Here is a 57,671-nt window from a genome sequence, read left to right on the forward strand (position 1 = left end):
TATTCATAATCAATCTGTTCAAGTACATTTTTACTACTAGAAGTAGCAACATGCGGGCCATCTAAATACTCCCATCCATGACTAACTCCAACATCTAAGTCTTGAGAAAGAGGAATTATAAGTGCAGAATTCTGCGTAATATATTCAGGTGTAAATATCACCCTTTCTTGCTGCAGTGTCAATTTTCCTGCACCACCACCAAATATCTTACACTCTTCATTTGTTGATTCAAAAAGAGAAACTAAAAATGGATCGATATATGGACTAAGACCATCTACAAAAAGTAGCATTGATTTTATAGAGCTAAATTTTTTTTCGTCTTCTATCTTATTTTCCATGTTATTTACTAATATAGGTTCTATATCTATATCTATAGCGATAAGACCATCTTTATAGTGTTGTTTCTCAAATATAATTTCTGGAAAAATAGCACCATAACAATTAATATTTAAATTTTTTATTGTTTCATGATTGAAATCACAATTTTCTGACACTAGTAGTAAATACATTTTTTCTTTTGAGTCTTGGTACTTTAAAAACTCTTCAAATGAGTTTAAGTAAACTGAATTCATTATTTTCACCTCTTAATATTGAGTCAAAGTATAAATGATTATTGTCCCTTATGTGTCACTCACTATTTTATAGCCAACCCCATGTAGGTTTTTTATGAGCTCATCAGGAATTTTTTTTCTAAGTTTATATATAAATTTTCTTACATTTTCTACATCCATATCAATGTTATCCATATAAAAATAGTTTACAATTTCATCTACAGAGACTGTCTGGTTTATTTTTTCTACCAATATATAAATAAGTTTTTTTTCATATTCTGTCAATTTTATTGACTCATTGTTTATATATAAATCTTTTTCATTTAACTTAAAAATAATATTATTGTTTATCACTACACTGTTTTTTATATCTTTTTCGTTAAATAATTTCTTGCAAATAATATAAAACTCATCTAACAAAACTTCTAGAGAGATAGGTTTTTCAATAAAGCGACGAATACCAATATTTATAAGTTCGTGCAAATAATTGGCTTCTCTATGTGCTGATAAAATTATTATCTCTTGTAATGGATTAATTGTTTTTATGTGTTTTGATAATACAGTTCCATCCATCTTTGGCATCGATATATCACTCAAGACAAAATCATAAGTATTTTTTTTATATAATTCTAATGCTTCTTCACCATTATATGCGCCGTCAACTACTTTAAAAAGAGAATTTAAAGTTCGTTCAATCTCTTTATAAACTTCTTCATAATCTTCTACAAAAAGTATACTCATTTGCGAAGTGTATTTTTTTAATCTGGTAATTTTACTTTTTTGTTCTTCAAAATTAAATGCCAACTTATTCATATTTAATTGTAGCATATTTCATTAAAATTATAGAGATGACACTCAAGTGACAAATACAAAGTAGAATTCTAAACATAACTATTAGGAATTAAATTATGATTACAAAGAAAATAGAAAATGTAAAAAATATTGTACGTAATTATAATGTACTAATAGTTGAAGATGACTCTTTTATACGTGAACAATTGTCACGAATTTTAAAAAAACTATTTAAAGAGATATATATAGCGGTGGATGGTAAGGATGGACTTAGTAAATATAAAGAGAATAAGAATAATATACATATAATAATAACAGACTTAAATATGCCTCATATTGGCGGATTACAAATGATAGAATATATAAAAGAAATTGATAAAGATATTCCGATTTTAATTTTATCTGCACATTCAGAATCTCATTTCTTTATGAAGAGTATCAGATTAGGTGTAGATGGATACCTACAAAAACCTCTAGACTCAGACTTGCTCATGGATTTAATAAAAAAAGTTGTTTTAAAGAAGAAACTTCAAGATGACTTACTAGAGAGCACTAACTTTTTAAATCAATATAAAGAAGCAGCTGATGAGAGTGCTGTCGTTTCAAAAACTTGACATTTATGGAAATATCACTTATATAAATCAAAAGTTTTGTGATATATCTGGATATAAGAAAGAATATTTAATAGGAAAAAAACATAATATATTAAGACATCCTAAAAACAGTTCTTCTCTTTATAAAGAGATCTGGAATACTATAAAAATAGAAAATAGAACATGGCATGGTACCATTATGAATAAAGACAAATACGATAATAGTTTCTATATGGATACAATGATAAAACCAATATTTGATACTCAGAAAAATGTAATAGAATATATATCATTACAACATGATATTAGTGATGTTATATCTCCTAGACGACTATTAAATGACTTCATTAACAATTCTGTTGAACCCATGGTTGTGATGATGGAAATAGAACATTTTGGCGATATTGAAAAGTACTATGGAATTGAGATATCCGAAAAAATAGAAAAAAAGTTTGAAACTGATTTTTTTGATCTTTTACCAAATCATTGTGAATTTGATAAAATATACTCATCAGGTTATGGGGTATATGCCTTGGCTCAAGATAAAACAAAATCTACGTATACTACAAATGAAATAATTGCCAACATACATATACTACAAAATGATATATTAAATACTACACTTCATATCGATATGTTTGAATATGATATATCTGTTGTGATTAGTATGGCATATGGTGAAGATGCTCTTTTAAATGCACGACATGGATTGATGTATTTAAAAAATAATAACAAACGTTTTACTTTAGCAAATGGCCTTAGTAAAGAAGAATCTCGAAAATCTCAAAAAAACCTTGAAATTCTAACCATGATAAGAAAAGCTATTAATAGTTTAAATATAGTCTCTCTCTTTCAACCTATTATAAATAACAAAACTAAAAATGTTGAGAAGTATGAATCTTTAGTGAGACTTATTGATGAAAATGGAAAAGTAATAAGTCCTTTTTATTTCTTAGATACAGCAAAAAAGGGACAATACTATTCTCAAATCACATCGATTGTTTTAGATAATTCTTTTTTAGCACTCAATAATACAGATGCAGATATATCAATAAATTTATCAATTTTAGATATAGAAAAAAAAGCTACAAGAGAAAAGATATACTCACTTTTAGAAAAACATAATAAGCATCTACATAGGCTAGTATTTGAATTATTAGAAGATGAAGCAGTTAAAGATTTTGATTTAGTTAAGTCTTTCATACATAATGTTAAAACAATGGGAGTTAAGATAGCTATAGACGATTTTGGTGTTGGTTATTCAAACTTTGAAAGACTTCTCGAGTATCAACCAGATATCTTAAAAATAGATGGTAGTTTAATTAAAAATATAGATAAGAATCCTCTTAGTTTCAATATAGTAGAGACTATTGTAGCTTTCGCCAAAAAAGAACATATTCTGACAGTAGCAGAATATGTTGAGAATGAAGATATCTTTAATATCTTAAATGACTTAGGGATTGATTATTCTCAAGGATACTACTTTGGCAAACCTAGTGCTTTATAAATAAAAAACTACACAAAGGCGATATAATGACTGCAACTATAGAAAACTTTAATGATATTTCACATTTATTGAGAAAGAATGCTAATTTACTTATAGCTGAAGATAATAAAGATATAAGAGAGCAGCTTCACAGATCTGTTGATAAATTTTTTCCAAATGTATTTGTTGCATCTGATGGCCAAGAGGCATTAGAGATTTTCTTAAAAGAAGATATTAATATTTTACTCACAGATATAAATATGCCTAGGATGAATGGAGTAGAGCTTGTAGAAAATATTTTATCAGTTAATGAAGATATCTTTATTATAGTCTTATCTGCCCATAACAATTCAGATATGCTTATCGAACTTATAAATTTAGGTGTAAATAATTTTTTGCCAAAGCCAATAGATATGGCGATGATGGCAAAGTTCTTTTACAATGCTTGCTTACAGTTAAAAAGCACTTTAAAACTAAAAGATGACACACTTACACTAGAAGAACTAGAAAAACTAGAAGAACTACAGATTCTTTTAGAGGATGAGTTGATAGATTATTCAAGGATAGATAGTCTCGGTAGTGTTCAATAATCTGTGCCAGCATATAAAAGTTTAGTAAAAATATTTACTATATCTTTTTATCCATAAAGATTATAGACATGACACTCAAGTGACAAATATTAAGTAAAGTTCTCCCTTTAAAACAAAAGGATTATATATTGACAACTTTCCCACTTGAAAATGTGAAAAAATTAAGAAAAGAACTTGCAGCCCACCCTGTGTATGCTGCTGTTACAGATATGCAAGATTTAACAATCTTCATGCAACATCATAGTTACGCTGTTTGGGACTTTATGTCATTGGTAAAATATTTACAAAATGTTATTGCTCCAGCAAGTACACCTTGGCTCCCATTTGGTGATGCACAAGTGCAACGTTTTATTAACGACATCGTTCTTGCAGAAGAATCAGATGAAGGTATCCCACTTGAAGATGGGACAACAACATATACAAGCCATTTTAATTTATATGCACAAGCTATGGAAGAGGTTAAAACTGGAAGTAGTGATTTTATTAGAGAGTTTGTTTCTAAAGTCGCTTCTGACTCTTTACGCGCAGCAAAACAAACAACATCTATACCTTTGCCAGCAAAAGAGTTTATGCAAACAACATTTAGCTTTATAGATAGTGATAAACCACATGTTATAGCCGCCGCATTTGCTTTAGGAAGAGAACATATTATCCCAGAAATGTTTCGTTCTCTTCTTGATAAAATGAATATATCCAGAGCAGAAGCTGGAGTATTTCATTACTATTTAGACCGTCATATAGAACTTGATGGAGACCATCATGGCCCAATGTCTATGCGAATGTTAGAATTATTATGTGAAAATGATGAAACTAAGGTTGCCCAAGCAGAAGCTGCTGCCCTAGATGCGATAAAAGCCCGAATTAAATTTTGGGATGGTGTATTATTGGCGATAGAGAGTAATAAGAAAGAATAGGAAGAGAATTTTTTACACTCTCCTCTCTCTCCACTCCATCAATAAAGATCTTAAATCTATTACAATTAGATCAATTTCATTATGTGTTTCTTCTAGCTCTTGAAAATCATCTTCAATCAAGTGTTGTATTTGTTCTTGAAGATAAGCATACGAAATGATTTTTCTAACTCTTGGTTTTTATTGTGAAGCTCTTTATTTTTAGAAGCAAGTTCTTTATTCTGTATATCAAGCTGCATATTTAAATCTTCTACTACTTGAATATGAGATTCTACAAATTTATTGTTCGTAATTGCCTGTGCTACTTTGTATAAAACCTTTATCAATTTTAGATTTTCTATAGGTTTAGTCACATAACCATCTATGCCAAGGTCGAGTGCAGAAGAAAGAAATTCTACCTCGTTATGGGCGGTTATTATAACAATAAACTGCTCGTGATTCATTGCTCGTATCTTTTTACTCATAGCTATACCATTGAGTTTTGGCATATTAATGTCACTAATAATTAAATCATAAGGTTTAGCATTTTCTTTTTCATACGCTATATATTTATCAAATCCAGCTTGACCATCATATTCGGTATCTACTTTTTTAAAATAGTTTTCTAACAGTTCAGATGTATCTTCCATTAGAGATATGTCATTTTGCACATAAAGAACACTTAAGTCATGTGTAAGTTCTTTTAGTAGTTTTATATTTATCATTTTATTTCCATATACCTAGATTTACTCTAAAACAAACACCATCATAAACATTAAATACTTCTATACTGGCTCTCCTAAATATTCTTCTGCAACCTTGTACAAGTTACCCTCATCAATATTAAAAATGCTAAAAGCGTTACCAACAAATGAAGCACTTACGATAAATGTGCTTTATTATACCTACTTAGTGTTGCAAGTTTGTTGCAACACTAAGTAGGTATAATAAAGCACCCTTCATTGTAGTATGACACTAAAGTGACAATATTATATTAAAATAATAAACTAAAATAAAGCAGACGGAGGAGCTTTCATGTTCAAGTTACGCAGTAAAAAAGTATTAAATCTTATTCTATTTATTGGTTTTCTCCTAAGTATTATGTCGGGTTGGTATATATATCAGTACTATGACCAAGAAAAAAAACTTAATGCAGAACTAAAAAGTCATGAAGTACTTATCCTCATAAAAAACCGTATGGCAGCATATGAACAAGTTTTAAAAAGTGGTATTGGTTTATTTAAAGCTTCTCCAAATATATCTCGTAAACAATGGGCTATATTTGTAAATGAGCACAAACTAGATGAAAACTTCAAAGGGATACAAGGTTTTGGTTATTCAGAAGTCGTTTTGCCAGAAAATAAGACAAAGCATGAAGAACGCATAAAAAAAGAAGGCTTTAATAACTTCAAAATCCATCCAGCTGGGCAAAGAGAGTTATACACTTCAATCGTATATTTAGAGCCATTTGACGAACGTAATACTAGAGCTTTTGGATACGACATGTTCTCCGAAAAAGTTCGTAATAAAGCTATGTCAAAAGCAATAACAAGTGGGAATGCAACACTCTCAGGAAAAATCACACTCGTTCAAGAATTTGATACAGATATACAAGCTGGATTTTTGATGTACCTCCCCTTATATAAAAAGAATACCAAATTAGACACTCAAGAAGAGAGAATGTCAGCCATCAAAGGTTTTGTTTATGCACCATTTCGTGCAGATGACCTAATGCATGGTATTTTAGGAAGTGAGTTACATTCTATTGATTTTACGATTTATGATGGTAGTATAGTTACTAATGAAAACGTTCTATACAACTCAGGTACTAAGAATAAATCCAAAACACTATTTAAAAAAGTAGAGCTTCCTATAAATGGACATACTTGGACTATAGTATTTACAATTAAGGAATCATTAAAAGATAGTAGTATCTTTATAATTATGATTATTCCATTTTTTATTCTTATGCTAACGTACTTACTTTATATATTAATAAAATCATTCATTAGAACTCAAGAGGATGCTCAAAGTATTGCAGAGGTACTTACAAAAGATTTGAAACTATCTCAAGAGAGACTTCAATTCTCACTTGAAGGTACTGGCGATGGTTTATGGGATTGGAATCTAAAAACGAATGAGGTCTTTTTCTCAAAATCATGGAAAGAAATGTTGGGGTTTGAGGAAGATGAAATAGACTCTAGTTTGGATGAGTGGAAAAAGAGAGTTCATCCAAAAGATTTAGAACAAGTATATGCAGACCTAATCGCACATACTGAAGGCAAAAGTGATAACTACAAAAATGAACATAGAGTTATATGTAAAGATGGTTCATATAAATGGATACTTGATAGGGGTATGGTAGTAAGTTACGACACTGATGGTACACCTTTGAGAATGGTAGGCTCACATAGTGATATATCTGAACGTAAAGAGTCTCAATTGAGAATTGAGGCACTTTCTATAACAGACACATTAACACAATTGTATAATCGTTTAAAATTAGACGAAATATTTTCTATGAAATTAGCAACTGCGCGAAGGTATAATACAGCCTTCTCTGTCATCATCATAGATATTGATTACTTTAAAAATGTAAATGATACTTGGGGACATCAAGCTGGTGATGATGTCTTAAAGGAGTTTGCAAACATTCTAAAAAATAATGCAAGAGAAACAGATGTTATTGGTAGATGGGGAGGAGAGGAATTTTTAATCTTATCATCAGACACAGACCTAAATGGTGCAGTTGAATTATCTGAAAAATTAAGAGAAATTATCTCTTTATTTAAATTTTCATTTGCAGAGCATAAAACTGCGAGTTTTGGAGTGAGTTCCCACCATGTAGGTGTAGAAGTAAAGGAATAATAAATATAGACTTAATGAAAGAAATGGGTGCATATGTGAGAACACTCCACCTTCAAGTGGAAACGTTATCAATATATAATCCTTTTTTTGCCCCATCATTTTAGTAACTTTTCATTCTCAACATATTCGTCTACTGTTGGAAAATACAATTCTAAAGCAAGCACCTTTGGCATTGTTTATAACTTCAAGTCTACCATCCATCTCTTTGTTGATGATTTTTTTAGAGATGTATAGACCTAGTCCTGTACCATTAGATTGATGTTTTGTAGTGAAATATGCATTAAATATTTTTTCAATAATTTCAGTAGGTATTCCACCTGCATTATCGTTGATACTTATTTCTATTGTAGTTCCCACTTGTTTAAGTTGTATATGTATTTCTTTCTCGTTTACGTCTTGCTGAATTAACGCGTCTTTAGCATTATTTAATATATTTATGATTGCTTGAGAAAGTGCATTAGCACTTGAATGATGACAGATAATCCCATCTTGTATATCTAAAGTACTTTGTATAGAAGCATTCATAAGAGATGGTTCTATTAAACGAAAAGTTTTAGAAAGAATCTCTGAAACATTAAAAGGTTCATTGTCTATTTCATCTTTTGTTAAATCTCTAAAATCATCAATCGTTCGAGAAAGATAATCTACTTGTAGAAGGGAATCATCTACAAATTCATTAAATTCTTTTTTATTTAAATCATCAAGTTCATATGAGATTTGTAGTGACTGGATGAGAAGAGCTATCGCGTTGAGTGGTTGTCTCCATTGATGTGCAATATTACCTATCATCTCAGCAAGTGCTGCAAGACGTGAATTGTTTAAAAGTAGAATGTCTTTTTCCCTATTTTTAAGAACTTCTTCTTCTACTCGTGAAGTCAACTCTGTATTAAAAACTCTAAGTTCTTCATTTTGTTTAGTCCTAATCGCTTGATTTTTCAAGAGTTCTTGAGAGAGTTGATTGAGGCTGTCAGCTAAACTATTTATTTCATATATAGAACTATTTACTTCACAGTTGACTCCATAGCTTTTATGTAAGGTTGATGAAAATGAAGTTAAGTACTCAATATGCTTAAGAGGCTGATAGATAATTTTATAGATTATAAATGATAAAAAGCCAATAAGTATAATTCCGGTAATATTTACCAATAGAAGTAAGTCCATCAATCTGGCATAGCCAATTTCTTTACTCATCTCTACCATTACCCATTTCTTTTTGACTGAATTACCAATAGGTTTATAACTAAAATATGAATGATTATCTTCTGTAAAAAAGAAGCCAGCATGTTTCTCTATATTTGTATACTTTTTATCAGTATTTATTTCTAGTTGTAATTCTTTATTTACATCTTTACGTATTGTCAAAAGTGGCATAGAGTTTTCATCAATAAGTGAGATTGATTGAATTACCTCAATAAGTGAAAACCTTCGCATAATGGATTCTATTTCACCATAATCATGAAGTAATAGATACTTTTCTAAACTAGCAGACAATTCTTTTATTATAACTTTTGAATCATGCTCAAGCTCTTCTTTTACAAAGCTATATTGATTATATCCAGCCAAAAAAGTGATGATAAGAAATCCAAGAAAGACTGATACTGAGGGTAATATTATCAATCTTCCAAATAAAGTTTTTGGAAGAAAAATATTTTTTATACTATCTAACAAGGTACTTCTTTAAATTAAGCTTTTTTAAGCTTAAGTACTCACTTTCATAATCAGCAGCTACAGGATGAGGAAGTTGTACATCATTTAGTAAAGCTTTATATGCTGGATTCTTACCCATAGTTAAAATCGTATTTTTTATTTTTTGTATAACTTCTTTTGAAACTCTTGGGTGAATACATATTGGATGTGAAGCAGTTTGCTTAGTTTTATAAATAATACGTAGTTTAGAAGAAACACTTAGTGGTTCTCTCATTAGTGTATTATTTACACCACCACCTGCAGGAAAGGTATTAAAGAGTACATTTCTATATACATTGGAGTGTGTTTTGACATATTGAGGTACAAATGATATATGTTCTTCTTGTTCTAAAAGTGCACGCATATATAAAGAAGCCGCGAATGCATTTGGAGCTGGAAAGGCAAGTGTTTTATTTTGCAAGTCTTCAACTGATTTTATAGGACTGTCTTTTCGTACTACTAAAATACCAACAAGTTTTTTATTATCATGAACAATAGGTTGGTATTTATGCCATTCATACGCTAGGACACTATCGTAAGGGTTCATAAATGCAATATCAGGTATAGCAGATTCTAAAGCATCTTCAAATAATGGGATTGTGGCATAGTGTTTCAATTCAAAGCTAAAGCCTGTTTGTTTACTTAACTCTTCTAAAAAAGCTCCCCATGTTTTTTGGATATGTACAGTTTGCATTTGTGGGACTACTGAGACTATAAAATGTTTAGTATCTGCAGATACATTCGTCAATGACAAGAAGAAGATAGTACAAAAGATAAAAAAGAGCTGCATTGATATTTCCTTGAGATAGTTTTAATTACTTTACAAGTATTGCATAATAGTGTTGCAAAATTGCAACACTATTATGCAATAATACTATATCCACTCGTAAAAACGGATGAAGTAGCTTTAGAACACAAAGAATTAATGGCACTTCTCGATGGAGAAAGAGTACTAAGAGTAAATACAAATAAAGGAAAAGATGATGACTGAAAATAATATAAAGATAAGTAGTTCACGTTTAAAAGATATTTCATTTGGTATGCGTGTTTTATTGGTTGAAGATGATCCAATCATTCAACAACAATTAAAAGTATTTTTACTTCGATTTTTTGCACATATAGATACAGCAAACAATGGAGTTGAAGCACTTAAGCTATATGAAAAGAATAAATATGATCTAATAGTTACTGATTTAAGTATGCCTCAAATGGGTGGAATTGAATTATCAATTCACGTTAAAGAGATGGATACGGATCAATATATTATTGTTGTATCTGCACACTTTGAAAGTGATAAGCTTATAGACTTACTTAACATTGGAGTAGGTGGCTTCATCATAAAGCCGGTTGACTTTACATTGGTAATAAAACAACTAACAAAAATTTGCCAAGTAATATCTAATCGTAATGAGCTTAAATATCTTAATAAAATACTTGAAAATACAAACAAAGAGCTTCAAGAAAGTAATATCCAATACCAAAGTGCACTGAATGAATCTATGAACTTGAAAAAGCAGTTATAAGACTTAAAGACATTAAAATTCTTCCAGTTTTTATCCCCATGCTAGTTTCTCTTTTTTCTAGTCTAGAAAGATGGAGACTTCGTATTTTAAAATATAAAAATATGCAAGATATACACTCTATGGATCATGACTTAATTGAGGAAATATTCAAGATAAATAGATATAATAAGTTCATTATTTAAATGGAAGTGATGTTTTGAAAACTTTAGTGAATATCTTACAGCCCTTAGCTCAAGATAAGAGTATTTTGATTATTGAAGATAATCTAGAAATTCTAGAATACTTATCACAATTACTTAGAAGATTTTTTAGTGTCACTTACACTGCTATAGATGCTGTAAAGGCTTTAGAAATATATGAACCTTTAGCTAAAAATAATTCGATGGTAGTCATTACAGATATTAACCTTGGTAAAACAAGTGGTATAGATTTAACCTATGCACTCAAACATCTTAATCCACAGCAAAAAGTAATAGCTATCTCAGGGACAGAAGATAAAGATCTGTTTGTAGAATCAATTCGATGTGGAATTGATAACTTTATAGTAAAGCCTATTAACACTGATGAATTATTTAAAGCACTTATTAATGTACTTAAAAAAATGGAATACGATAGTGAATTAACAAAAAATCGTAAACTACTAGAAGATTCACAAAAATATGCGATACAACTCTTGGCTGAACAAGATCAATTTCTAAAGAATGCTATTCATGAAATCCACACGCCACTTGCTGTTATTATTACAAATATAGACCTATTGCGTATTGAAAAAATCGAAAATGAATCACTGAACTCTATAGAAGCTGCTGCAAGAATAATTGAAAACAGTTATGAAGATATGACATATTTAATGAAATTAAATAGAATAAACGATACGAAAGAAAATATAAACATAGTTTCATTTATTAAAAAACGTATTAATTACTTTACTTGTATTGCCGAGGCCAATAAACTTTCATTTTCTACTATCGTTGGACAAGCAAATCTTCCAGAAATATATTTTTCAGAATTAAAACTATCGCGTTTAGTAGACAACACTCTTTCTAATGCCATTAAATACTCCAAAAGGCCTACTAATATTAGTGTGACTATTGGTTTGCAAAAAGGGAATGTTTTTTTTGAGATAAGAAACTATGGTCCAATTATTGAGGAAAAAGAGAAGATATTTGAACGATACTATCGAGAGTCAGAACAAAAAAGTGGATATGGCCTGGGATTACATATAGTTGCACAAATCTGTAATGAAGAAAATGTAAAAGTAGAAGTTTCATCAAGTAAGCGAAGAGGTACATCTTTTCGATATATTTTCTAAAATGCAACAAACTTGCGATACTATCCGCGTTCAATTACTTAATCAAATATTATGGAGATCTAATGAAAATATTACTTCTAGAGGATGAATACTTATTATCACTTTCTATACGAAAGTTCTTACTTTCATCTGGTCATTTAGTAGATTATTACGATAATGGTAAAGAAGTTTTAGATGTAATAGCAGATAAAGAACATGACTTTTATATTTTAGATATCAATACTCCTCTTGTAGGAGGCTTAGAATGTTTGAGGGTTATTAGTGAAAAGTACCCTACGGTTCCAAAGATTATTATTAGTGCATATAATGATATGCAACATATATCAGATGCATATGATAATGGCTGTAACGATTATTTAAAAAAGCCTTTTAATTTAAAAGAGCTACAAATACGAGTAGAATATCTTGCTCATAAGAATGAAAACTCTATCATAGAAGTTGAGGCCTCTTTACTCCATTTAAGCCAACATTATGTATTTGACAAAGAAGTGAATGTACTTTATTATGATGGTATAATCCAAGCCTTAACAAAAAGAGAACATGCCTTAGTGCTTCTTTTTATAAGTAACTTAGGACAAATTATGACGGATGAAAGTATTCAATCTTGTATATGGGATGGTGAATATGTTGAACCTTCTACTATTCGGTCTCTTGTCAATCGCTTACGTGCGAAGTTAAAAGAAGAGTTAATTCAAAGTATCCGTGGTTTCGGATATGTTATGAAAAAACTATAAAAATTTCAGTATAAAACTAAGAGCGAACTAGATGTTAAAAGACGTAATCACTAATTTAAAGCAAAAGAAGAACTTTTCTCTTTTGATGGTGAAGGATGGCATATGGTTTTAGAAATATGTTCCTTCAGTTTGATAGAAATATTAACTATACAAATACATAGAGGTGCTAATAGATGCGATTAAATACTCTTCTGTAATGAAGAAAATGTCAAAGTAAAAGTTTCATCAAGTAAGCGAAGAGGTACATCTTTTCGATATGTTTTCTAAAATGCAACAAACTTGCAACACTATCCGTATAGAATAATTTAATCAAATATTTATTTTGTATAAGTAACTTAAATGGAGAACCAGATGTTAAGAGACTCAATCACTAATTTAAAGCAAAAGAAGAACTTTTCTCTTTTGATGGTCGAAGATGAAATAATGGTTTCCAAACCTATGAAAAAGGTTTTAGAATATTTATGCAATGATGTGGTAGTCGCTGATGATGGCGTTCAAGGCTGGGAATTGTATCAACAAAGACCTTTTTCACTTGTACTTACAGATTTACAAATGCCAAATATGAATGGTGCAGAGCTTATAGAAAAAATACGAGCAGTAGATCAAGAGAAGATTATTATAGTCATTACTGCATTTAGAGAAGGTAAAGAGTATAAAAAAGCACAAGAATTAGGGGCTAATTTTATACTTAAAAAACCTTTTTCTGTACAAAGCGTGATAGAAATTTTCAATACGCTTGACATATAACGCCAATTCTAATATCAAGTGCAATTTTTTAAAAGTAAGTTGAAAGATAGGGTGAACTGAAAACCTGCTAATCTATTTCAGGAAATGGTAATGGTCTTGGATATGGAACAGGTTATAAATATAGCGGAGGTTCATTAACAGAAGCAGAGCTAGTTCCACATGAAATTGCAGATGATAAAAATCCATTATACTCAGGTGATACTATTGAAGTTCACTATGTATATTCTAGTAATGCTAACGCAACACTAGAAAATAGTCTTGGAAGTTGTTTGACTAATTGGAAAGGTGAAGAACAACCTTTCTTACGCGTTGAGACACAAGTATATGTTCTTGTTAATGATGAGAATGCTCTTGACTTTACAAAGTTAAATCATGTAACAGAAGTTAATGGCCATAATCAAGCTGAACATATCCCTTCTAATACAGGTACTCCAGTTCAATATGAAGGCTCAACTACTGGTCCTGGATACAATGAAAAAGCTTCACCTTATCAAGTATCATGGAGTGTTCGCCCTGAAGTTGCTAAAGTAAATATTGCAACAGTGGAAGATTGGTTTCATCATAATGACTTTGATGAACATTATGCACATGCAGTAAGAGACCTTGTTGTAAACCCTAATCTTCTTTCAGAAATGGGAACTCACTAGGTAGTACTATTAAAAATGCTCATATGAGCATTTTTAATATGAAGAAAATAATCCATTAAAAGAACATAATGTTACTTAAGTTCAACAAGCTGTAGGTTTTGGAGTGTGTTCCAAAATTCAACTCTATTTGGAACAACCCATCCGTTACTGAAAATTGTTCCAAAATTAAGAGCAAGTGAGACACTTAGTCGTAGAGAAGTATTGGTTTGAATTGAAACTAGTTTATAAATATCGTTGTTATAAATATGTGTTATAATCAAAGTATGAATATTACAGACAATTTAGATATTACTTCAAATAAACAATATGAGTTTATATATGAAGATAATCAAATGATATTAGAATATATTACTCAACATAATGATTTAAGCATCATTCTCGACAAAATAGTTCATTTAGCAGAACATAGGAACCCTAATTCAAAATGTTCTATTTTAATACTCAACGATAGTAAAAAAAACCTTTTAAGTGGTTCAGCTCCAAGTTTACCAGATTTTTATAATGAAGCTATAAATGGTGTAGAGATTGGAGAAAAAGTTGGATCTTGCGGTAGTGCAACATTTAAACGAGAGAGAGTGATAGTTGAAGATATTGATACCCATGAAAACTGGCAACCTTATTTAGCCTTAACACAAAAAGCAAATCTTCATGCATGTTGGTCTGAACCTATATTCTCTTCAAGTGATGAAATACTTGGAAGCTTCGCAATTTATAATGATCACATAAAAAGGCCAACTGATTTTGAGTTAAAGCTTATTAGTTCCTATGCACACTTAGCTTCTGTAGCAATCGAAAAAGAGAACAATAATAAGTTGTTTAAAGAGAAAGAACATCAAATATTAGAGCAGATAAAAAATCTAACGATATTTTAGAGATAGTTTACGTCTGACAAATAATATTATCGACACAGTGCCAGTAAGAATTTTTTGGAAAGATATAAATGGTACTTATCTCGGTGCAAATAAACTTTTTCTAGAAGATGCAAAACTTAGTAGTAAAGATGAAATTATTGGAAAAAATGATTTCCAAATGCCTTGGGGAGAAACCGAAGCGAAACTATATAGAGCTGATGATTTAGAGGTTATGAATAGTGATATCTCGAAAATAAACTTTGAAGAAAGTCAGACCAATGATAAAGGAGAAACTACTGTACTTTTAACTTCTAAAATAGCTTTGAAAAATGCTAATGAAGATATCATTGGAGTGTTTGGAAGCTATATGGATATCACAAAGCAGAGGAATACAGAAGATGAACTAAGAGAACAAAAAGTAATTCTAAGTCATCAAGCCCATCACGATGCACTAACAGGACTGCCAAATAGAGTACTTTTTAATGACAGATTAGAACAAGCAATAGAGAAAGCTAAACGGAGCAACTCTAAGATAGCACTTCTTTTTATCGACCTAGATCACTTTAAAGAGATTAATGATTCGCTCGGTCATGATGTTGGTGATGAGATTTTAAAAACAGTAACGACAAGGTTAAACGAGTCTAAAAGAGATGAAGACACCTTAGCACGACTAGGTGGAGATGAGTTTACTATAATCCTAGAAGATTTACATCAAGTACAAGATAGCTCTTTAATAGCAAATAAAGTACTTGAGAGTTTATCTAAGTCTATGAATGTTAATGACAATGTTTTATACGTATCAAGTAGTATAGGAATAAGTATTTATCCTGATGACGGAGTATCTACTAAAGACCTTCTAAAGTTTGCTGATTCTGCAATGTACAAAGCAAAAGATGAAGGAAGAAATAACTTTCAATACTATAACTCAACATTAACAGAACTCGCATTTGAAAGAGTTGTAATGGAAGCAAGTCTAAGAGCTGCTTTAAAAAATGAAGAGTTTATAGTTTATTATCAAGCACAAGTCAATGGAGATACAGATACTATAATTGGAATGGAGGCACTTGTAAGATGGCAACATCCTACTATGGGTTTAGTCTCTCCTGCTAAATTCATTCCTCTGGCAGAATCAACAGGGCTAATAGTTGAGTTAGATAGATATGTTATGAAAACAGCTATGACTCAAATATCTAAGTGGTACGAAGAAGGATTAAATCCTGGAGTATTAGCAATGAATCTTGCTGTAAAACAACTTCAAAAAGAAGACTGTATTGAAGTATTTCAAGAGCTGGTAAAAGTGACACAATGTAGACCCGAATGGTTAGCACTAGAAGTGACAGAAGGTAAGATTATGACGCATCCTGAAAAAGCTATTGTCATCCTACAAAAGATTAGTGACTTAGGTATAGAGCTATCAGTGGATGATTTTGGAACAGGATATTCATCTTTAGCATACCTCAAAAGGTTACCAATAGATAAACTAAAAATTGATCAAGCATTCATAAGAGACTTGCCAGATGATGAAGAAGATGCAGGCATTACTAAGGCTGTTATAGCACTTGCAAAAAGTTTAAACCTCAAAGTTATTGCTGAAGGTGTTGAAACTCAAGTGCAAAGAGATTTTTTAGTTGAAAATGGATGTGAAAATATTCAAGGGTACTTTTACTCCAAGCCTATACCTTCTGATGAGTTTGAAAATATACTTAGAAATGGGTTTTAAATATTAAGCACTTCTGAGTGGAAAATCAAACTCTTACATGATTATGTGAGCTTATAGAAAAAATAGCACATTATCTACTTAAGTTCAACAATCAGTAGGTTTTGGAGTGTGTTCCAAAATTCAACTCTATTTGGAACAACCCATCCGTTACTGAAAATTGTTCCAAAATTAAGAGCAAGTGAGACACTTAGTCGTAGAGAAGTATTGGTTTGAATTGAAACTAGTTTATAAATATCGTTGTTATAAATATGTGTTATAATCAAAGTATGAATATTACAGACAATTTAGATATTACTTCAAATAAACAATATGAGTTTATATATGAAGATAATCAAATGATATTAGAATATATTACTCAACATAATGATTTAAGCATCATTCTCGACAAAATAGTTCATTTAGCAGAACATATGAACCCTAATTCAAAATGTTCTATTTTAATACTCAACGATAGTAAAAAAACCTTTTAAGTGGTTCAGCTCAGTTTACCAGATTTTTATATGAAGCTATAAATGGTGTAGAGATGGAGAAAAGTTGGATCTTGCGGTAGTGCAACATTTAAACGAGAGAGAGTGATAGTTGAAGATATTGATACCCATGAAAACTGGCAACCTTATTTAGCCTTAACACAAAAAGCAAATCTTCATGCATGTTGGTCTGAACCTATATTCTCTTCAAGTGATGAAATACTTGGAAGCTTCGCAATTTATAATGATCACATAAAAAGGCCAACTGATTTTGAGTTAAAGCTTATTAGTTCCTATGCACACTTAGCTTCTGTAGCAATCGAAAAAGAGAACAATAATAAGTTGTTTAAAGAGAAAGAACATCAAATATTAGAGCAGATAAAAAAATCTAACGATATTTTAGAAGATAGTTTACGTCTGACAAATAATATTATCGACACAGTGCCAGTAAGAATTTTTTGGAAAGATATAAATGGTACTTATCTCGGTGCAAATAAACTTTTTCTAGAAGATGCAAAACTTAGTAGTAAAGATGAAATTATTGGAAAAAATGATTTCCAAATGCCTTGGGGAGAAACCGAAGCGAAACTATATAGAGCTGATGATTTAGAGGTTATGAATAGTGATATCTCGAAAATAAACTTTGAAGAAAGTCAGACCAATGATAAAGGAGAAACTACTGTACTTTTAACTTCTAAAATAGCTTTGAAAAATGCTAATGAAGATATCATTGGAGTGTTTGGAAGCTATATGGATATCACAAAGCAGAGGAATACAGAAGATGAACTAAGAGAACAAAAAGTAATTCTAAGTCATCAAGCCCATCACGATGCACTAACAGGACTGCCAAATAGAGTACTTTTTAATGACAGATTAGAACAAGCAATAGAGAAAGCTAAACGGAGCAACTCTAAGATAGCACTTCTTTTTATCGACCTAGATCACTTTAAAGAGATTAATGATTCGCTCGGTCATGATGTTGGTGATGAGATTTTAAAAACAGTAACGACAAGGTTAAACGAGTCTAAAAGAGATGAAGACACCTTAGCACGACTAGGTGGAGATGAGTTTACTATAATCCTAGAAGATTTACATCAAGTACAAGATAGCTCTTTAATAGCAAATAAAGTACTTGAGAGTTTATCTAAGTCTATGAATGTTAATGACAATGTTTTATACGTATCAAGTAGTATAGGAATAAGTATTTATCCTGATGACGGAGTATCTACTAAAGACCTTCTAAAGTTTGCTGATTCTGCAATGTACAAAGCAAAAGATGAAGGAAGAAATAACTTTCAATACTATAACTCAACATTAACAGAACTCGCATTTGAAAGAGTTGTAATGGAAGCAAGTCTAAGAGCTGCTTTAAAAAATGAAGAGTTTATAGTTTATATCAAGCACAAGTCAATGGAGATACAGATACTATAATTGGAATGGAGGCACTTGTAAGATGGCAACATCCTACTATGGGTTTAGTCTCTCCTGCTAAATTCATTCCTCTGGCAGAATCAACAGGGCTAATAGTTGAGTTAGATAGATATGTTATGAAAACAGCTATGACTCAAATATCTAAGTGGTACGAAGAAGGATTAAATCCTGGAGTATTAGCAATGAATCTTGCTGTAAAACAACTTCAAAAAGAAGACTGTATTGAAGTATTTCAAGAGCTGGTAAAAGTGACACAATGTAGACCCGAATGGTTAGCACTAGAAGTGACAGAAGGTAAGATTATGACGCATCCTGAAAAAGCTATTGTCATCCTACAAAAGATTAGTGACTTAGGTATAGAGCTATCAGTGGATGATTTTGGAACAGGATATTCATCTTTAGCATACCTCAAAAGGTTACCAATAGATAAACTAAAAATTGATCAAGCATTCATAAGAGACTTGCCAGATGATGAAGAAGATGCAGGCATTACTAAGGCTGTTATAGCACTTGCAAAAAGTTTAAACCTCAAAGTTATTGCTGAAGGTGTTGAAACTCAAGTGCAAAGAGATTTTTTAGTTGAAAATGGATGTGAAAATATTCAAGGGTACTTTTACTCCAAGCCTATACCTTCTGATGAGTTTGAAAATATACTTAGAAATGGGTTTTAAATATTAAGCACTTCTGAGTGGAAAATCAAACTCTTACATGATTATGTGAGCTTATAGAAAAAATAGCACATTATCTACTTAAGTTCAACAATCAGTAGGTTTTGGAGCATTTTTGAAAAATACTTATTTATTTTCCTTTATATCATCCCAATATTTTCTAAGTTTTTCAGTGTAATAAATAGCAGCATCTTCTCTGGACATTCTTCGAGGTATTTTTATATTAAGTGGTTTTGATATCCAATTACCGTTTACAAGTTTCATATCATACTTAACAAGATAATAATATTCTCCATAAGTCATAATATCAAACCCTCTATTTCAGTATTGTTAATTATATCAAAACTAGAATACGAATATTTTGTGATTTTCGATTTAAAGTAAAATTTTACCTTTTATTCTCTTTATGTGTACCTTTTGGAGCATGTTCAAAAATTCAACTCTATATGGAACAACTTCTCTGTTATTACAAATTGTTCCAAAAATAAGAGATACTGAGATAGAAGAAGTTCCTCATTCTGATACTCTCCAATTTATATAGATTATTTTGTAGTAATTATAATATGTCTACTTTATAGGATGCCTCCTTTTGACATATGTAGGGGATATCCTAAAAAGTATACACAATGATAAAAGTGGACTTAATGAAAAATTAGGGGGTCTAAAAAGTACTTGAAAGTATGGTATATTGGTAGTAAACAAAGGTTTATTTATAAATGGCTGTAAAAAACTGTAAGAATATGTCCAAGTTGTCAAAATAATAACACTAAAAAGATAGGAATAAGACGAGTTATTCAGAGATATAGATGTAATGACTGCAACAAAAAGTTTCAATTAAAAAGTACAAAACTAAAGATGGACGAGTTTTTAGATAATATAGAGGATATGGAAATAGAATTAATTCGATGTGATATTTCAATTAATGAGGATCTTTTAAACTATATAGAAAAAGATAATGCCAATCTACTTGTATTAGGTTCTAAGGGAATAAATAATTTGAACTCATTTATTTTTAGAAGTAAAAAGAGTTAAGGAATAATTCAAACGCTACTAATAAAAGGAAAAATAATGAGTAATGATACATATGAAAACTGGCATAGTAGAAATGAACTAGATATAGTGAAGGTTCTTGTCTCAAATACAGAAAGTGGACTAGAGAGAGCTGAAGTAGAAAAAAGACGTGAAAAATATGGTAAAAATACTTTAACTGTAAAAAAGACAATATCTCCACTAGTACGCTTTTTAGTTCAATTTCACCAAGCACTTGTTTATATATTACTAGTGGCTATAGGGGTAAAGTTATACCTAGGTGCTTATGTAGATGCTAGTGTGATTTTTGGTGTAGTTTTGCTCAATGCCATTATAGGGTTTGCTCAAGAAAGTAAAGCACTTAATGCGCTAGCGGCTCTTTCACAGGCTTTGTTAACTACAAGCACTGTTCTGCGTTCAGGAGAAAAACAACAAATAAATGCAAAAGAACTTGTTGTAGGAGACATCGTACTATTACAGTCTGGTGATAAAGTACCAGCTGATATACGTCTGCTCTCTTCGCGGGAACTACAGATAGACGAATCTGCTTTAACGGGTGAATCAACCTCCGTTGCAAAGATGGAAATTCCACTAAAAAAAGAGACTTCACTTGCTGACCGTAGTAATATGCTGTACTCATCTACATTAGTAACCTATGGTATGGGAACCGGTATTGTTGTTGAAATCGGAGACAATACTGAAATAGGTCATATTTCAAAACTACTCAATAACACACAAGTCCTTACTACGCCTTTAACTCGAAAAATATCTAAATTTAGCCACATCTTATTATTGGTAATTCTTGGGTTGGCCACATTAACATTTTTGATAGGTCTTTGGCATGGTAACTCATGGGAGAGTCTCTTTATGGCATCTGTCGCTTTATCCGTTGCTATGATACCAGAGGGATTACCTGCAGTTATGACAATTATTTTAGCGATAGGCGTTTCGCGAATGTCTAAACAAAATACTATTATTCGCCATCTTCCAGCGGTGGAAACTTTGGGAAGCACTACAATTATTTGTTCAGATAAAACAGGAACTTTGACTCGCAATGAAATGACGGTACAAGAGCTTTTCACCGCAAATGAAAATTTTGAAATAAGTGGAATTGGATATATACCAGATGGAGAAATTAGACAACTAAACAATAAATGCGAGGTAAGCAAAAAGCCCACTCTATTAGAACTACTAAAAGCTGGTCTATTATGTAATGACTCTATGCTAAAAGGGAGCGAAAAATCATGGACGATAGAGGGAGATCCCACAGAGGGTGCATTACTAGTTTCAGCTAAAAAAGCATATATAGATTTTGATCTTCTTTACACTCAAATGCCAAGAGTTGACACCATCCCTTTTGAATCACAATACCAGTATATGGCGACTCTACATTTTGACAAAAAAATGAATCAACACATAGTATATTTAAAGGGTTCAGTAGAGAGTGTTTTAGAGCGTTGTAGCACTTATTTGGATATAAATGGCAATCCAGTTCCTATTATAAATGAAGAAATCCATATTCAAGTCCAATCTATGGCAAAAAAAGGGTTGAGAGTATTGGCTTTTGCCAAACTTATCACACAGAGCAATATTCAAAGTCTTAGTCATGACAATGTAGCTCATGGATTAGAGTTTATTGGACTTCAAGGGATGATTGATCCACCAAGAGAAGAAGCAATTCGTTCAATTGAAGCATGCAAAACTGCGGGGATACAAGTAAAAATGATTACAGGAGACCATGTAATAACGGCTACGGCAATTGCTACAAAAATGGGTTTAATTCAATCTGTAATGAAAAACGAAGAAACTGTTGCAATTACAGGCAAAGAGCTTGAAGTTCTAAACAAAGATGAGTTGATTCAAGCTTCAAAGAGTGCATCCGTTTTTGCTAGAGTTACGCCTGAACAAAAGTTACGGATTGTAGAAGCCCTTCAAGCGGATGGTGAAATTGTTGCAATGACGGGAGATGGTGTAAATGACGCACCAGCCGTTCGTAAGGCAAATATTGGAATTGCCATGGGAATTACCGGTACCGAAGTCGCTAAAGAAGCTGCAGACATGGTACTAACAGATGACAATTTTGCTTCAATTGAAGCAGCGGTTGAAGAAGGGCGTGGCGTATTAGATAATATTATAAAATTTCTTGGTTTTATACTAGCAACCAACTTTGGCGAAGGGCTTGTTATTATAGTTGCTATTTTAGTTAATGAGACACTGCCTATCCTACCCGTTCAAGCACTATGGATAAATATGACAGCTTCTATTTTTCTTGGTTTAACTCTAGCATTTGAGCCACGAGAACCAGGACTAATGCAAAAACAGCCACGCTTACCTTCCTTGCCATTACTTAATGGGGAAATGATTTTCCGTATTTTTTTAGTGGGCTTAATGTTACTTGGAGGCTCTTTTGGTTTATTTGAATTAGCGCTCAATCGAGGAGCTAGTTTAGAGGAAGCTCGAACAATAGCAGTTAATGTATTTGCGGTTGGAGAGTCTTTTTATTTATTAAACTCTCGCTCCTTACGCTTTTCTATATTTAAATTAGGGATATTTACCAATATGTGGATTTGGGGTGGTGTTTTGGCTATGATAACTGCTTCCATAGCACTTACATATCTACCTATTATGAATCAGATGTTTCATACGGCACCTATTGGACTAAATGATTGGTTACATATTTTTGGGGTTGGACTTATAATTTATAGTGTAGTTTCTATTGAAAAAATCATTCGTCAAAGGCTTAAGCACTAGCCATTAAGTGATTCTTGTTAATACACGGTTAAAGTTCAATTAAAATGATGTTTATCTAAGGACTCTATACTTTTATTATGCCAGTTTTTTAATGGTGAGATCGGTATATCCGATTGAATATTCATCTACTTATCCTCTTTACTCAATGTGTATTAGTAGAACCTTTTCTTTCATCTATCATATTTTCTTTATGATGTTTCCCTATAAGATAATAAGTAATACCAAGTGCTAAAACTACTGCAGCCGTAGCAAAAATATACATAGGAGTTATAGTATTGAAATCTATTATAATTACTTTTCTAGCAATTGCCATTAAGGCCGTTGCGACTACCAATTTAATGGGTATTACATCTGTTCTTAGATACATAACAATATTTTGATAAATTTCTATAGCTATAAGTACAGCAAGAAAAGCTGCAAAGGTTTTAAATATGTCTGATATACTAAGTAACATAAATGGTGGAGCCATTAGATTTTGATAAAGTACATATACAACATCACCTACACCCCAAAATATTACAAGCACCATTAATATTGCTAATACTTTTACAGCTATCTTTATTGTTTTATGTAAAAATGCGATTAAAGCATCTTCATGCTCTGTCGGGAGTTCGTCATGAATATTCATTATATTTCCTTGTTAAATTATTTATCTTACTCTTGATTCAGGGGAATGTAAATTAACACATCTGTGAGAGTGTTTCTAAGTAGATAAGAAGCAGTAGAACTAAGAAATGAACCTGCAATGTCAGATCCAGTAGAACCAAGAACAATAAGGTCACTTTCTTTATTTTGAATATACTCAAACAAACTCTTATTAATAGATGAAGAACTTTTAATCATATCTATATGCTTAATTCCTACATCTTGTTTAAATATATCTGCATGTGACCGACCTAAGAAGTCTGGGTACTCTTCTTCCTTATTTGACTTGAGTGTATAAAATTCCATTGTAAAATCATCTAAACTTTTATAAGCATGTATAAGTGTAATAGGAGAAGATCTAAATGCTATTTGTGTGAAGAGAACACTTTTTTTAGAAGAACTCGAGAAGTCTGTTGGTGCTAAAATATTTTTGTAAGCTCCTTGAAAACTATTTTTAATTACTAAAACAGGACGCCCACTCTCCTCTGCAATTTTTTGTACAGTAGATCCAAGATAGTAGTCCTCAATTTTTGCTTTTGAATGTGAACCAATAATAATCAAATCAGCATGAATTTTTTCGGCCATATACATAACCTGCTCGGAAGCATCCCCTATAGTGATATTTACAATATATTCAACAGATTTATATTCATTTAGTGCATTTAGTTTATGGACTATCTTTTTTTTGATAGCATCTTTGTCAATTTTCTTTCCTAAAAATTCTGAGGTTATTTCTATATCCATTAGTGGTATATCAATAGTATGTATGAAGTGTAGTTGTGCATTTGTTTCTTTTGCAGTTAACATAGCTCTTTTCATAACTTCATCATCTAAAATGGACATGTTGATTGCAGCAAGTATAATATGTAGTTTCCTCATAATTTCTCCTCTAGTTAGTAATAACTTTAACTATTTTAACATATTTTGTATGCTAATTTGACTATTTAGAATAATTCCATAACTATGGTTTTAAAACTTCTGGAATATCGATAGTTCCATCTTTGTTTTGATTATTTTCCATGATTGGAATGTCCTTTACAAACTAGACAGTTACTAAAACTGTTATATTTGGCAATCTTTAGCTTTAGGATAGAAATACGCAGCACCACCATAGGTGACTGCAAACACTACAAGGCTTATTATAGAGTTGCTAGTAAATAATTGTGTAATAGTTACTGCAACTGCTGCTAATAAAAATATGATAACGAACTTGATTATAAATCCATAGGGTGTGCATTGTCCTAGCATTTAAACCTCTTATATGTTTTTGAGAAGTATAGCAGTATATTGTTAAGCAAATAGCTGTATTAATGGAAAATGTAAGCTCCATAAACAGTAGTGTAAATAACTCTGCGTATATCTTCTGGATATTTAAAATACACAGAAAGGTTCTCCCATTTATTACGCCATGATTTAATAACTATAGGATATTTAGAGCCCCATTTTTCTTCAAGTCTATCTAATTCAACTTCAGCAGCTCCTTTAAAGATAGCCCGATAAACAAGTTTGAGATCCTTCATAAACTCTTTTTGATTTTTAGAAGCGACATATCGTATGGAATTTCTGATTTAATGTACAATGCATAGTTGAACTTCTGTTTTTGGAAAAATAGCTTTAATAGCTTCAGGAAAGCCTTTTAAACCATCAACTGATGCTATGAGTATATCTTGTATTCCTCGATTATTTAAGTCTGTTAAAACTTGTAACCAAAAGTTAGCACCTTCATTTTCAGATAGGTATAACCCCAGTATCTCTTTTTTACCACTTAGTCCTACCCAGAGTATGGTATATACTGCTTTAGAGATATACTTCCCACTCTCTTTAATTTTATAGTGGATGGCATCAAGCCACACAAATGGATATATACTTTCAAGTGGACGTTGTTACCACTCTATAATTTTATACCCTCAAGGGGCACCTCGTCTGTTATAGAGCTGATTGTCGCTTTAGAAAACTCTACACCGTACATTTCATCAATATGTTCAGATATTTGACTATAGCTATTGCCTAAAGCATATAATGATAATATCTTCTGCTCTAATTGTTCTGATATATGAGTCTGATGTTTTTTTACTATCTCAGGTTCAAATGAACTATTCCTATCACGTGGTACATCTAAATCAAATGTACCGACACTACTTTTCATAGTCTTTGAAGATTTACCGTTTTTACGATTATTAATCTCTGTAGATAAATGAGATTCAATTTCAGCTTCGAGAACTGCTTCAGTAAGTTGTTTAATCAGTGGAGCAAGCACTCCATCTTTGCCATCAATTCTGGCACCTTTTTTTATGAGTTAAAGTGCCTCGTCCATATTGAACTGTTGTTTCATAAGTCATTCCTTTAGAATTTAATATTCTATCGGTCTGACACAAAGTTTTGAACACTTCCTAATTAGTGTAGCCAGATCACTCTAATATTTCTAAGTTATAAGGATCCAAAACTCTCACTTTTGCTTTTGCACCTTTTGGTCTCCCCAGAATTTTTCCAGATGCTTTTGCCGCAGCTAAACCCTGTTTAGTACGTTCACTTATAATTTCACGTTCCGTCTGAGCGAAGTACCCATATATCGATAATAACAGCGATGATAAAGCATTATTTTGATTCATGGATAGTTCTGGTTGATTTACAAAAATCAGTTTAATGCCGGTACTGCTGAATCTCTCAATTAGATTTAAAATCTCAAGCATATTACGACCTAAGCGACTAAGCTCTGTACAGATTAATGTATCACCTGCGTTTAACTTTTTAAACAGATCATCAATTAATCTTTTTTTTGTATCATCTTTTGACGAAACTTCAATTTCTGCAAAATCATCAATAATTAGTTTTTGCTGTTGAGCATATGTTAGTATCTTATGCTTTTAGTTCTCAAGGTTTTGTTTATCTGTAGAGACTCTTATATATCCTAGTATCATTTATCTAATTTCCATAATCTGCAAAATAATCGATGAAGTTCTTTTCTTCTTCTTCTTTTCGTTTTTGTTTTTGTTTTTCCTCTACTTCCCACTTTTCTCTTTTATGTCTAAGCACCTCCATTTCTTCCTCTTTTGCCAATTCGAGGGCTGTTTTTGGAGCATACATGTCCATTCTATATTTAAGGTTAATATTGTTTTTTTCAGCGTATTCAAGCAGTGATTTATCTATTAAATTTATCGTTTTTTTAACTTTCATATTTTCACTGTCCTCGTATTTTTTTTTAAACTTCACATATTCAGTCAGGAACTTGTAAATATATGCTGTTTTTATAGCGTTTTCAAAGTATCTTTTGATGTCCGTATTTTTAGCCTCAAGTATTTTATTTTCATCTGTTATATTTGTAAAAAATTCTTTCTCAAAATGCTCAAGCAATAAAGAATCACCTTCGTTAAAGTCAAAGTCATCCATGCTCTCTTTTAAAATCTTTACATTTGTTTTGTACTTGTTGGAACTTGATTTAATCTCGATCCACTTCGTACCACTTTTTATTAAACTACATTCTTTAAATAATCTCATAATATTCTATCCTCTAAGTAAGTCATCAATCACCTTTTTATGCAGCTCGCATCTGCAGCTTATAGTTCTTATTTTCTTTCGCAGTTGGAGAAGTGATAATGTTTTTAACCATTTTTGTAATATCAAAAAGACCTCGAAAATAACGCTCACCAGCAATCTTGAACTCATAGCTTATATCCTTGTGCGTGAACCATATATCATTTGTCTCATAGTCTTCAATGTCCATGGCTAGCAAGAATTCAGAGTTTATCTCGTTATCAGTAGTAATTAATATTCTATATTTATGGTATTTTCTTTCATCGTTTTCATTTCTTTCAGTAATCTCAAAACTGTATGATGCATCTTTTATATCCATAATATTCTTATTAGATAAATAAGTATCTAAGAGTTTTTTGAAGTATGTCTTATCGAATATCCTAAAGTTACAGGCCAAAAAATTAGCTTCTGAAAATAGACGAAAAATATTTTCATCGTTATCATATAGTTCAAGGTCATATTCGTTAACACACAAAAAACTTACGATAAGTTCTCGATAATACCTTGTCCCTTCATTAGATTTTAAAATTTTCATATTATATTTATGTTCAACATCATGTATCTCTTCTTTAAGAAAATCAAGAGCATTATATATTTCATTTAGTTTACTCTCTTTAGATTTATACGTAGAACTGTCTTGATCGGTATGCTTGTTAAAAAAATCTCTCAACTCATCTTCTTGAGCTTCTAATAAATTTTCAATAGTTTTCAATTGTACAATTTTTTTAACGACTTTATTTAAACTACTCCTCAACATGAAAATACCCTTTAACATAAAATACTATATATCTTAATTTATTATATTAAAATAGAGTAATTAAACCATCAAATTAACTCTTACTTTTTTAATCAATATCATAAGTTTTTGTTTAATACTACATTTATATTATTAAGCAAAAAAATTGCAACTATTGTAACAAATCACAATCAACTAAATGACTTTTTAGTTGATTATAATTAACTACAGTAGCTAAATTATTCTCAGAATAAAAGCATTTTTTGTAGTTCTTGTTATCATTGTAATTCATCTTCCAGAAAGCATCCGGAACTGCTTAATTTAACTCCGCGCTTGACACACTGTCTATATTATTGTGATAACAAACTTAATTGCAACTGAAAAAATAGCAAAATTGATACTGTTTTAAAAGTTCCATTTCTATCAGTTTTGTTGTATTTATCAACTAATATCTACTATAAATCCCTATATTGTGAACTTTAGATCACTTCACGAAGAATAAAATTCTGATATTACTTATTTTAAAAAATTGATTTTTCGTAAAATTGATTTTTTGTTTTGATGTTATATTAGTTAATAAATTAACTATTTTTTTGTAAATTCATAAGTTTAAAAAAATCAATTAAGAACAATATATTTAAAAAGTTGATGAGAGTAAAACTATAGCAATTATTTAAAAAAAAGAAAGATATTAAGAAGTATTAATTAACCCTTCTTTGGTATAAAATCAACAACTTCCATTCCAAAATAATCTGCTATTTTGCAAAGATGAAGTAAATTATATGAAACATCATGCTTCCTAGTTTCAATCTTAGCGACATAGTTTGGAGAAGAGAAGTCTAATACTTGTGCTAGTTTTAATTGACTAATGCCTCTCTTTTTACGTTCAATTTTAACATTTTCGACAATTTTATCAAGGAATAAATCAGGGTTAGATTCTAGCAATTATAAACACCTATAAGTTTTTTGTATATTATCTGTATAGATTAATTGAATACAAACACTTATAAGTGTTTGTTAAAGTTATATCATGTACTATTCCTTTTGCAATATATAACTAATAAGGGAAGAAATGAGAAAAATAATTGCGATAGGATTGCTATGCAGCGCAATATGTGTATCTATAATAAATGCAGATAATAATTTATCATTAAATGTTGGTGGAGCAGGTACAACAATTGAATCAAAGAGTTACGGTGGTGTTTCAGTAGGTCTTGAATGGTCTCTATGGAAGTTCAATAATGAAAAATTAGTAACATATACAGGATTAGGTGGAGCTAGTGTAAATAATGGTTATTTTACTTATATTGGTTTAGGTGCAAGATATAACATTATTGATAATCTTTGGATAGGTATAAAAGCTAATGGTTCTGGCTTGTCATCTACAGATAATAGTAGTAACACAGATTATATAGGTTTTACATATGGAGTTGATGCAAAATATGATTTTACTAGAAGCCACGCCGCTATATTGTCATATATAGGTGGAAACCTATCTGCGAGTAAAACAGAAGTGCTCAACGTTGATATTTCATCAGTTAGCTTGAGTTATGTTTATAGCTTTTAAATCGTAAACAACAATATATTTATAAAAGGGAAGATTATGAAAAAAAAGAAATCTTATATCCTAAGTTTATCAATAGCTCTAGGATTGTCATTTGGACTAACTGGTTGTGGAGGTTCTGTACTAGAAGTACTAGATACTACTTATAAAGAACTAAAACAAATTAACAATAGAAATAGTAATGAAACAATATTTACTGGTGAAACATTATATTCAGTTGATAAAAATAAAAAGTGTATTAAAGCACCTTTTGATACATTAGAGTTAAAAGAGCATAAGCATGAAGTGAATTATGAGAATCATGGTAATATTTGGATACTTCACAGAAGAAACAGCTCCGATACTATACTTGCAACAACAGATAAAGAGTTATGTGATAACATTTTAGTTGATACAGATAAAATCAATAAAATGAGTGAAGAAGAACAAATTGAATTGATGAATAAAAATGGTATTTTAGTTAAATACATAACTGATCCTAGTGAAAAAGTTCAATTGGCCGCAGTAAATAATACAAATAATGCATTGAAGAATATTTCTACACCAACTCAAAAGACAACTATGTATGTAGAACAAAAAAACAAACCTAGATATACAAGACCTTTAGGTTATGGAGATATAGACTATTGTAGACAAGTTGCTCTAAAGGCGCGGGCGTATGGAGCTACAAATGCTATGCAGGCATATCAAAATTGTTTAGATAGCATTAAAGCTAGTTTGCTTGTTAAAGGAGAATAATATGAATTTAATAAAAATTGTAACAATTACATTAATTCTATTAAGTCATTTATACGCTGAGCAGTGGTATATCTACGACTATAAATCAAAAGTATGTGCAAGTATAGATTCACCGTATGTATATAGGAATATGGGTTATAAAGTAATACAGCAAGATGATATTTTTATAGTAAGTGGCAATGGTGTTATGGCGTGGATTACTTCAAATATCTCAACATGTCAAAATAAGCTTAAAAAAATGGTTGAGATACACTATCAAAATAAAAGTAAATAATTATATGTGTATGAACTAATGTTATTTCAGTAAAACTACTACAACAGAAACGAACTTGACTATTTCGCCAATTATTAATATTATATAAGCAGAAACAGAGCTTGAAGATAAAGGAATTAAGTTGGTGAAATTTATGTACATAATACTTTCTCTATCGATGGGCTTATTTGTAAATGAACTTGTAAATTGTATGATTGAAGAGTGTAACGCTTTTTATTTTGGTCTTTCAATCATTATGCTTCTTGGTGCTATGCTTGCTGTAGGCAAAGCAGAGTATGAAAAAAAGCTATTAAATAATCAGGGCTCTTGATACAAAAATGACAAATCTCATATACTATAATAAAGAAACCGGTAGCTATATACAGTTTGAAATAGAAGGAGAGCATACTTATAGTTTTTTTGATAATGAGACAGATATCAAAGATGCTGCAAATAACTTTGTAGAGTATGCAATGTCTAAAATACTGCAATTTGGAGCCACTATTGAGTTTCCAATAAAGTTACTTCAAGAGTTAGAAGATGAGCAGGAAATAGATCTGTTCTTGCTGGCTCCTTTTAATGAAAAAATCAAAGATGCTTTAATCTCTTGTATTTTTGCAATAATCCCAGAAAACAATATCAAGAACTACTTCGATATAAAAACTAACTCACATTACATTTCTGAAGCAGTAGGTGCTGAGTCAATAATTATATGCCAAGAGTTATATGACGGAAAATACTATGCAACTGATGTTGTGAATGGCGGCGCTTAATTAGGCAGTAATTTTCTATTAAAATTTGTCAAATAGGCTTTTTAAAACAATAAACATGCCTAATTGGACTCCGCGGTTGACACAAATAACCTCTAGTATAAAAGATATGGCCAATTATATTGAGGCTAATAAACCACAACCAACTAAAGCTTCAAAAAAAATTGGAAGAAATGAAAAATGCCATTGTGGTTCACAAAATAAGTATAAGAGTTGTTGTCTTTGATTTAATGAATTAAAATATGTCTTGTTTATATAGAACATTTCAATTTAACAACTACTTATGTTTGTAATTTAATTAATTTTAATTAAAAACAATGTATTCTATCTAGAATACATATATCAATGTTTACAAGTGAGTAATTATTAATGAATATAGAACCTCTTTATATAGATATTGAAGCTACATATAGTGGGGATATTCAAGAACTTGGACTGATATATAAAGAAGAGGAATTAAAAACTACTTCCATTAAAGAAGCATATGAATATATACAAGATGCTTCTACTAACTACATTGTAGGGCATAATATAATTGCCTTTGATAAAAAAATTCTAGAGACTAGCTCTATAAACAGTTTGCTTCATGGAAAAGTATTTATTGACACTCTGCCTATATCGATGTTATTATTTAACGAAAAAACGTTTCATAATCTTCCAAAAAATTATAAAAATGAAGATAATTTTTTAAATGATCCAGTCAAAGATGCGAAACTTTCAAAAGAGCTACTTGTTAAGTCTATAAATAAGTTTAGAATACTACCGACATTACAAAGAAATATTTTATTTACTCTATTAAAAAATGAAGAATTATTTGAAGGTTTCTTTGAGCTAATAGAAAAGGAAAATATTTTTGAAGAACTTAGTGAACCAATACTAAAGGGTTCTATTCTAAATATTTTCAAAACTATAGTTAAGAATCAGGAAGTACTGCAAGAAGCTTTAGAGCTAAAAAGAATTGAACTCGCATATATACTTGCCATACGTATGCCTGAACTTGAAGTAAATGCGCAACCACCCAAGGTATTATATGATTATCCAGACATTACATCACTGCAGGAAAGAATGTGCTTTGATTATGACAATTCTGTTGATGAACTAAGTAGTACTGCTGAAGAAATTTTTGGCTTTGGTACGTTTAGAGACTTTCCTCGCCAAAATGCTACTCTTGAAACTGGGAATATGATATCTCAAAAAGAAATAGTTCAAGCTGGTTTAAAAAATGAGTCATTTCTTGCGATTTTGCCAACAGGAGGAGGTAAAACTTTCACTTTTTGGCTTCCTTCTTTAATAAAAGCCAAATCATTAAAGACTCTTACTGTTATAGTCTCTCCGCTCCAGGCACTAATAAAAGATCATATGGAAAGTTTTCATGAATCAGTAGCTAATTATAAAGCTGTTGCCCTGAGTGGGTATTTATCTCCAACAGAACGTTCAGATGCAATGGATAAGGTAATTAATGGTGATGCAGATATTCTTTATCTAGCTCCAGAGAGTCTTAGGTCTAACTCAGTATTTAATTTGCTGAAAAACCGTGTTATTGAACGATTTGTTATTGATGAGGCCCATTGTCTTTCGACTTGGGGAAATGATTTTAGACATGATTATTTTTACATAGGTACTTTTATAAAAGATTTACTAAAAGAAAAGCCTTTTCAAGAGCATATACCAATATCTTGCTTCACTGCAACTGCTAAGCCACAAGTTATAGAAGATATAACTGAATATATAGAATCCTCTCTAAATGTTCAAATGAGTCGTTATATAGCAATACCTGAACGAAAGAATCTAGACTATGAAGGATATGAGTTAGAAGATGATAAAGCTAAGTATACAAGCCTATTAGAGTTTATTAATAAAAATGAAGGCTCTACCCTAATTTATATTCCATCTTCTACTAAAAAATGTGATGATGTAGCTGAACAATTATCTATTGATACAGGTAAGAATGTTAAATCATTTCACTCTAAATTAGAAACCGATATAAAAATGCAAATTTTGAAAGATTATATTGATGACACAATAGATATAGTTGTTGCAACAACTGCATTTGGTATGGGAGTTGATAAACCAAATATTAAAAATGTAATTCACTATGAGATATCAGAATCACTAGAAAATTATTCTCAAGAAGCAGGTAGAGGGGCTAGAGATCAAAAGCTTAGAGCAACGTGCCCATTATTATTTTCTCAAAGTGATTTAGATAAACACTTTACGACACTTACTCGTTCAAAAATCAATGCTGATGAAATAAATTCAATATTTAAAGTGCTTAAAAGTGATAAACGTAATCCGGTAGCCCTAACAACAAGAGAGATTGCTGCTAAAGCAGGATGGGATACAGAAGACAATTCTAATGATTATGATATGAAGGTTAAGACAGCTCTTTTGGAGTTAGAAAGAGAAGATTACCTAGAAAGATCTAGGAATAAAGTACAATTTTATGCTGACGCTATAGCACTTGACTCTCTTGCTATATTACAAGAGGCATATAATACTAAAGAGTATAGTAAAGATTCAAAAGACAGGTTGTCCCGTATACTTCAGACACTGCTAGGAAGGGGAAAGCCAGAAGCAGTTCAATTAGATGAGATGACTGAACTACTTGGCTATTCTCATGCAGAAGTCACTCAATCAGTTTTAGAGCTTAAAGAGATGAAGATCATTTCTGATGCAAAAGACTTGAGTCTTAAAATCAGTAAAGATAATAGAGATACATATACAGTTTATCAGCAAGTTGAAAATATATTATATGAATATTTAGTTCGTGATAATAACCATACAATTAGAATGAGTGAGCTGAATCAATTGTTGTTAGATAATGAAACATTAAATATTAAAAATGAAAATATGGCTCCAATTATAAAGGTACTACTTAAGAGTTGGATAGGAAATAGACATCAATTTAAATTTAATAGGATAGATAGGCAAAAAGATCTTTGGTACTTTGAATTCATTGATACAAAAAAAGTGAAAGAAATTATTGGATACAAGCATTATATAACCTCAAAAATTATGAAATTTTTGACAAAAAATATTACTGACAAGAAATCATCTTCTAAAGAGTCGGTTGAGTTTTCAATGTTAGAACTTCAAGAAGAGTTAAAGATTGAAAATCTAAAAATAATAGATAAAGCGCTACTTCACTTACATGAATTAAAAGTTATTGAGCTTGGAAATGGTCGTTTTATATACTATGCACCAATGAATATTCAAAAGCTTGATAGAATGCTAACACCTAATAAAAAATACACTAAACAAGAGTATAAAACTAGGCTAGAGCCATATTATCAGAGGAAAATGGAATCTATCCATATAGTTGGAGAGTACTCTACAAGACTGATAAAAGACTCTAAAAATGCACAAATATTCATGAAAAATTATTTCACCCTTTCACGTAAAGAGTTTCTAAAAAAATATGGTGAGTTAGAAGAAAAATTCAAACGTCCAATGACAGAGTATCGTTACAATAAAATTTTTAATGAATTATCTGATGAACAGAAAAAAGTTATTGACGACAATGAGTCTCAAGGAATGATGATTTTAGCTGGACCGGGTAGTGGAAAAACAAAAGTTTTAGTACATAAAATAGCATCTCTAATTTTACAAGAGAATATAAAAGCTGATCAATTTTTGATGTTGACTTACTCACGCACTGCAATGTTAGAGTTTAAATCTCGTTTATTTGAGTTGATTGGTCAGTTGGCATATGATATAGATATTTTTACTTTTCATGGTTTTTCTCTTCAACTTGTAGGAAGAGAAGTAAGTAGTGATGACGATCTACTGAAAAATGTCGTAGCTCTTGCTGCAAAGCAAATAAATGATGGGAAAATAGAAGTACCTTTTAAAACAGTCCTTGTTTTAGATGAGTATCAAGATATAAATGCTGATGGTTTTGAGTTAATAAAGGCATTATCAACGGCACATGAAAACAAAAAAAGACTTATTGCTGTTGGGGATGATGATCAGTGTATCTTATCTAATGTGAATGGTGCAGATATAAAGTATATTAAGCTATTTGAAGACGAGTTTGGAATTAATGATGAAGATATTAAATCATATGCTCAGTACGAGCTTTTAACTAACTTTAGAAGTCTACAAAGCATTGTAGAATATTCTAATAACTTTATTAATAATATCAATATGAGATATAAAAAACATCCCCTTTTAGCTAATTCAAAACATCAAGGTGAAGTTGTAATACTCAATTGTAATTCACAGTATTTACAACAACCAGCCATTGAACAAGTTAAAGATTATATTGAAAAAGACAAGAGTTTAGCTGTATTAGCCTTCAGTAATAACGAAGTCGCTGACATATACTCATTATTACATGAAGAAGGTATTCCTGTAAGCTATTTGCTAAATAATGATGGGTTTAAGCTAAGTAATTTAGTAGAAATCAGATATGTTGATCAACTTTTAAAAGATAAAGAATTGAATGAAAATCTTCTATGGGAAGTCTATGAAGAATCTAAAAAACGATATACTGGATCTAAAAATTTATTGATACTGTATGGAGTTATAAAGGGTTTTATAGATGATCATGAGCTTTATACGCCTTCTTTATGGAGTATATATTTAGATGAAATATCTTCTGAGCAGCTAGTTAATACTTTTAATAAAGTTTTAGTCTCTACAATACATAAATCAAAAGGTAAAGAGTTTGATACAGTTGTCTTAATGGCTCATAAGGCTACCTTAGATGATGAATTCATTAGATTGTTTTATGTTGGGATGACTCGTGCGAAAAAGAAGTTGATAATTGTTACTGACAATAGTGTATTTAGTAAGTATGCTACAGAATCAGTGGAAAATAAACATAACACCAATGTTTATATTGAACCAAAGAGAAAAACACTTGTTATGGACTTAGAACATTTATATCTTAGTTTTAGAGTTAGCAAAAAGATTGATCTTATAGCCGGCAGTCAAGTGTTTGTAAAAGAACTTACCAAGGATCAACGATATTATTTAGTTCAAAATGATATATTAATTGCACAGTTTTCAAAAAAAATGCAAAGCGAAATAGAAAAGTATGAAAGACAAGGATATAAAGTATTGAATATTAATATTGAAAATGTCGTTGAATGGTTTGATAAACAATCAAATATTAATAGGCAGTTGCCATTATGTAAATTAGTAATGGAAAAGTAATTATATGAAAACAACAGAGTTTTATAACACTAAATCAACAGAGCTAATAGATAGATACGATAAAGCTGATATGTCACTACTACATAATTTATTTATAAAATATATACCATTGAATAGTAGTGTTATTGATATTGGATTTGGATCAGGCCGTGACTTACAATTCCTATATGATAATGGATATGATGTGTGGGGCATAGATCCATCTAGTGAATTTATCAAGAATGCCAAAAATAGGTTTAGTGATAAAAAAGACCATTTTTTTAAAACATCTGTGCCGTTTCAAAAAGAACTATTAGAGCTAAATGAAAAGTTTGAAGCAGTTATTTCTATAGCTGTTTGGATGCATTTTAAGCAGAGTAAATATGAAGAAGTAGTAGCAAATATAGTGCAATTAACAAAGCCAGACTCTAGTATAATAATTAGTTATTCAGATGGAAAAAGGCTGAATGATGAACGTTACTTTGAAGATGTCAATTTAGTTTATTTAATAGAACTTTTCAACTCTAGAGGTTTCACATTAGTCGAAACTATTAAACATGAAGATAGTTTAAATCGTAAAAATATATCTTGGAAAACGGTGATTTTTAAAAATGATTGATGTCGAAGCTCTAAAACAAATAAGTTACATTATAGAAAATGATTCTACCTCAAGTACATACAAATATGTTTTACTTAAAAGTGTTATTAACGCGTCTCAAAAGTATGAGCATTTAATAGAAGTAAAAGATAATAGAGCCAGTATACCTATAGGACTAATTGTAGAGCAATGGATTTTAGATTATATGCCATTTGTATTTAAAAATATTTCTCAACAAAACAGTGGTACAGTATTAGATAAGCCAATAATTGCTAATTACAACAAAATATTTTATTTATTAAATCTTGATAGATATGTTGAATGGGAATATGCATATATGCAGTTTATAAAGTCATATAAGAGTTCAAACTTATCATTAGAGTTATCAAATGAATTTTTTAAGCTTGCAAGGAAAATGGCAAAAAAAATCGTCAGTATGCCGATGCGATATATTGGTAGGTCAGAGTATGAGTTTTTTACTCCAGATAAAGAAAGCTTTGCTGATATAAAACTTGAAAATGGGATGATGTATGATTCTAGTTTTCTTGTAAGAGAATTTGGCTCCTTCTCCATCTCAGAACAACACTATAATATCTTCCGTTATTTAGGTCAAACCTTATATGGTACTTCGACTATATTGTCAAAATGGAAACAGAAAACTTTAGCGCTGAACGTTGATCAATCATATGCAAAAGACATGATAGACAAACTTTCTAGTGATACATTAGAAGTTAGGAATACATCAGCAATTAGAAATATATTAAATGAAGAGAACGAATGTGTTTGGTCTGGTAAAGAGCTGAGTGGAACGAACTATGATGTTGATCATGTATTGCCTTTTTCTGTATGGTTTAATAATGATTTGTGGAACATGCTACCTACTGATCGTGATTTAAACCAGAGAAGGAAAAAGAATAAGATTCCATCTCCTACATTAATTGAAAATAGGTCTGATGTTATTAAGCGATACTGGCATGATTATTTTAAAGAATTCCCACTATTATTTAAGTCTCAAGTAGAAGTTTCTTTGACAGGAACTAACGTTAGAATAGATGAATTCATGGATGTAGCACTAGACTCATTATGTAGAAAAAGCCATTATCTAATTAATGATAGAGGGCATACACCTTTTTACGCTTGATTAATTTAGAATACTGCTATTATAAAAACAACATTATTTGTCTATTTATAAGTGTGAGTAATATACTTCCTCTTATATCCCCGAAACATATCCTGTCTCTGGTCTAATTGTTAATACTACGCTTGTTTCTCCAGTCATAGAAATTGTGATTAAACAGTCTGCTACCATTAAAGAGCCTGCTGTATAAGATTGTGTCCAAGCATTAGTGTCTCCAATCATCGGTCTTCCCATATGGTCAAAACTGATCTCAGCATTAGCTCCACCACAACCTGCACCAAAATTAAGTGTTACACCATAGTCATCATTTAAGTTGATGGCAGATAGGTTCTGATCTCTATTTAGTGAGTCTACAGCAAACGTAGCTCCGTCATCACTTCCTATAGAGTACGTATTACCTGTAAAGTCAATCTGCCATCTATCTTTAAACCATACATTATTACCTGCGTCAAATTTATCATCTACCATTGCTAAGTGTTGTGCATATCTAATATGTGATTGTAGTTGTACAGCGGATTCTGCTACTTTGCTACTCTTCATATCAGGAAGCATTACCGCAGCCAATATTCCTATGACAACTAGTACAAATACTAGTTCTAACATTGTGAAAGCTTTTTTCATTTTACACATTCCTTTTCTAGAGCTATTTTAATGTCTCTATCGCAGTTAAAGTACATTCGTATAGCAAATACCCATCCAGCAATAGCTAGAGCAAATATAGCAACGAGTATGTAGTGATAAAATGCTAACCACTCTACCCCAAACATATCCACAAAATAAAAAATCACATAGTCACTAAACGGTAAAACTCCAGTTCTTATTAATTCCATAAATGCTTAACTCCAGACTTGTTTGTTTAATTATATTTCATTTTATTATAAGATTATACCTGATTTGGTTTAATAATATATGTTTTCACTTGGTTAGTAGTTGTCTACTTTCTAGGGTAAATTCCATAGTGATATAACCCTTTCATCATAATTCAGCTTGTTCTGATTTGCATTAGCATTAGTTGGTTGTTACTGTGTCTGATTTGTGGGGAATGGTTCGCCGGTTAATATAACCGGCAGAATATTTCTCATAGTTTTATAAAAGTTGTTTTTTAACTGCATCTAAAAGTAATTGCTCTTCATTGGTTATAACATCATCAGCGGATATAATTTTTTCTATTATTTTAACTACATCTTCAATCTGATTTTTAGAAAGTAGTCCTTGTAACTCATTCAGTAAAACATCAAAATCTTCTTCTTTATTAATTTGCTTAAATAAGTTTTGAACATCTTCATCATCAAGAAGATACTCATTTTTTATAAAGTTAACGAGGATGTCTAATTCTGCATTACTTACTTCACCATCAATGGAGACTGCATGATATAGCAACGTGATAACTGATACAATCATATTCTCATCAAGCTCTTCACCTCTAGTAAGTGATTTTAGTTGATTTAATAGACTGCTCTTAACTTTTGTTTTTTGTTTACTTTTTAGATTTTGCTTGATTGTTAATTTTGATATCTTTTCTTCAATATTTGTCAAATCTTTATTTTCAAATTTTTCACCTAACTTATTAAAATACTTCATAGCTAAGTCTAAAAATTTATCTATATTGCCATTATCCCAAGCAGTTAATTGATTAAATGTCTGCACAAAACTTTTCCCATCCTCTTTTCCAAAAGCTTCAATTGCTATTGCCTCTATTTCAGTGTCTTCATACATCATATTTGATAATTTCATTGATACTAATACAATGAATGCAGTAAGAGCCGATTTAATTAGCACTATTAATGATCCAAACATTACACCACCTATTATTGTAGCTGGTCCAGCAAAAGCTCCTATGGCAAATAACATTGTAATTAAAGATATATCCCATACCATAAGTCCTAGGAGTGTGGAAAGCGAAACTATAATTCCTGTGAATAATAATTTTGTCTTAGTATCAGTACTTTTAGAATTTAAAGCCGCGAAAATGAATTTAATGAAATTTGGTCCTATATAAACTGTTTTTTTAACTATATCTCCCGGTATACTCCTAATATACTTGATAAGTTCTTTATAGTTATTACCTTCTCTTTCCATACTTTTTACACCTGCTACTGCAACACTTTCAGCTACTACCGCTGATTTGTCAGCTATGGTGGTAGCTTCTTTTATTTCTTTATACATTTTTTTCCTTGAATCAGTATTTGTGACATAGTGCATTAATTATAACAAAGAAAAGTATTAATTAATTTTAAAGTAGTTTAAATTATAAATAAAGAGGGGGTGTTGTGATAAATCTGCAACCAAGTAATAAAAAAGTCTGTATAAGACACGAAGCGAGTCGCACATACTTCCATCAATTCCTAGAAACATCGTCAGGCAATTAGTTTGTGGGGAATGGCTCGCCGGTTATGGGAACCGGCGAGAGGAATATTTTATTTTAAAATATTCCTTATAGTTATTTAATAGTACAATAGTTTAATGAAATTTATTTTAAGGGCAATAATATGGGGTTTGGTAAGATTTTAGGTTTAGCAGCTTTGGGTGTAGGTGCTGTAGCAGCCGCACCATTTACAGGTGGTGGTTCGTTGTTCGGAGCAGCTACTTTAGGTGCCTCTTTAGCAGGAGCTGGAGCTATTGCAACTGGCGCAGGTGTAGCTGGTGCTGCTGCAGGAGCTGCTTGGTCAAGAAAAGATGATGAGAATGAGCAAAAAAAAGATGAGGAAATTTCTAGTTTAAATAAAAAAGCAGAAAAATTTCAACAAGCATTTGAAGATGCCGTCAATGAATTTAAAGGAGATAAAGAATATTTCAATTACATTATTGCTTGTAGTGCAGTAGGCATTGCTGCTGCAAATTCAGATGGTGAAATAGTAAAAGAAGAAATAGATGAAATTAATGAGTTTGTTGGTGGGATCTCAAATGCAAATTATCCTAAGCATGTAGTAGAAGCTATTGCTAAACTAATAGATAATCCTCCTACTTTGAATGAAGCTATCAGTTATATGAAACATGTTCAGAAGTCTAATCATGAAAGTATTAGAGATTTAATAGAACTAGTTATAGAAGCTGATGGTAAAGTTCTTGAAGAAGAAAAAGCTTTCTTAGAAGCCTTTAACTATGCTATGAAAATGGTTAAATATACTGCTGAAAGAGAAGATAATGATAATAAATTTGTAAATGAAATTAAAGAGCGACTTTCAGCCTAAAATTTATTTAATAAAAGGAATTTGTTTTGAGTAGAGTTGATAGATTTAAAAAAAGAAAGAAAATTAGTGAGAGTACTGCTGTATATATGAGTTCAGATAAAAAATTAGTAGAAGAGTTTTTAAATTCTGATATTAACGAAAAAAAAATGAAACAAATTTATAAGGAATCTAATGAACACTATGATTTTAAATATGATTTCAATGTTTCACAAGATGAAGCAAAAGACTTTTTAATTAAATTTAAAAAGGACTTTAATGATGAGAGGTTTAATCAGCTTATAAATGATTGTAAAAAGGAAGTTATAAATTCTATTGTAACACCATTTGGACTTGGTAAGGTAGTGGCCGCATATGATAAAGCTGGAGGCAATGTTAATACAATCCATAATGCTCGCAACAAAGATTTTGTAGATTCTGATGGTACAGAATATAAGAATGGTCTATATGCAACAGATGAAGCAAAAGAAAATTATGATAGTAGAGGAGATTACAACAGTGATGAATATCATAAAGATAAAAGATTTATAGACATAAATAGAAAGCATTCTGCATCTAAAAAAGATGGAACAGCAACTGACTATATGACTGGGGAAAAAATCAAACAAAATGATAGCCATGATTTAGACCATGTAGTTTCAGGAAAAGAGATCCATGATGATGCTGGAAGAGTTTTAGCTGGTATGGATGGGGCAGAATTAGCTAATACGGACATGAATTTAAAGCCTACAGACAGTAGTATAAATAGGTCAAAAAAAGCTGATTCTATGGAAGACTTTTTAAGTAGAAAAAATGAAAATATTAAAAAGATAAAAGAGTTAAAATCAAAAGATAATTTATCTGAAAAAGAACAAAAAGAATTAACAAAACTTGAAAAGCTTAAAAAGGTTGATGATAAAAAAGCTATTGAAGCAGATAAGAAAGCAAGAGAAGAGCAAGATAGTAAAATAAATAAAGAATATTATACAAGCGGAAAATTTGCTAAAGATACTGCAATAGCAAGTGGAAAAGAAGGTGCTAAAATGGGTATACAACAAGCTTTAGGACTTGTTATTACTGAGTTCTTCACTGCTGTATTTGATGAAATTTTAGATATATACAAAAATGGCTTTACTTATGGCTTTGACGATGATAGATTTTTTATAGTATTAAAAGATAGATTAAAAAAGATAGCAAGCAGAGTAACAAGTAAGTGGAAAGATGTTGCTATTGCTTTTAAAGATGGTTTCATCTCTGGATTTATATCAAATTTAGTAACTACTGTTATTAATATGTTTGTAACAACTGGAAAAAGAGTTGTTAGAATTATAAGGGAAGGACTTTTTTCATTATTTAGAGCTGTTAAGTTACTTACATTTCCACCAGAAGATATGAGTTATGAAGATTCAATGCATGAGGCTAAAAAACTAATTGCTAGTGGATTAATTGTTAGTCTAGGAGTAATAGCAGAAGAGTACATTGACAAACTTATTAGAGGTACTGCAATACTAGAACCTTTTGCCGATGAACTAACTGCTGTATTTGTTGGTGCTATTACTGGTTTATCAATTACTATGGTTGTTTATTATATTGATAAGAAGAAAAATGATAAAGAAATGGTTGATTCTTTAATGAGTGATACAAATCAAAAATTTGATAATTTAGATGTATTATTAAATAGATTAAGATATTAGAACTTTTTGATGCATCACGACAAATCTGCGACCAATTTCATCAAAAACTACAATACACTGATAAAGTAGACCGGCGAGTAATAAAAAATATTGAGTAAAATGATATAAGAATTAGTTATGAAAAATCTCTGTAAGTATCGTAAATAAGGGGATTGTATAAAAAGGTGGTGGACCCTCAGAGATTCGAACTCTGGGAGGTATAACCCTCGCCGGTTTTCAAGACCGGTGGTGGAAAATTTATTTCTTAAAATTACAATCACTGTCTACACTTCTCAACTCCAATCATCAGGTTTTCTTTTATAAAATTATCTTCCTAAAGTTTCCATTTTTCTTCTTTACTGATCTTACATTCTTGATTACTCATGTGTATCTCCATTAAATTGATTTTATATATTTATTTTTATGCTTACGTTTTGGTTTAAAGATATCAATTATAAATCCTAAAATCAAAAAACTCATAAAAGCATATATAGCTATCAGTCCCATATTAAGAAAAGTGTTATCGACAAACCATCTGTCAAAATCTAAAAAGAATTTAATTGTTTCAACTATCATTTTATTGACTTGATGAAGCATAAAGTTATCTATACGCGTATCTAAAAACATCACGAAGCCTATCGTAAAGAGGTATATATATACTTTTGTTTTTAGCTTGTCTATATCCATATCAAACATTCTAAGAACTGCTTTATATACAAAAAAGTTAATAACCATTCCAATAATTATCGATAGTTTATGTATGTCACTATTAGTAGTTAACTCTTTAGACCATTCATAACCGATAACTCCTCCAGGCAATAGTGGAAACAGTATTATCATTGCCATTAAAAAATAGAAAATTATTACACTGGCTATAATCGAATCTAAAAGACTTCCTTCATTACTATCACTCATCTTTCTCTCCTTATTTACAATATACGATCTACAAAATCGTTTAGTTTTGAATATTTATCATTATCAATTGCTATTGCTAAAAACCAACAAAAGCTAGTCATAAATACTCCATACACCAATACATCAATTAGTGTTGGCACCTTCTCAAATAAAAATTTATTTGACTCTACGAATTCAGAATATTTAATAGATATAATCAAATCTTGAAGCGACATTCTTAATCCTTTATATCGCTATATTAATGAGCTAGCATGCTCAAATATTTTAAATCCATAATCAATAATTTCCATACTGCCAACCGTCACAAAAAACACCTCTTTATTCATAATTAACTTCATCTTCTCTCCTTGTTTCTGCAATATGATATTTAAAAATCAACAAACTTCCAAGCGTTTTTTCGCTTAATTAAATAGTTATAAATTTAGTCTCTAATTCAATAAACGAAATGTTACTCGCAGAGTACTTTCCATCATTTAGTTCTCTGCAAATTATTATAGAATCTTTGCCTATTGCCTCGGAAATGTAACGTGTATTAGTTTTTATATCAAAGTAGTTTCTGATATCATTTTCTGGGATTATTGCAAAGATGCAAGATGCTAAAGTCTCTTTAGATTTCTCATTAAATGGAGCTAGTAAAAAAAGATCTATCTCTTGTTCATCTTCAAGCTCTTTAAGTAGTTTTATCGGAAACTCAACATCAGCTCCAAACTGAAGTATCTTAGACATAACATAATCAACAAACTTATTTGCAGCGTCTTTGATATCAGCTTCATTGTCGAAAAAACTATAACTATGCTTGCCCTCTATTTCAAACTGTACATAGGTACCAGTCTCTTTATTATAGTATATGAGGTTTGTCATTTGTATCTGAAGATCTGTCGTTTGTACATTAATAATTGTCATTTGAATCTTACGATTCTTGTTTATTTAATAGCTTTTCTTCACGCTCAGCTTTGCCTGTAGCAAGTAAAGCACCAATTAACAGAGTAATTGAAAGAACCATATAAAAAGCATTACAATTACCAATCACACAATTGACAACTTCACTTACAAATAGGCCCGTAGATATGAAGAGTAATGCGTACATAAATTTCACCAAATTAATTCCTTTTTCTTCCAGTTGTATTTCTGTTTAGATGTTATGAATAATTAGTGAAATAGTCAAGTAAATTTTAAAACTTTTTAGGATTCAGTTCGCTGAGCAGTTTAGAATTTAATACATCATCTGCATTAAAAGTTATATTGTCTGCTCTATCTTCGTTGTGCATCTGTACTTCTATGATAATTTTAGAGTGTTTCATCGTACCAGAACCAATAACAGGATCACTCCACTTAAAAGTTGCTTCTTCACACTTTGTCTTCTCTGAGAAATCTCGTGCTAGTATAGGTGCAACAAAGAAGCTTCCTTCTCCTGTATCACAAGCGCTATAAGCATCTTCTAGAGTTACAACTTTTCTCTCTTTATATTGCTCGATTAAAGAGCTAGGAGCACTAATGCTAAAATACTTATATCCTGCTCTTTTAGTTGCTGTAGCTGCTGAAGCAAAAGCATACTTATAGTTTAGTCTTGTGACTCTGCCAATATCGTATGTAGTCATAGGAATTGCATCTTGATCTACAGTTATTTTAAGAACTGAGGCTTCAGACTTTGATGGAGTTACTAGTGTGCTATATGATGTACCGCACCCTGAAAATAATATTCCTGCAACAAGTGCAGAAACTAATAATTTTACAGTACTCATTACCATGACTCTCTTTCACCTGCTACGAAGTTCTTAGGGTCTAAGCCTTCAACAATCTCCGAGTTCAGCACATCTTCTGCATTAAAGGTTAAGTGGTCTTTTCTATCATCATTATGATACATAACTACAAATTCCGCATGAGCATGCACAACTGAGCCACCAAATAGAGTGGCATTTTGTGTTCCTAGAACTATAGATTGAATTGTTTTGCTTTTCCATCCAAGGTCTATTAGACCAAGCTGTATTAAAACTTCCATCACCACCGTCACACGCATCGTATGCATCTTGCACAGTCTCTACTTTTCTATCTTTATACTGTGCAATAAGTGGGTCAGGAGTAACAATACTGAAATATTTATACCCTGCATTTTTAGTAGCTGTTGCAGCAATAGCGAAAGCGTATCTGTAGTTCTTTCTTAGAACATTGCCAGAGTTTAATGGCCCCATTGACGTTGAGTCTTGGTTAGCTATTATGCTAACAGCATTGCCTTTTAGAGGCGTAGCAAATGTGTAGTAGTTTGTTCCACATCCTGAGAAGAGTAATCCTACACTGAGCGCTAGTAGTGTTGCCTGTATTGTTGTTTTGATATTCATATTTTTTCATCCTTTTGTTTTAAAGAAATATATAGAGAGTAGAATAACTTATCTTCTCCCTGCTAAATTATTAACATTTGTTTTTTTCATTAAAACAACCGCACAGGTGTAACGATCGTTTGTAATCCAAGTACTTCTTCCGCCTTTAATATGCAAAGTCCAAATATTTCCTTGGTTAGTTACATTTACTATGTTTGTGTCTTTTGCCCATTCTTGAGGAGATAAGCTATTTGTGCACTTTTGGGTTGATGGATTAAACCACAGCCATTCTGCCAAAAGAGGAGTTGATGATAATCCAATAATTACCAGATATAACATTACTTTTTTCATTTTTCATTCCTTTTTTAAGTCTATATTTTAATTAAACTAACTATAGTTAGTTGTCACAGAATACTGTCATATATATACTTATAGTTAGTTTAACCATAGGTGTATATAATGAATGACTGTAAAATTACTGATGATGATATGAAACAGATTTATAAGCAGATAGGCTTAAATGTTAAAAACATTAGAAAATCAAAAAAGGTATCCCAGCTTGCACTGTCGTTAGCAATTGGACATAAGGCTGTAGGAACAATATCTATGGCAGAATTATGTATTAACAACAAACATTTTAATATTGAGCACTTGGTGAAAATTGCTAATGTACTTAATGTTGATGTTGAAGATTTTTTCAAAGATATACAAAAAGAATAATCACTGACAATATAGCCTGGAATGTCCCCAATAAACTAGACAAACTTTAATTCAGTGATTTAGATAAAATAATGTCAAAGCATTATGAGATTTAATAGGATTAAAAAATGGCAAGAGTAGTTTATAGTGAAGAGTTCAGAATAGAAGCGGTGAAACAAGTTACAAAAAATGGTTATAGCATAACTGATACAGCAGATAGACTGGGAGTTCATCCTGACTCACTGAGAAACTGGATAAAAAGATTAGAATCTCCTCAAGCAATACAAAAACATAAAATATTAGATGAATCTCAGGTTGAGATAAAGAAACTCCAAAAAGAGCTCAAAAGAGTTACAGAAGAGAGGGACATACTAAAAAAGGCCGCGGTGTACTTTGCAAGCCACACAAACTAAAATATGCTTTTATAAAAGTATATAGTGAAGTTTATGCGGTTCATAGACTTTGCAAAGTTATGCAAGTACACCGTAGCGGATATTATCAGTGGCTAAATCAGCCTATCTCAGATAGAGAACTTGAAAATAAAGAATTGTTAATACAGATTAAAGATGCATTCAAAGCATCAAATAGTGTTTATGGTCACAGGAATATTCATAAAGACCTTAAAGAGTTAGGTATTCATGTAAATAAAAAGCGAGTAGCTAGACTCATGAGTGAAGCTAAACTCTATGGTGTAGGCACTTATAAACGCAAGCCATATAGCAAACCTGGTCCAGCTCATAAAGCTTACCCTAACTCTATCTCCACCAGTGTTTTATATCAGCTAAGCCTAATGACACATGGGTAAGTGATATTACATACATCAGAACAAAAGAAGGATGGATGTTTTTAGCTACTGTGATAGATTTATATAGTAGAAAGATTATAGGCTGGGCAACAGGTCATCGTCAAACCACACCATTAATAATAAAGGCTCTTAAAATGGCAATTACTCGACTTGGTAAGTCAGATAAAGTGATTCTTCACTCAGATCAAGGAAGTCAATATAGCTCTTATGATTATAAAAAAGTTGCTAAAGAGCATAATATTACTCTTAGTATGAGTCGAAGAGGTAATTGTTATGATAATGCTGTTGCAGAGAGCTTCTTCAAAACGCTTAAAAAAGAGCTTGTCAGAAAACAGATATTTATAACTAGAGAAATCGCAGCATCAAAAATATTTGAATATATAGAAATGTTCTACAACTCAAAAAGAAGACATAGTTATTTAGATTATATTTCACCAAATGAATTTGAAAAAAGGTATAATTTAGAGTCTTTAAAAAAGTAGGTTTTTACTGGTTTAGTAATTGTCTAGTTTATAGGGGACATTCCAGATTGTATCTCATATACTTATATTAAAAAACTCTTTATCTATTAAGTGTTTTTTTGAAATAAACTTTGTTAAATTCTTCCTCTAATCCATATAACATTCATCCAATTATTTTTTTTCATTTTCGACAAAAGCACAATCTGTTTTGTCAAAAAAAGCATCCTTAAAAATAAAAAATATCAGACTATAAATACAGAAATACCGCCAACAAGCCCATAATATATGGCTTTATCGCAGATATACACTGTTGAATCATCAACAACCTAATATAAAAATATATACTTTTTTAAAGGTTAAATTAATATTTAAAACTTCATACTAGAGCTAGTTGAAAACTTAATATGTCATTTTTCTAGTTTTTATTGAGAAAAGACAGAATAAATATATATTAAAATTACAACATAAAATTTGAGGAGAAAAGTTGAAAAGCATCGAAGAAAGTTATCGCGGATATGAGTATGAAAAAGAGTTAGATATAGGTGGTTTGTTGAGTACAAAAATTAAGATGTTTTACTTCTTTACTTTTCTACTAGAAGAGTTAAAAGAAGTAGATGAAGACATGATGGATGGTAAAATCAACATGCTACCTTGTGTGTTCTACGATGGAAAGAAAGTTGATAATATCGTATTTGATTATAATTTTCTTGTTCAAACTACAGGTAGATACATCAAACAAAACAACCTAGGGAATGCTGAGAATTTCATAGATTCATTCAGAGCAGAACTAGTAGCTAAAGACAATATAACTAGAGCTAAGAAGTCACTTTTTACGCATACAATCTTTGAGCAAATGTGGAATTGTGCATATATAAATGGTGGAAATCAGAGAAAAAAAGACTTGTCATATTCTTCACAGACAGTTTATAGAAATGACAAAACTGCTGTTCAATTTGCTGCTGTTCCTTTATCAATAAGAGAGTTAACAGTGATTGTCGGAGACCCAGATTTGATAGATGGGCTAGTAAAATTGTCTAAAGTTAGTAATGCAATTCAAGTTGCTTTTGGAAATTCCAAAACAAGTAAAGATCCGATTGGCTGTACTAATTATTGGAAGAAGAATGATGACGGATTCAAGAAGAAATTCTTTTTAAATAGTGCCGATTTGACTTTATAAGTTATGAATTCCTAACAAAGGTCATATTAGTGCAAGTATATAAATCAACATCATCACTATGTGAAATATATGAAGTTGGAAGAGACTTTTTTCAAAGAAGAATTCAAAGTGAAGAGTTCATTTTAAATGAGCATTATATAAAACAAGCAAACACTATTAGATGGGATTTTGAAGCTATTGAAAAGTGGTGGAGAGGCTCAAGCTTATCATCAGATGAACTGAATGATATCTTTAATAAAATCCTACCAGATTGAAATATTACCTAAAAGGATGTACCATATCAAAGTTATCTGCGGTTGCCAAAAGGAAAACTATGGCAACTATACGTTCTAGAAATAGTGTCTTATATCTTGATTATTATTATGAATCGAAAAGGATTCAAAGAAGTACTGGATTTAAAGATACTAAGGCAAATCGTAAGATGCTGGAAAAAGAAATAATTCCAGAACTTATGAAAAAAATATATCTTGGTGATTTGAAAAAACCTGATTCTAAAAAGTTTGCTCATTACCATAAGAAGTTTTTAAAACTTCACGAAAGCGATAAAAGCTTTCACAACAGGATAGGTGTTTACAATAGAGTAAACGAGTTCTTTGGAAATATGTTTGTATCAGATATAAAGGTTCTCACTGTAAAAGAGTACCTCTCATCACTAAACCTTAGAAATAGTAGTAAAAAAGATTATCTTGGATGTGTTAGAGGTACTCTTGATATTGCACTTGACGATGAAGAGATAGATAGAAATGTAGCTTTTGGTATTAGGTTTAAAAGAGAAGCTAAAGCTCCTATACAACCTTTTTCTATTGATGAAGTCACATTAATGCTTGAAAAGTCAGAAGGTATGTTTAGAAACTACATAGGTATATCATTAAATAGTGGTTTGAGAAGTGGTGAAGTATTAGGACTCATGCATAGTGATATCTTAGAAGATAGAATATGTGTAAGGCGTTCTGTATCTCAAGGTCGTGTCACATCACCAAAGACACTTGGAAGTGTCAGAGATATTCCAATGCTTGAAGCTCTTAGACCATACCTAGAGAGCCAAAAGAAGTTAAGTGAATCACTTTACCTATTTGACTTTGATAAGACGTTTATAAAGGACGCTTCATTCTTTAAAAGAAGATGGCATCAACTAGTAAAAGATTGTAATATGGAGTATAGAAAACTTTATACGACAAGACATACTTTTATAACTGCGATGTTAAATAGTGGAAAGTTTAAAATAATGGAAATTGCAGCCATTGTCGGACACACTTCACCAGAGATGATTGTTAAAAACTATGCAGGTTTTATAAAAGATAATCACTTGAAAATCGATACAAATGTAGAGCTCTTTAAAAATAGCTGTTGCAATACCGTGACAGTTAAAAAAATGAGTGATTTGAAAAACGCTTGAAAGTTCGGTGTGTAAGTGGTGGGTCCTGCGTGATTCGAACACGCGACCACTCCGTTATGAGCGGAGGGCTCTAACCAACTGAGCTAAAGACCCACTGTTTGTAGGGCGCAATTATAGTCAAAATATTCTTATATATTTCTTTTATTGCACCCTATCTTTGATTTTAAATACAACTGCATAAAGTAAAGGTACGTAAATCAAGTTAAGTACTGTTGCCCAAGCGATTCCAAAGCCTAAAGAAATTGCCATTGGTTGAAGTATCATAGCCTGTCCAGATGCAAAGAAGATAAGCGTAGAAAGCCCAAGAACTGTCGTTAAAGACGTAAGGAGAATAGGTCTTAGCCTTGTCCCTGCCCTCTTCATCAACTCCTCTGTATCATCTGCATGTTTGATGAAGTTCACCACAATAAGCCCATCATTTACAACAACCCCTGCAAGTCCAACTATTCCTATCATTCCAGGCATCGTAAGATTTATACCCATTACCCAGTGTCCAAAATATACACCAAGCAAGACAAGAGGAATAGTGCTGATAACTATAAGCGATTTTTTTATGGAGTCAAACAGCCAAACCAGAGTGATAAAAATCAAAAAGATAGCAATTATTGCAGACTGCATCATCTCTCTTTTGTTTTTAGCGTTCTCTTTTTCTTCACCTTTTATGTCTATCTTGTATCCATCTTTTCTAAGCTTAAGAAATGCAGGTTCTAGTTCTTTCATAGCTTCAGAAGAAGTTATTACTTTTTTATTTAGAGTTGCCAGAACTGTTCTTATTCTAGTTCCGTCTTCTTTTTTAAGTGCTACAAAGCCTTGAATCATTATAAACTCACAAACATCACTTAGAGCTACATAGTTATCAGTTCCTGGAACTTGAACCTCTATGTTATCTATAGAGCTTATTTTTTTGTTTATACCACTCTCTATCTTTATACGAACAAGCCCTTCATCGTTAAACATCTTTCCATACTCACCTTTTAGGTAGTACGATCTAAGTTCATTGGATATAACCTCTTCATTAAAGCCAAGTTGCTGTCCATACTCATTTACACGGAGCTTTAGTTCTTTCTCTCCAGGATTTGCGTCATCTGAGACATTACTTACACCTTCTATCTTTTCAAGTGTACTTCCAAGATACTTAACACCTTTTAAAATATCTTTTTCACTCTTTCCGCTTAGACTTAGTTCTATATCAGATGCAACAACACCAGCTCCAGGAACTTTAACAACAAGTTCTTCATAAACTAAATTTTCACCATCTTTGAGTTTTTTAAATGGCTCTATGATCTTTTTTAGAACTTTAGCTATATCTTCCGCATTTTTCTGTCTGGTAAGGGCCTCTGCATTGTACTCTATAGAAAGATAAGGACTTATGTAAGTATCAAAAACATTAGTAGGCGCACGCTCTTTTAAATCAATGAATATATGGAAAAAATTATCTCCTGTCTCAACCATATTCTTAGCATCCATCTTAAATCCAATAACAGAAGTAATAGAAGAGAAATCTGATTTATTTGTATTTTCTAAAAGCTTTTTTTCTAATTCTGTTACTATCTTCTCTGTATCTTCAAGCTCGCTATTTACGTTAACTGTGCCATATACATATATTTGAGTGTTATCAAAGTCTGGAAATAGCTGAAACTTTGAGTTTTTAATAAACACAAATGTCAAAGCGAGAATCGATACAACTATAACGATAAGTGAAATCCACTTTGCTCTAAAAACAAAGTGAAGTGCTTTACTATGCCAAGAACCAAATCTCTTCCAAAGCCTTTTTGTAAAGCTTTCATCATGTGAGACTTTTAAAAAATCATGTGCATGAAGAGGTAAAAAATAAAATGCCTCAAAAAGTGAAGAGAGAAGTAGCACGGTTATCATGATAGGGATTATTTTTATAAACATTCCCATCTCACCAGTAAGTAGTAGCATAGGTAAAAATGCAAAAACAGTAGTCAGAGTTGCAGTTAATACAGCTGGAAACATCTCAGTAGCACCAACTATACAGGCTTCCCTTCTTTCCATGCCCTCTTCTAGATGACGATAAATGTTTTCAGCAACAACTATAGCCTCATCCACAAGCATTCCTAGAGCTATAAGAGCACCAAGAAGTGAGAGCATATTCAGAGAATCTCCCATCAGTTCTGTAGTTATCAGACCTATCATAAAACTAACAGGAATTCCAATAGCAACAACAATAGCAATACCGCGGTTAATAAAGATAAGCATCGCTAAAAATACAAGCATCAGTCCAAAAACTATGTTTGCAAAAACAGTATTTAGACGATTCTTAATCCAGATAGAAGTATCTGTATATATTTCATACTGTACTTCTTCACTCTTATTTGTTTTGTTTTTTAGTATCTCGCGTATCTGCTTAACTAAAGAAATTGCATTTCCATCTTTTGACTTTGTAACGTTTATAGATACATTTCTAGCGCCATTGTAGTGAGAGAGTTCAGACTCATCACTCAGTTTAAACTCTATATCTGCTATATCACCGATACGGACTCTGGCAGCTCCAACACTGATAATAGTATTTTCAATACTCTCTTTATTTTTTTCTCCATTAAAAGTAGATATATATAGATGCTTACCTCTCTCTTTTATAGTTCCTATTGGAAAGATTGAGCTTATATTTCTTAGAGATGCTACTGCGAGAGAAGGGTTTAGTCCAAAGGCTAAAAGCTTCTGCTCGTTTAGAGTTATAACTAACTCATCATCAGCATCTCCACGAATAGTGATATCACTAAGATCCTTTAACTGACTCAACTCACTCTTTAAATCTTCTGCAAGATTAAGCAGTTCTTTTTTACTTTTATCTCCAGCTAAAGCAATTAGGACAAGAGGAAAGTTATGCAGTTGAATTTTTGCGATTGGCTCTGCCATATCAGCCGGAAGATCTTTTTTTACACTGCTGACTATGTCTTTTACATCACTCAGGACTGTTATATTGTCAGAACCAGTTTTTATATCACTGGTGATTGAGAAAGAACCATTTTTAATAGTAGTTTTTATGTTGTCAAGTTCATCTATATTTTGAATATCATCTTCTATGCTCTTTACAACCATCTTATCAAGAACATCAGCAGATGTCCCGGAGTAACCACCGCTAATGATGATTTTATCCATATTCATAGGTGGAAATATCTCTTTGGGAATATTTATATATGCAAAAATAGAGAGCAAAACTATAAAAGTTAAAAGTATATGGTTTAAGAGTGGTTTATCTATTGCAAACTCTAAAAAGCGACGGATCATTGTTGTCCTTAGTTTATATTAGAAAAGTGTATCAAGAATTTGATTTTTAAATCGGATAGATTCAACAGATTCGTTTATTAGTATATTTTCTTCTACAAGAGTATCATATTCACCTTTTAATTTTGAGATATCTCTACTTTTAAAATATATTTGCTGTTGTATATATATTTTTGGAAATAGAGCTAAACTTACAAAACTCATAAGAAGTAGTATAAAAACAAGATAGCTAAAGTCAAGTCTTTTCTTTTTATTTAAAACCTGATCTACTTCATCAAGGAGTTCGTGCTTATCGCTCATAGTGGAACACTCTCATTTTTGCACTTCTACTTCTTGGGTTTTCTTTTAACTCATCATCTTGCGCAGTTATTGGCTTTTTACTCAAAATACGACCCAAAGAATTATCTCTAGAACATGTGCACCTCATGGCTTCATCTGGGCAGATACAGTTTTTAGTCCACTTAGTGTAAGTCTGTTTTACTATTCTGTCTTCTAGCGAATGAAAAGAAATGACAGCAACCGTTGCATCTGTGAACTGTGAATCTTCAATACTTTGAAGAAGTGACTTTAACTCTCCAAGCTCATCATTTACTTCTATGCGAATAGCCTGCATCAAAAGTGTTGCAGGATGAATCTTTTTTCCGTGAGGCATCAGATGCTTAGTTCTTTCACTTAACTCTTTTGCAGATGTAAATGGCCGAGAGTTTACTATGGCAGATGCTATCTTTTTGTAGTTTCTAAGCTCGCCGTACTCCAGTAAAATATTTTCAAGCTCAGAGTTAGAGTACTCATTTACAACATTCTTTGCACTAAGTGGTGCGTCTTTATCCATTCTCATATCCAGATTCTCACTCTCGTATGAGAAACCTCTATCTTTTTGGTCAAGCTGAAGTGAGGATACACCTATATCTGCCAAAACACCTCTTATTTTATCAACTCCATATTCAGCAATTATATCTTTTATGACAGATGAGAAACGACCTTTTCTGATGCTTACCCTATCTCCAAACTCTTCTAAGCGTTTTGTAGAAAAGTCTATTGCAGTTTGGTCTTGATCAATTGCAATTAGTTCAATATTTGGATTTGATTCTAGTATCATAGAAGAGTGACCTCCATATCCCATTGTACAGTCAATAATAATTCCGTTTTTTATATCTTTAAAAGTATCTACTACTTCGCGGTATAGAACAGGAATATGTGGGATATTTTGCAAAAGAAGCCTTTTTTTATATTAAACAGATTATACATTAACTTTGTAAATTTTAATTTTTAATAGTGTATTATAAACAAAAAAAAGGCCCCTAGGCATGAAAATAATCTTTTTACTATCTTTAATATACACTTTTATTTTAGCAAACCAGACTCAGATTGTTTTAGGTACTTTTACAACTGAATCAATTGCTAATGAAACACAAAACGACGTAAATAAGATTATAAACAAAGATACAAAATTTCAAAATTTCATAGATATGAACTCACTTAAAACTGTTTCTAAAAAACATGGAAAATATTTTATAGTAACTATAGAGCCATTTAACGATATCGTAACTACTCATTCTGTATTAAATAGAATCAAAAAAACTAAATACAAAGATGCTTATATACTAAAAATTTTTTCTCAAAAAACTCTTAAAAAAGAGAAAACAGAAACTATAATTATTCCTGAACCAGAGATAATTGATGATCCACTTTTAATGCCAGAACCTGACATAAAAAGCATAAAAGTAGCATCATTGACACAAAAAAGTGATATAAATGCTGAAAAAGAGAAAAAAAAAGATATAGTAATAAAAGAAAAGGTTAGTAAAAGACCAACTAAGGAACTCAATGTGTTAGAAACTTACTTTAATGAAATAATTGCAGCTATTGCGATATTAATTTTAATAGTAGTCTATTTTATGATTAAAAAGTCTCAACAGAAACAAAAAGATGACTTTGAAGACTCAACACCTGTACTCAACAAAAAAGAAGTTAAAAAAGAAGTTGTAAAGGAAGTGTCTGTTGTTGAGGCTGCACAAGAGCCAGAACCTATTGTAATGCAAGAAATAGTAGAAGCAATAAACTTCAAGGCTCTAAGTGGAGAAGAAGAAGGAAGCTTTGGAGTTGAAGAGTCTATAACACAAGTACAAGAGATAAAAATCACTCCTAAACCTAAAAGAACAAAGAGAGATGTACCGCCTCATTCAAAAATAACTAAAGAAAATTTCAAAGAGTTTGCAGGCCAAAAAATACTTGTTGCTGAAGACAATATCATAAACCAAAAAGTAATTTCTGGTCTTTTAGCAGACTCTGGGATAGAAGTAACTATAGCAGATGATGGACAGTTTTTACTAGAAATTTTAGAAAAAGATTCTGACTTTAACTTTATCCTTATGGATGCTCATATGCCTAGAGTTGATGGGTTTGAGGCAACTAGAAGAATAAGAAAAAATCCAAATTATGATCATATAATCATAATAGCGCTAAGCGGTGATACAGCGCCTGACGATGTTAGAAAGATGAGTGAAGCAGGTATGGAAGAGCATCTTGAAAAACCACTTAAAATAGAAGCTATGTATAATATTTTATACGCATACAATGACTCTACGCAAATAATTCCTGATGAGTTTGTTGAGATTGTTATAACCAAAGAATTAGACACAGACAAAGGTCTAAACATCTGTGGTGATGACGTAGAGTTTTATCATGAAATTCTAAATGAATTTGTAAGTACATACTCAGAATCTCCTGCAAAACTCCAAGAATTTATCAACCACAATGAAATGCAAAAAGCAGACCGTTACTTACTTGACCTTAGCGGTATAACTGCGAATATTGGAGCTAACAATATTAGTAAAATAGCTTCAGGTCTAAAAGAAGCTATTGTGAACCATGAAGATAAAAAATATATTGAACTTATTAAAGAGTATACGAAATCTCTTTACGATCTTCTAGAGGATATTAAAAAATATAAAAACAGAGAATAGTTCCTAAGCTCCGCCAAGAGCTTTTTTTACATTATCATCTGCCATCGTTATATTCCACGCTGGCTCCCAAACTAACTCTACTTCAACATTTTTTATATTTGCCATTTTCTCTACTGATTCTTTTACCCACTGAAGTATCATCTGATGCATAGGACATGCTTTTGTTGACAGTGTCATAGTTACATGAGCATTGCCTTCATCATCACACTTAGCGTCATATATAAGCCCCATCTCTACAAGGTTAAACCCAACTTCTGGATCTATTACTGTTGAGATTGCTAAAAATAGTTCTTCTTTTGAATACATCATTATTTTTTTCCTTAATTTTATTACTTGAAATTTATCATATAAAACACATTTCTTACAAGTGCTGATGCACCAACAACTAAAAACGAGG

At 31.2% G+C, this 57,671-nt stretch carries 63 protein-coding genes, 1 tRNA gene and 3 pseudogenes (2 of these 67 running past the window's edge); 36 read left to right on the top strand and 31 right to left on the bottom strand.

Annotation, left to right across the window (positions count from 1 at the left end):
* Positions 1–572: the 5' portion of an FIST signal transduction protein gene (locus tag SMGD1_RS01095; protein WP_008338480.1), read on the bottom strand. It extends 475 nt beyond the left edge of the window; only the first 572 of its 1,047 coding nucleotides appear in the window; its start codon is at positions 570–572; the stop codon falls past the left edge of the window.
* Between the two features lie 48 nt (positions 573–620).
* The gene (locus SMGD1_RS01100; protein ID WP_171800997.1) at positions 621–1,292 is read right to left on the bottom strand and encodes a response regulator transcription factor; all 672 of its coding nucleotides are present in this window, start codon (positions 1,290–1,292) and stop codon (positions 621–623) included.
* Between the two features lie 167 nt (positions 1,293–1,459).
* On the opposite strand from SMGD1_RS01100, the gene SMGD1_RS01105 reads away from it, so the two are divergent.
* The 4 genes from SMGD1_RS01105 (at position 1,460) to SMGD1_RS01120 (ending at position 4,926) form a co-directional block, all read left to right on the top strand.
* On the top strand, positions 1,460–1,957 hold the full coding sequence (locus tag SMGD1_RS01105) for a response regulator transcription factor (RefSeq protein ID WP_008338514.1): 498 nt from the start codon (positions 1,460–1,462) through the stop codon (positions 1,955–1,957).
* A complete protein-coding gene (locus SMGD1_RS01110) occupies positions 1,929–3,443 on the top strand; it encodes a bifunctional diguanylate cyclase/phosphodiesterase (protein ID WP_008338410.1) in 1,515 nt (504 codons plus the stop codon). The genes SMGD1_RS01105 and SMGD1_RS01110 overlap by 29 nt, the downstream gene beginning before the upstream one ends.
* Before the next feature lie 26 nt (positions 3,444–3,469).
* Positions 3,470–4,012 carry a response regulator transcription factor gene (locus SMGD1_RS01115; protein ID WP_008338622.1) on the top strand — a complete coding sequence of 181 codons (543 nt, stop codon included), beginning with the start codon at positions 3,470–3,472 and terminating at the stop codon, positions 4,010–4,012.
* Between the two features lie 128 nt (positions 4,013–4,140).
* On the top strand, positions 4,141–4,926 hold the full coding sequence (locus SMGD1_RS01120) for a DUF3050 domain-containing protein (protein ID WP_008338211.1): 786 nt from the start codon (positions 4,141–4,143) through the stop codon (positions 4,924–4,926).
* A 116-nt stretch (positions 4,927–5,042) separates the two neighbouring features.
* Here SMGD1_RS01120 and SMGD1_RS01125 read toward each other — a convergent pair whose 3' ends face one another.
* Complete coding sequence (locus SMGD1_RS01125; protein ID WP_008338440.1) at positions 5,043–5,627, bottom strand: response regulator; 585 nt, start codon at positions 5,625–5,627, stop codon at positions 5,043–5,045.
* A 310-nt stretch (positions 5,628–5,937) separates the two neighbouring features.
* On the opposite strand from SMGD1_RS01125, the gene SMGD1_RS01130 reads away from it, so the two are divergent.
* Positions 5,938–7,770: a CHASE domain-containing protein gene (locus SMGD1_RS01130; RefSeq protein ID WP_008338354.1), complete on the top strand. Its 1,833-nt coding sequence runs from the start codon at positions 5,938–5,940 to the stop codon at positions 7,768–7,770.
* A 117-nt stretch (positions 7,771–7,887) separates the two neighbouring features.
* Here the strand turns inward: SMGD1_RS01130 and SMGD1_RS01135 are convergent, their stop codons facing one another.
* Together SMGD1_RS01135 and SMGD1_RS01140 are read right to left on the bottom strand one after the other, a co-directional pair.
* Positions 7,888–9,438: a sensor histidine kinase gene (locus tag SMGD1_RS01135; protein ID WP_008338641.1), complete on the bottom strand. Its 1,551-nt coding sequence runs from the start codon at positions 9,436–9,438 to the stop codon at positions 7,888–7,890.
* On the bottom strand, positions 9,428–10,246 hold the full coding sequence (locus SMGD1_RS01140; protein ID WP_008338182.1) for a phosphate/phosphite/phosphonate ABC transporter substrate-binding protein: 819 nt from the start codon (positions 10,244–10,246) through the stop codon (positions 9,428–9,430). The genes SMGD1_RS01135 and SMGD1_RS01140 overlap by 11 nt, the downstream gene beginning before the upstream one ends.
* Before the next feature lie 60 nt (positions 10,247–10,306).
* On the opposite strand from SMGD1_RS01140, the gene SMGD1_RS14690 reads away from it, so the two are divergent.
* From SMGD1_RS14690 to SMGD1_RS14815, 11 genes are all read left to right on the top strand, one after another.
* Positions 10,307–10,447 carry a hypothetical protein gene (locus tag SMGD1_RS14690; protein ID WP_008338470.1) on the top strand — a complete coding sequence of 47 codons (141 nt, stop codon included), beginning with the start codon at positions 10,307–10,309 and terminating at the stop codon, positions 10,445–10,447.
* Positions 10,440–10,979: a response regulator gene (locus SMGD1_RS01145; protein ID WP_008338427.1), complete on the top strand. Its 540-nt coding sequence runs from the start codon at positions 10,440–10,442 to the stop codon at positions 10,977–10,979. The genes SMGD1_RS14690 and SMGD1_RS01145 overlap by 8 nt, the downstream gene beginning before the upstream one ends.
* Before the next feature lie 196 nt (positions 10,980–11,175).
* On the top strand, positions 11,176–12,291 hold the full coding sequence (locus SMGD1_RS01150; RefSeq protein ID WP_008338635.1) for an ATP-binding response regulator: 1,116 nt from the start codon (positions 11,176–11,178) through the stop codon (positions 12,289–12,291).
* 62 nt (positions 12,292–12,353) lie between these two features.
* Positions 12,354–13,025, top strand: a complete 672-nt coding sequence (locus tag SMGD1_RS01155; protein ID WP_008338490.1) for a response regulator transcription factor — start codon at positions 12,354–12,356, stop codon at positions 13,023–13,025.
* A gap of 351 nt (positions 13,026–13,376) precedes the next feature.
* Positions 13,377–13,772: a response regulator gene (locus SMGD1_RS01160; RefSeq protein WP_008340395.1), complete on the top strand. Its 396-nt coding sequence runs from the start codon at positions 13,377–13,379 to the stop codon at positions 13,770–13,772.
* Positions 13,773–13,846: 74 nt separating this feature from the next.
* Positions 13,847–14,419: a delta-class carbonic anhydrase gene (locus tag SMGD1_RS01165; RefSeq protein WP_171801011.1), complete on the top strand. Its 573-nt coding sequence runs from the start codon at positions 13,847–13,849 to the stop codon at positions 14,417–14,419.
* A gap of 263 nt (positions 14,420–14,682) precedes the next feature.
* Complete coding sequence (locus SMGD1_RS01170; protein ID WP_008338495.1) at positions 14,683–15,291, top strand: GAF domain-containing protein; 609 nt, start codon at positions 14,683–14,685, stop codon at positions 15,289–15,291.
* 37 nt (positions 15,292–15,328) lie between these two features.
* Positions 15,329–16,990, top strand: coding sequence for a putative bifunctional diguanylate cyclase/phosphodiesterase (locus SMGD1_RS01175; RefSeq protein WP_008340397.1), 1,662 nt, complete (start codon positions 15,329–15,331; stop codon positions 16,988–16,990).
* Between the two features lie 266 nt (positions 16,991–17,256).
* Positions 17,257–17,460 (top strand): hypothetical protein, encoded by a 204-nt coding sequence (locus SMGD1_RS14805; protein WP_008338454.1) that lies wholly within the window; start codon positions 17,257–17,259, stop codon positions 17,458–17,460.
* A gap of 102 nt (positions 17,461–17,562) precedes the next feature.
* On the top strand, positions 17,563–18,888 hold the full coding sequence (locus SMGD1_RS14970) for a sensor domain-containing phosphodiesterase (protein WP_008340399.1): 1,326 nt from the start codon (positions 17,563–17,565) through the stop codon (positions 18,886–18,888).
* A 5-nt stretch (positions 18,889–18,893) separates the two neighbouring features.
* Positions 18,894–19,559 carry a putative bifunctional diguanylate cyclase/phosphodiesterase gene (locus tag SMGD1_RS14815; RefSeq protein WP_008340400.1) on the top strand — a complete coding sequence of 222 codons (666 nt, stop codon included), beginning with the start codon at positions 18,894–18,896 and terminating at the stop codon, positions 19,557–19,559.
* Between the two features lie 123 nt (positions 19,560–19,682).
* Here the strand turns inward: SMGD1_RS14815 and SMGD1_RS14695 are convergent, their stop codons facing one another.
* Complete coding sequence (locus tag SMGD1_RS14695) at positions 19,683–19,859, bottom strand: hypothetical protein (protein WP_008338486.1); 177 nt, start codon at positions 19,857–19,859, stop codon at positions 19,683–19,685.
* 435 nt (positions 19,860–20,294) lie between these two features.
* On the opposite strand from SMGD1_RS14695, the pseudogene SMGD1_RS15110 reads away from it, so the two are divergent.
* The 3 genes and pseudogenes from SMGD1_RS15110 to SMGD1_RS01185 form a co-directional block, all read left to right on the top strand.
* Positions 20,295–20,381 (top strand): annotated as a pseudogene (locus SMGD1_RS15110) (transposase-like zinc-binding domain-containing protein); the annotation flags it as partial.
* 30 nt (positions 20,382–20,411) lie between these two features.
* Positions 20,412–20,588 (top strand): adenine nucleotide alpha hydrolase family protein, encoded by a 177-nt coding sequence (locus SMGD1_RS14820; RefSeq protein WP_008338513.1) that lies wholly within the window; start codon positions 20,412–20,414, stop codon positions 20,586–20,588.
* Between the two features lie 36 nt (positions 20,589–20,624).
* On the top strand, positions 20,625–23,336 hold the full coding sequence (locus SMGD1_RS01185) for a cation-transporting P-type ATPase (RefSeq protein ID WP_008338297.1): 2,712 nt from the start codon (positions 20,625–20,627) through the stop codon (positions 23,334–23,336).
* A gap of 142 nt (positions 23,337–23,478) precedes the next feature.
* Here the strand turns inward: SMGD1_RS01185 and SMGD1_RS01190 are convergent, their stop codons facing one another.
* From SMGD1_RS01190 to SMGD1_RS01225, 8 genes and pseudogenes are all read right to left on the bottom strand, one after another.
* Positions 23,479–23,964, bottom strand: a complete 486-nt coding sequence (locus tag SMGD1_RS01190; protein ID WP_008338582.1) for a phosphate-starvation-inducible PsiE family protein — start codon at positions 23,962–23,964, stop codon at positions 23,479–23,481.
* A 26-nt stretch (positions 23,965–23,990) separates the two neighbouring features.
* Positions 23,991–24,860 carry a universal stress protein gene (locus tag SMGD1_RS01195; protein ID WP_008338312.1) on the bottom strand — a complete coding sequence of 290 codons (870 nt, stop codon included), beginning with the start codon at positions 24,858–24,860 and terminating at the stop codon, positions 23,991–23,993.
* Positions 24,861–25,043: 183 nt separating this feature from the next.
* Entirely contained in the window at positions 25,044–25,229 is a 186-nt protein-coding gene (locus tag SMGD1_RS01200) for a hypothetical protein (protein ID WP_039920180.1), read from the bottom strand.
* Positions 25,230–25,315: 86 nt separating this feature from the next.
* Positions 25,316–26,274 (bottom strand): annotated as a pseudogene (locus SMGD1_RS14620) (IS256 family transposase); the annotation flags it as partial.
* A gap of 115 nt (positions 26,275–26,389) precedes the next feature.
* Positions 26,390–26,836 (bottom strand): recombinase family protein, encoded by a 447-nt coding sequence (locus SMGD1_RS14525; RefSeq protein WP_081444065.1) that lies wholly within the window; start codon positions 26,834–26,836, stop codon positions 26,390–26,392.
* 67 nt (positions 26,837–26,903) lie between these two features.
* Positions 26,904–27,476, bottom strand: coding sequence for a hypothetical protein (locus SMGD1_RS01215; RefSeq protein WP_008338638.1), 573 nt, complete (start codon positions 27,474–27,476; stop codon positions 26,904–26,906).
* A gap of 37 nt (positions 27,477–27,513) precedes the next feature.
* On the bottom strand, positions 27,514–28,224 hold the full coding sequence (locus SMGD1_RS01220) for a hypothetical protein (RefSeq protein ID WP_241761417.1): 711 nt from the start codon (positions 28,222–28,224) through the stop codon (positions 27,514–27,516).
* A gap of 729 nt (positions 28,225–28,953) precedes the next feature.
* Entirely contained in the window at positions 28,954–29,193 is a 240-nt protein-coding gene (locus tag SMGD1_RS01225; RefSeq protein WP_008338359.1) for a helix-turn-helix domain-containing protein, read from the bottom strand.
* A gap of 127 nt (positions 29,194–29,320) precedes the next feature.
* Between SMGD1_RS01225 and SMGD1_RS01230 the strand changes: the two genes are divergently transcribed.
* The 9 genes from SMGD1_RS01230 to SMGD1_RS01265 all read left to right on the top strand — a co-directional run bounded on the left by SMGD1_RS01230 (position 29,321) and on the right by SMGD1_RS01265 (position 38,451).
* Positions 29,321–29,815, top strand: coding sequence for a hypothetical protein (locus SMGD1_RS01230; protein WP_008338533.1), 495 nt, complete (start codon positions 29,321–29,323; stop codon positions 29,813–29,815).
* 36 nt (positions 29,816–29,851) lie between these two features.
* Positions 29,852–30,550: a thioredoxin domain-containing protein gene (locus tag SMGD1_RS01235; RefSeq protein ID WP_008338303.1), complete on the top strand. Its 699-nt coding sequence runs from the start codon at positions 29,852–29,854 to the stop codon at positions 30,548–30,550.
* 1 nt (position 30,551) lies between these two features.
* Positions 30,552–30,824, top strand: a complete 273-nt coding sequence (locus SMGD1_RS01240) for a hypothetical protein (protein WP_039920182.1) — start codon at positions 30,552–30,554, stop codon at positions 30,822–30,824.
* A 124-nt stretch (positions 30,825–30,948) separates the two neighbouring features.
* The gene (locus tag SMGD1_RS01245; RefSeq protein ID WP_039920183.1) at positions 30,949–31,134 is read left to right on the top strand and encodes a hypothetical protein; all 186 of its coding nucleotides are present in this window, start codon (positions 30,949–30,951) and stop codon (positions 31,132–31,134) included.
* A 7-nt stretch (positions 31,135–31,141) separates the two neighbouring features.
* Positions 31,142–31,576: a hypothetical protein gene (locus SMGD1_RS01250; protein WP_008338406.1), complete on the top strand. Its 435-nt coding sequence runs from the start codon at positions 31,142–31,144 to the stop codon at positions 31,574–31,576.
* Between the two features lie 106 nt (positions 31,577–31,682).
* Entirely contained in the window at positions 31,683–31,799 is a 117-nt protein-coding gene (locus SMGD1_RS15115) for an SEC-C metal-binding domain-containing protein (protein ID WP_198407973.1), read from the top strand.
* A gap of 143 nt (positions 31,800–31,942) precedes the next feature.
* Complete coding sequence (locus tag SMGD1_RS01255; protein ID WP_008338667.1) at positions 31,943–36,733, top strand: RecQ family ATP-dependent DNA helicase; 4,791 nt, start codon at positions 31,943–31,945, stop codon at positions 36,731–36,733.
* Between the two features lie 4 nt (positions 36,734–36,737).
* The gene (locus tag SMGD1_RS01260) at positions 36,738–37,331 is read left to right on the top strand and encodes a class I SAM-dependent methyltransferase (RefSeq protein WP_008338516.1); all 594 of its coding nucleotides are present in this window, start codon (positions 36,738–36,740) and stop codon (positions 37,329–37,331) included.
* The gene (locus SMGD1_RS01265) at positions 37,324–38,451 is read left to right on the top strand and encodes an HNH endonuclease domain-containing protein (protein ID WP_008338520.1); all 1,128 of its coding nucleotides are present in this window, start codon (positions 37,324–37,326) and stop codon (positions 38,449–38,451) included. Before SMGD1_RS01260 ends, SMGD1_RS01265 begins: the two co-directional genes overlap by 8 nt.
* 72 nt (positions 38,452–38,523) lie before the next feature.
* Here the strand turns inward: SMGD1_RS01265 and SMGD1_RS01270 are convergent, their stop codons facing one another.
* The 3 genes from SMGD1_RS01270 to SMGD1_RS01280 all read right to left on the bottom strand — a co-directional run bounded on the left by SMGD1_RS01270 (position 38,524) and on the right by SMGD1_RS01280 (position 40,614).
* Positions 38,524–39,069: a pilus assembly FimT family protein gene (locus tag SMGD1_RS01270; protein ID WP_008338598.1), complete on the bottom strand. Its 546-nt coding sequence runs from the start codon at positions 39,067–39,069 to the stop codon at positions 38,524–38,526.
* Positions 39,066–39,278, bottom strand: a complete 213-nt coding sequence (locus SMGD1_RS01275; protein ID WP_008340405.1) for a hypothetical protein — start codon at positions 39,276–39,278, stop codon at positions 39,066–39,068. Before SMGD1_RS01275 ends, SMGD1_RS01270 begins: the two co-directional genes overlap by 4 nt.
* Before the next feature lie 256 nt (positions 39,279–39,534).
* Positions 39,535–40,614: a tellurite resistance TerB family protein gene (locus tag SMGD1_RS01280; protein WP_008338253.1), complete on the bottom strand. Its 1,080-nt coding sequence runs from the start codon at positions 40,612–40,614 to the stop codon at positions 39,535–39,537.
* A gap of 323 nt (positions 40,615–40,937) precedes the next feature.
* Between SMGD1_RS01280 and SMGD1_RS01285 the strand changes: the two genes are divergently transcribed.
* Both SMGD1_RS01285 and SMGD1_RS01290 read left to right on the top strand, forming a co-directional pair.
* The gene (locus tag SMGD1_RS01285) at positions 40,938–41,639 is read left to right on the top strand and encodes a TerB family tellurite resistance protein (RefSeq protein ID WP_008338538.1); all 702 of its coding nucleotides are present in this window, start codon (positions 40,938–40,940) and stop codon (positions 41,637–41,639) included.
* A 26-nt stretch (positions 41,640–41,665) separates the two neighbouring features.
* Entirely contained in the window at positions 41,666–43,309 is a 1,644-nt protein-coding gene (locus SMGD1_RS01290) for a DUF4200 domain-containing protein (protein WP_008340408.1), read from the top strand.
* Between the two features lie 375 nt (positions 43,310–43,684).
* On the opposite strand, the gene SMGD1_RS01295 is transcribed toward SMGD1_RS01290, so the two are convergent.
* The 8 genes from SMGD1_RS01295 to SMGD1_RS01325 all read right to left on the bottom strand — a co-directional run bounded on the left by SMGD1_RS01295 (position 43,685) and on the right by SMGD1_RS01325 (position 46,869).
* Positions 43,685–44,203 (bottom strand): hypothetical protein, encoded by a 519-nt coding sequence (locus tag SMGD1_RS01295; RefSeq protein WP_008338605.1) that lies wholly within the window; start codon positions 44,201–44,203, stop codon positions 43,685–43,687.
* A 14-nt stretch (positions 44,204–44,217) separates the two neighbouring features.
* Entirely contained in the window at positions 44,218–44,418 is a 201-nt protein-coding gene (locus SMGD1_RS01300) for a glutathione S-transferase family protein (protein ID WP_008338286.1), read from the bottom strand.
* A 190-nt stretch (positions 44,419–44,608) separates the two neighbouring features.
* The gene (locus tag SMGD1_RS01305) at positions 44,609–45,106 is read right to left on the bottom strand and encodes a hypothetical protein (RefSeq protein ID WP_241761418.1); all 498 of its coding nucleotides are present in this window, start codon (positions 45,104–45,106) and stop codon (positions 44,609–44,611) included.
* A 7-nt stretch (positions 45,107–45,113) separates the two neighbouring features.
* Entirely contained in the window at positions 45,114–45,299 is a 186-nt protein-coding gene (locus SMGD1_RS01310) for a hypothetical protein (protein WP_039920195.1), read from the bottom strand.
* A 76-nt stretch (positions 45,300–45,375) separates the two neighbouring features.
* On the bottom strand, positions 45,376–45,945 hold the full coding sequence (locus SMGD1_RS01315; protein ID WP_008338201.1) for a hypothetical protein: 570 nt from the start codon (positions 45,943–45,945) through the stop codon (positions 45,376–45,378).
* On the bottom strand, positions 45,945–46,067 hold the full coding sequence (locus SMGD1_RS14975; protein WP_008340413.1) for a hypothetical protein: 123 nt from the start codon (positions 46,065–46,067) through the stop codon (positions 45,945–45,947). The genes SMGD1_RS01315 and SMGD1_RS14975 overlap by 1 nt, the downstream gene beginning before the upstream one ends.
* Complete coding sequence (locus tag SMGD1_RS01320; protein ID WP_008340416.1) at positions 46,057–46,539, bottom strand: hypothetical protein; 483 nt, start codon at positions 46,537–46,539, stop codon at positions 46,057–46,059. Before SMGD1_RS01320 ends, SMGD1_RS14975 begins: the two co-directional genes overlap by 11 nt.
* Positions 46,540–46,587: 48 nt before the next feature.
* On the bottom strand, positions 46,588–46,869 hold the full coding sequence (locus SMGD1_RS01325) for a hypothetical protein (RefSeq protein WP_008338321.1): 282 nt from the start codon (positions 46,867–46,869) through the stop codon (positions 46,588–46,590).
* Positions 46,870–46,977: 108 nt separating this feature from the next.
* Between SMGD1_RS01325 and SMGD1_RS01330 the strand changes: the two genes are divergently transcribed.
* From SMGD1_RS01330 to SMGD1_RS01360, 5 genes and pseudogenes are all read left to right on the top strand, one after another.
* On the top strand, positions 46,978–47,238 hold the full coding sequence (locus SMGD1_RS01330; protein ID WP_008338334.1) for a helix-turn-helix domain-containing protein: 261 nt from the start codon (positions 46,978–46,980) through the stop codon (positions 47,236–47,238).
* A gap of 107 nt (positions 47,239–47,345) precedes the next feature.
* Positions 47,346–48,504 (top strand): annotated as a pseudogene (locus tag SMGD1_RS14535) (IS3 family transposase).
* A 463-nt stretch (positions 48,505–48,967) separates the two neighbouring features.
* Positions 48,968–49,660 (top strand): hypothetical protein, encoded by a 693-nt coding sequence (locus SMGD1_RS01350; RefSeq protein WP_008338255.1) that lies wholly within the window; start codon positions 48,968–48,970, stop codon positions 49,658–49,660.
* A gap of 29 nt (positions 49,661–49,689) precedes the next feature.
* On the top strand, positions 49,690–49,914 hold the full coding sequence (locus SMGD1_RS01355) for a hypothetical protein (RefSeq protein ID WP_008338597.1): 225 nt from the start codon (positions 49,690–49,692) through the stop codon (positions 49,912–49,914).
* A 59-nt stretch (positions 49,915–49,973) separates the two neighbouring features.
* Complete coding sequence (locus tag SMGD1_RS01360; RefSeq protein ID WP_008338399.1) at positions 49,974–51,056, top strand: tyrosine-type recombinase/integrase; 1,083 nt, start codon at positions 49,974–49,976, stop codon at positions 51,054–51,056.
* 16 nt (positions 51,057–51,072) lie between these two features.
* Here the strand turns inward: SMGD1_RS01360 and SMGD1_RS01365 are convergent.
* From SMGD1_RS01365 to rsmH, 4 genes are all read right to left on the bottom strand, one after another.
* Positions 51,073–51,149, bottom strand: a tRNA-Ile gene (locus tag SMGD1_RS01365).
* 48 nt (positions 51,150–51,197) lie between these two features.
* Positions 51,198–54,311, bottom strand: coding sequence for an efflux RND transporter permease subunit (locus SMGD1_RS01370; protein WP_008340420.1), 3,114 nt, complete (start codon positions 54,309–54,311; stop codon positions 51,198–51,200).
* Between the two features lie 18 nt (positions 54,312–54,329).
* Complete coding sequence (locus SMGD1_RS01375) at positions 54,330–54,608, bottom strand: hypothetical protein (protein ID WP_008340066.1); 279 nt, start codon at positions 54,606–54,608, stop codon at positions 54,330–54,332.
* The gene (rsmH, locus tag SMGD1_RS01380; RefSeq protein WP_008340109.1) at positions 54,598–55,521 is read right to left on the bottom strand and encodes a 16S rRNA (cytosine(1402)-N(4))-methyltransferase RsmH; all 924 of its coding nucleotides are present in this window, start codon (positions 55,519–55,521) and stop codon (positions 54,598–54,600) included. The genes SMGD1_RS01375 and rsmH overlap by 11 nt, the downstream gene beginning before the upstream one ends.
* A 94-nt stretch (positions 55,522–55,615) precedes the next feature.
* Between rsmH and SMGD1_RS01385 the strand changes: the two genes are divergently transcribed.
* The gene (locus tag SMGD1_RS01385) at positions 55,616–57,274 is read left to right on the top strand and encodes a response regulator (RefSeq protein WP_008340006.1); all 1,659 of its coding nucleotides are present in this window, start codon (positions 55,616–55,618) and stop codon (positions 57,272–57,274) included.
* Positions 57,275–57,277: 3 nt separating this feature from the next.
* On the opposite strand, the gene SMGD1_RS01390 is transcribed toward SMGD1_RS01385, so the two are convergent.
* Positions 57,278–57,580 carry a metal-sulfur cluster assembly factor gene (locus SMGD1_RS01390; RefSeq protein ID WP_008340423.1) on the bottom strand — a complete coding sequence of 101 codons (303 nt, stop codon included), beginning with the start codon at positions 57,578–57,580 and terminating at the stop codon, positions 57,278–57,280.
* 23 nt (positions 57,581–57,603) lie between these two features.
* Positions 57,604–57,671: the 3' end of a hypothetical protein gene (locus SMGD1_RS01395; RefSeq protein ID WP_008340013.1), read on the bottom strand. It continues 1,168 nt past the right edge of the window; only the last 68 of its 1,236 coding nucleotides appear in the window; its start codon lies off the right edge, out of view — the gene reads right to left on this strand; its stop codon occupies positions 57,604–57,606.

The organism is Sulfurimonas gotlandica GD1, assembly GCF_000242915.1.
Taxonomy (GTDB): Bacteria; Campylobacterota; Campylobacteria; order Campylobacterales; family Sulfurimonadaceae; genus Sulfurimonas; species Sulfurimonas gotlandica.

Excerpts from the sequence above, each read along its gene's own strand:
- SMGD1_RS01300 (WP_008338286.1), bottom strand. The coding sequence starts at position 44,418 with ATGTCGCTTCAAGATTTGATTATATCTATTAAATATTCTGAATTCGTA.
- SMGD1_RS14805 (WP_008338454.1), top strand. The coding sequence starts at position 17,257 with ATGAATATTACAGACAATTTAGATATTACTTCAAATAAACAATATGAG.
- SMGD1_RS01260 (WP_008338516.1), top strand. The coding sequence starts at position 36,738 with ATGAAAACAACAGAGTTTTATAACACTAAATCAACAGAGCTAATAGAT.
- SMGD1_RS01155 (WP_008338490.1), top strand. The coding sequence starts at position 12,354 with ATGAAAATATTACTTCTAGAGGATGAATACTTATTATCACTTTCTATA.
- SMGD1_RS01315 (WP_008338201.1), bottom strand. The coding sequence starts at position 45,945 with ATGAGTACTGTAAAATTATTAGTTTCTGCACTTGTTGCAGGAATATTA.
- SMGD1_RS14815 (WP_008340400.1), top strand. The coding sequence starts at position 18,894 with ATGGAGGCACTTGTAAGATGGCAACATCCTACTATGGGTTTAGTCTCT.
- SMGD1_RS01330 (WP_008338334.1), top strand. The coding sequence starts at position 46,978 with ATGAATGACTGTAAAATTACTGATGATGATATGAAACAGATTTATAAG.
- SMGD1_RS01230 (WP_008338533.1), top strand. The coding sequence starts at position 29,321 with ATGAGAAAAATAATTGCGATAGGATTGCTATGCAGCGCAATATGTGTA.
- SMGD1_RS01130 (WP_008338354.1), top strand. The coding sequence starts at position 5,938 with ATGTTCAAGTTACGCAGTAAAAAAGTATTAAATCTTATTCTATTTATT.
- SMGD1_RS14695 (WP_008338486.1), bottom strand. The coding sequence starts at position 19,859 with ATGACTTATGGAGAATATTATTATCTTGTTAAGTATGATATGAAACTT.
- SMGD1_RS01125 (WP_008338440.1), bottom strand. The coding sequence starts at position 5,627 with ATGATAAATATAAAACTACTAAAAGAACTTACACATGACTTAAGTGTT.
- SMGD1_RS01325 (WP_008338321.1), bottom strand. The coding sequence starts at position 46,869 with ATGAAAAAAGTAATGTTATATCTGGTAATTATTGGATTATCATCAACT.
- SMGD1_RS14975 (WP_008340413.1), bottom strand. The coding sequence starts at position 46,067 with ATGTATCATAATGATGATAGAAAAGACCACTTAACCTTTAATGCAGAA.
- SMGD1_RS14820 (WP_008338513.1), top strand. The coding sequence starts at position 20,412 with ATGGACGAGTTTTTAGATAATATAGAGGATATGGAAATAGAATTAATT.
- SMGD1_RS01370 (WP_008340420.1), bottom strand. The coding sequence starts at position 54,311 with ATGATCCGTCGCTTTTTAGAGTTTGCAATAGATAAACCACTCTTAAAC.
- SMGD1_RS01275 (WP_008340405.1), bottom strand. The coding sequence starts at position 39,278 with ATGGAATTAATAAGAACTGGAGTTTTACCGTTTAGTGACTATGTGATT.
- SMGD1_RS01215 (WP_008338638.1), bottom strand. The coding sequence starts at position 27,476 with ATGAGATTATTTAAAGAATGTAGTTTAATAAAAAGTGGTACGAAGTGG.
- SMGD1_RS01385 (WP_008340006.1), top strand. The coding sequence starts at position 55,616 with ATGAAAATAATCTTTTTACTATCTTTAATATACACTTTTATTTTAGCA.
- SMGD1_RS01375 (WP_008340066.1), bottom strand. The coding sequence starts at position 54,608 with ATGAGCGATAAGCACGAACTCCTTGATGAAGTAGATCAGGTTTTAAAT.
- SMGD1_RS01145 (WP_008338427.1), top strand. The coding sequence starts at position 10,440 with ATGACTGAAAATAATATAAAGATAAGTAGTTCACGTTTAAAAGATATT.
- SMGD1_RS01320 (WP_008340416.1), bottom strand. The coding sequence starts at position 46,539 with ATGAATATCAAAACAACAATACAGGCAACACTACTAGCGCTCAGTGTA.
- SMGD1_RS01170 (WP_008338495.1), top strand. The coding sequence starts at position 14,683 with ATGAATATTACAGACAATTTAGATATTACTTCAAATAAACAATATGAG.
- SMGD1_RS01235 (WP_008338303.1), top strand. The coding sequence starts at position 29,852 with ATGAAAAAAAAGAAATCTTATATCCTAAGTTTATCAATAGCTCTAGGA.
- SMGD1_RS01160 (WP_008340395.1), top strand. The coding sequence starts at position 13,377 with ATGTTAAGAGACTCAATCACTAATTTAAAGCAAAAGAAGAACTTTTCT.
- SMGD1_RS01305 (WP_241761418.1), bottom strand. The coding sequence starts at position 45,106 with ATGACAATTATTAATGTACAAACGACAGATCTTCAGATACAAATGACA.
- SMGD1_RS01140 (WP_008338182.1), bottom strand. The coding sequence starts at position 10,246 with ATGCAGCTCTTTTTTATCTTTTGTACTATCTTCTTCTTGTCATTGACG.
- SMGD1_RS01190 (WP_008338582.1), bottom strand. The coding sequence starts at position 23,964 with ATGAATATTCATGACGAACTCCCGACAGAGCATGAAGATGCTTTAATC.
- SMGD1_RS01240 (WP_039920182.1), top strand. The coding sequence starts at position 30,552 with ATGAATTTAATAAAAATTGTAACAATTACATTAATTCTATTAAGTCAT.
- SMGD1_RS01200 (WP_039920180.1), bottom strand. The coding sequence starts at position 25,229 with ATGCTAGGACAATGCACACCCTATGGATTTATAATCAAGTTCGTTATC.
- SMGD1_RS01195 (WP_008338312.1), bottom strand. The coding sequence starts at position 24,860 with ATGAGGAAACTACATATTATACTTGCTGCAATCAACATGTCCATTTTA.
- SMGD1_RS01270 (WP_008338598.1), bottom strand. The coding sequence starts at position 39,069 with ATGAAAAAAGCTTTCACAATGTTAGAACTAGTATTTGTACTAGTTGTC.
- SMGD1_RS01255 (WP_008338667.1), top strand. The coding sequence starts at position 31,943 with ATGAATATAGAACCTCTTTATATAGATATTGAAGCTACATATAGTGGG.
- SMGD1_RS01250 (WP_008338406.1), top strand. The coding sequence starts at position 31,142 with ATGACAAATCTCATATACTATAATAAAGAAACCGGTAGCTATATACAG.
- SMGD1_RS01265 (WP_008338520.1), top strand. The coding sequence starts at position 37,324 with ATGATTGATGTCGAAGCTCTAAAACAAATAAGTTACATTATAGAAAAT.
- SMGD1_RS01360 (WP_008338399.1), top strand. The coding sequence starts at position 49,974 with ATGGCAACTATACGTTCTAGAAATAGTGTCTTATATCTTGATTATTAT.
- SMGD1_RS01280 (WP_008338253.1), bottom strand. The coding sequence starts at position 40,614 with ATGTATAAAGAAATAAAAGAAGCTACCACCATAGCTGACAAATCAGCG.
- SMGD1_RS01285 (WP_008338538.1), top strand. The coding sequence starts at position 40,938 with ATGGGGTTTGGTAAGATTTTAGGTTTAGCAGCTTTGGGTGTAGGTGCT.
- SMGD1_RS01390 (WP_008340423.1), bottom strand. The coding sequence starts at position 57,580 with ATGTATTCAAAAGAAGAACTATTTTTAGCAATCTCAACAGTAATAGAT.
- SMGD1_RS01100 (WP_171800997.1), bottom strand. The coding sequence starts at position 1,292 with ATGAGTATACTTTTTGTAGAAGATTATGAAGAAGTTTATAAAGAGATT.
- SMGD1_RS15115 (WP_198407973.1), top strand. The coding sequence starts at position 31,683 with ATGGCCAATTATATTGAGGCTAATAAACCACAACCAACTAAAGCTTCA.
- SMGD1_RS01115 (WP_008338622.1), top strand. The coding sequence starts at position 3,470 with ATGACTGCAACTATAGAAAACTTTAATGATATTTCACATTTATTGAGA.
- SMGD1_RS01110 (WP_008338410.1), top strand. The coding sequence starts at position 1,929 with ATGAGAGTGCTGTCGTTTCAAAAACTTGACATTTATGGAAATATCACT.
- SMGD1_RS01295 (WP_008338605.1), bottom strand. The coding sequence starts at position 44,203 with ATGAGTGATAGTAATGAAGGAAGTCTTTTAGATTCGATTATAGCCAGT.
- SMGD1_RS01185 (WP_008338297.1), top strand. The coding sequence starts at position 20,625 with ATGAGTAATGATACATATGAAAACTGGCATAGTAGAAATGAACTAGAT.
- SMGD1_RS01105 (WP_008338514.1), top strand. The coding sequence starts at position 1,460 with ATGATTACAAAGAAAATAGAAAATGTAAAAAATATTGTACGTAATTAT.